23 protein-coding genes (2 of these 23 running past the window's edge) are annotated in these 57,671 nt (G+C 72.7%); 17 read left to right on the forward strand and 6 right to left on the reverse strand.

Going from position 1 to position 57,671, the window contains the following annotated elements; translation table 11 throughout:
• From ACFYOY_RS15925 to ACFYOY_RS15970, 10 genes are all read left to right on the forward strand, one after another.
• On the forward strand, positions 1–835 hold the 3' portion of the coding sequence (locus ACFYOY_RS15925; protein WP_388587532.1) for a beta-ketoacyl synthase N-terminal-like domain-containing protein. The gene continues 110 nt to the left of window position 1, outside the view; only the last 835 of its 945 coding nucleotides appear in the window; its start codon lies off the left edge, out of view; its stop codon occupies positions 833–835.
• The gene (locus tag ACFYOY_RS15930; protein WP_351881731.1) at positions 835–1,758 is read left to right on the forward strand and encodes an alpha/beta hydrolase; all 924 of its coding nucleotides are present in this window, start codon (positions 835–837) and stop codon (positions 1,756–1,758) included. The genes ACFYOY_RS15925 and ACFYOY_RS15930 overlap by 1 nt, the downstream gene beginning before the upstream one ends.
• On the forward strand, positions 1,755–2,774 hold the full coding sequence (locus ACFYOY_RS15935) for a hypothetical protein (RefSeq protein WP_351881728.1): 1,020 nt from the start codon (positions 1,755–1,757) through the stop codon (positions 2,772–2,774). The genes ACFYOY_RS15930 and ACFYOY_RS15935 overlap by 4 nt, the downstream gene beginning before the upstream one ends.
• A 30-nt stretch (positions 2,775–2,804) precedes the next feature.
• Positions 2,805–3,932: a beta-ketoacyl synthase N-terminal-like domain-containing protein gene (locus ACFYOY_RS15940; RefSeq protein ID WP_351881725.1), complete on the forward strand. Its 1,128-nt coding sequence runs from the start codon at positions 2,805–2,807 to the stop codon at positions 3,930–3,932.
• Positions 3,929–4,417 (forward strand): hypothetical protein, encoded by a 489-nt coding sequence (locus ACFYOY_RS15945; protein WP_351881722.1) that lies wholly within the window; start codon positions 3,929–3,931, stop codon positions 4,415–4,417. Before ACFYOY_RS15940 ends, ACFYOY_RS15945 begins: the two co-directional genes overlap by 4 nt.
• Positions 4,417–4,911, forward strand: coding sequence for a 3-hydroxyacyl-ACP dehydratase FabZ family protein (locus tag ACFYOY_RS15950; RefSeq protein ID WP_161560881.1), 495 nt, complete (start codon positions 4,417–4,419; stop codon positions 4,909–4,911). Before ACFYOY_RS15945 ends, ACFYOY_RS15950 begins: the two co-directional genes overlap by 1 nt.
• Before the next feature lie 56 nt (positions 4,912–4,967).
• Positions 4,968–5,714 carry a 3-oxoacyl-[acyl-carrier-protein] reductase gene (gene fabG, locus ACFYOY_RS15955; RefSeq protein ID WP_351881719.1) on the forward strand — a complete coding sequence of 249 codons (747 nt, stop codon included), beginning with the start codon at positions 4,968–4,970 and terminating at the stop codon, positions 5,712–5,714.
• 26 nt (positions 5,715–5,740) lie between these two features.
• The gene (locus ACFYOY_RS15960; protein WP_351881716.1) at positions 5,741–6,454 is read left to right on the forward strand and encodes a DsbA family protein; all 714 of its coding nucleotides are present in this window, start codon (positions 5,741–5,743) and stop codon (positions 6,452–6,454) included.
• Positions 6,455–6,534: 80 nt separating this feature from the next.
• The gene (locus tag ACFYOY_RS15965; protein WP_044573519.1) at positions 6,535–6,741 is read left to right on the forward strand and encodes an MbtH family protein; all 207 of its coding nucleotides are present in this window, start codon (positions 6,535–6,537) and stop codon (positions 6,739–6,741) included.
• Between the two features lie 162 nt (positions 6,742–6,903).
• On the forward strand, positions 6,904–8,991 hold the full coding sequence (locus ACFYOY_RS15970; protein ID WP_351881713.1) for an AarF/UbiB family protein: 2,088 nt from the start codon (positions 6,904–6,906) through the stop codon (positions 8,989–8,991).
• A gap of 142 nt (positions 8,992–9,133) precedes the next feature.
• Here ACFYOY_RS15970 and ACFYOY_RS15975 read toward each other — a convergent pair whose 3' ends face one another.
• Genes ACFYOY_RS15975 through hppD form a run of 3 tightly spaced genes read right to left on the reverse strand, consistent with a single transcriptional unit; the run spans position 9,134 to position 13,742 of the window.
• Positions 9,134–10,243 (reverse strand): prephenate dehydrogenase, encoded by a 1,110-nt coding sequence (locus ACFYOY_RS15975; RefSeq protein ID WP_351881710.1) that lies wholly within the window; start codon positions 10,241–10,243, stop codon positions 9,134–9,136.
• A complete protein-coding gene (locus ACFYOY_RS15980; protein ID WP_351881707.1) occupies positions 10,240–12,714 on the reverse strand; it encodes an aminotransferase class I/II-fold pyridoxal phosphate-dependent enzyme in 2,475 nt (824 codons plus the stop codon). The genes ACFYOY_RS15975 and ACFYOY_RS15980 overlap by 4 nt, the downstream gene beginning before the upstream one ends.
• Entirely contained in the window at positions 12,711–13,742 is a 1,032-nt protein-coding gene (gene hppD, locus ACFYOY_RS15985; RefSeq protein ID WP_351881704.1) for a 4-hydroxyphenylpyruvate dioxygenase, read from the reverse strand. Before hppD ends, ACFYOY_RS15980 begins: the two co-directional genes overlap by 4 nt.
• Before the next feature lie 558 nt (positions 13,743–14,300).
• Here hppD and ACFYOY_RS15990 point away from each other — a divergent pair.
• The 3 genes from ACFYOY_RS15990 to ACFYOY_RS16000 are packed head-to-tail and all read left to right on the forward strand — an operon-like array spanning position 14,301 to position 17,338.
• Positions 14,301–15,527 carry a cytochrome P450 gene (locus ACFYOY_RS15990; protein ID WP_388587540.1) on the forward strand — a complete coding sequence of 409 codons (1,227 nt, stop codon included), beginning with the start codon at positions 14,301–14,303 and terminating at the stop codon, positions 15,525–15,527.
• A gap of 45 nt (positions 15,528–15,572) precedes the next feature.
• Positions 15,573–16,547: an ATP-binding cassette domain-containing protein gene (locus tag ACFYOY_RS15995; protein ID WP_351881698.1), complete on the forward strand. Its 975-nt coding sequence runs from the start codon at positions 15,573–15,575 to the stop codon at positions 16,545–16,547.
• Positions 16,544–17,338, forward strand: a complete 795-nt coding sequence (locus tag ACFYOY_RS16000; RefSeq protein WP_351881695.1) for an ABC transporter permease — start codon at positions 16,544–16,546, stop codon at positions 17,336–17,338. The genes ACFYOY_RS15995 and ACFYOY_RS16000 overlap by 4 nt, the downstream gene beginning before the upstream one ends.
• A gap of 93 nt (positions 17,339–17,431) precedes the next feature.
• On the opposite strand, the gene ACFYOY_RS16005 is transcribed toward ACFYOY_RS16000, so the two are convergent.
• Together ACFYOY_RS16005 and ACFYOY_RS16010 are read right to left on the reverse strand one after the other, a co-directional pair.
• Positions 17,432–18,505: a MupA/Atu3671 family FMN-dependent luciferase-like monooxygenase gene (locus ACFYOY_RS16005; protein ID WP_351881692.1), complete on the reverse strand. Its 1,074-nt coding sequence runs from the start codon at positions 18,503–18,505 to the stop codon at positions 17,432–17,434.
• A gap of 80 nt (positions 18,506–18,585) precedes the next feature.
• The gene (locus ACFYOY_RS16010) at positions 18,586–19,803 is read right to left on the reverse strand and encodes a cytochrome P450 (RefSeq protein ID WP_351881689.1); all 1,218 of its coding nucleotides are present in this window, start codon (positions 19,801–19,803) and stop codon (positions 18,586–18,588) included.
• A gap of 274 nt (positions 19,804–20,077) precedes the next feature.
• Here ACFYOY_RS16010 and ACFYOY_RS16015 point away from each other — a divergent pair, with 274 nt between their 5' ends.
• From ACFYOY_RS16015 to ACFYOY_RS16025, 3 genes are all read left to right on the forward strand, one after another.
• Positions 20,078–31,084 carry an amino acid adenylation domain-containing protein gene (locus ACFYOY_RS16015; RefSeq protein WP_351881686.1) on the forward strand — a complete coding sequence of 3,669 codons (11,007 nt, stop codon included), beginning with the start codon at positions 20,078–20,080 and terminating at the stop codon, positions 31,082–31,084.
• A 154-nt stretch (positions 31,085–31,238) separates the two neighbouring features.
• Positions 31,239–42,959, forward strand: coding sequence for an amino acid adenylation domain-containing protein (locus ACFYOY_RS16020; RefSeq protein WP_388587545.1), 11,721 nt, complete (start codon positions 31,239–31,241; stop codon positions 42,957–42,959).
• A 16-nt stretch (positions 42,960–42,975) separates the two neighbouring features.
• A complete protein-coding gene (locus ACFYOY_RS16025; RefSeq protein ID WP_351881680.1) occupies positions 42,976–44,241 on the forward strand; it encodes a cytochrome P450 in 1,266 nt (421 codons plus the stop codon).
• Positions 44,242–44,336: 95 nt separating this feature from the next.
• Here the strand turns inward: ACFYOY_RS16025 and ACFYOY_RS16030 are convergent, their stop codons facing one another.
• Positions 44,337–44,951 carry a hypothetical protein gene (locus ACFYOY_RS16030; protein WP_351881677.1) on the reverse strand — a complete coding sequence of 205 codons (615 nt, stop codon included), beginning with the start codon at positions 44,949–44,951 and terminating at the stop codon, positions 44,337–44,339.
• A gap of 367 nt (positions 44,952–45,318) precedes the next feature.
• Here ACFYOY_RS16030 and ACFYOY_RS16035 point away from each other — a divergent pair, with 367 nt between their 5' ends.
• Positions 45,319–57,671, forward strand: the 5' portion of a protein-coding gene (locus ACFYOY_RS16035) for an amino acid adenylation domain-containing protein (protein WP_388587549.1). Its footprint extends 1,978 nt past the window's final position; the window shows 12,353 of its 14,331 coding nt (coding positions 1–12,353); it begins with the start codon at positions 45,319–45,321; its stop codon lies beyond the right edge, outside the window.

The raw sequence follows: 57,671 nt of genomic DNA on the forward strand, positions 1-57,671 counted from the left end.
CGGCCGGAAGGGCCTGCGCTACAAGGACCGGGCCACGCAACTCGCCTACTGCGCGGCCGACGCGGCCCTGCGCCACGCCGGTCTGCTGGACGACGGGGGCCTGCGGGTCCCCGGCGGAAGTGTCGCGGTGGTCGCGAGCTCCAACTACGGCAATCTCGACACCATCTGCCGGGCGATCGACACCATCGCCGAGCAGACGGCGGCGGCGGGCAGCGCCATGGATCTGCCGAACGCCTCGAGCAATGTCATCGCCTCCTCCGTCGCCATCCGCTTCGGGCTGCGCGGCCCCAACCTGATGCTGTGCAACGGCGCCACCTCCGGGCTGGACGCCGTCCACTGGGCGGCCACCCTGATCCGCGGCGGCCGGGCCTCCCGGGCGCTGGTCCTCGGCGTCGAACCCGACAACGAGTCCGTGCGGGCCTTCACCGGCGGGGCGCGGACCATCGACGGGGCGGCGGCGCTGGTGGTGGAGAGCGAGGAATCGGCCGCCGAACGGGGAGCGAGCGCGCCCGCCGTTCTCGGCGATTACGTCCGGGGCGCCGGACTGAGCCGCACTCTGGACCGGCTGGCCAGGACCACCGGTGACCGGCCGGCCCTGTGGCACCTGCCCGAACAGCGGGCCGCCGCCGTGCCGGACACCCTGCTGGAGGGCGTGGACCGGCACGATCTGGCCGAGGAGTTCGGCCTGGGCTCGGGTGCGCTGGGAGTGCTTCAGTGCGCCGCGGCCGTCGGCTGGTTCGCCCAGGGCGGCGCCGGTCCGGTGTACGCCACCGCGGGCACCGACGCCGACGACGCCAGCGCGGGCCTCGCGCTCCACGGGCGGGCAGCGGCCTGATGTCGACCGGTGACCGCCTCGCGCGGGGACTCGCCCAGGAGGACGGCGGGCCCGCCGTGGAGTCCGCGCGGGGCGACAAGGACAGCCCCGTGGTCGTGACCCGGCGCGCGGTGGGCGACCCCGGGCGGGGCCGGGCGCTCTTCCTGCACGGACTGTCCAACAGCAGCTCGGTGTGGGACGCCTGCGTCGAGCACGGCCGCCGGGCCGGCGGCCCCGAGATGTGGGCCGCCGACCTGCCCTGGCGGGGCCGGAGCGTCGCCGGGTGGAGCGCCCGGGGCGATCTCGTGCCGTATATGGGCGACGCCCTGCGCGCGGTGCCTGGCGGCGCCGGTGTGGTGGTCGCCCACTCGATGGGCGCGAACGTCCTGATGGAGTTCCTGGCCCGCCGGATCGAGGAGGGCCTGGACCCGTTCACCGAGTTCGGCGTCCACGGCATGGTGCTGGTGGCCCCGTTCTACCGGCGCACCGCCGAGGAGTTCGACTGGGCGAGCCTGGCGTACTCCGTGGACAACATGGCCCCGCTGATCGCCGAGGGCATCCGGGTGCACGCCGGGGACCGGGTCCCCGGAGCGACCCGCCAGCACCTGGCCGAGCGCATCCGGGACTGGGTCGGCCCCTATGGCTGGATGCGGTTCTTCGAGATCTATCTGCGCACCCCCGCCCTGCGCCTGGGACGGTTCACCGTGCCGTGCCTCGTGCTCGCCGGCGCGGACGACTTCGCCGCGCCGCCGGCCGAGGGCCGCGCGCTCGCGGAGGGCCTTCCCGACGCCGAGTTCCGCCTGCTGCCCGACTGCGGGCACTTCCTGATGATCGAGCGGGCGCGGCAGTTCGCCGCCCTGCTCGATCGCTTCGTCAGCACCTGTTCGGCCGTCCGTCCGCACGGCGGTCCCGGCCTCGGATTCCCATGGGAGCACGATCGATGACCACAGTGGCCGAAGGCGCCGTCAAGAGGCTGCTCGCCAGCGAGACGACCGCGTCGCTGCGCACCCGATACGAGGGCTCCAACATCTGCACCTGGATCGGGTTCAAGCACATCAACTACCTGGTCGAGGAGGCCATCCTCTGCCACTTCGCCGACGCGGACCTCCCGGCGCGAGCGCTGTACGCCGAGCATGGCCTCGGGGTGGACATCGTCGACCTCGACACCCGGATCCTGCACGCCCTCTACATGGACGAGACGGTCCAGGCGCGGGTGGTGCCGACGGCCGGGGACGACGACTCCTTCATCTCCTTCACGGTGGCCCTGCACGCCGACCGGGACGGCGAGGACACCAAGGTGGTGGCCGCCAACGCCAAGGTGGTGCTGCGCTCGGACAGCTATGTCGAGGCGGTCGGTGAACCGCCCGCCGAGCTCGCCCGGTTCGTCACCGGCCGGCTGAGCACCCCCGGCGCCGTCGCCCCCGAGCCGCCGGAGCTGACCGGCGTCGACCTCACGGCCGTCACCACCTCGCTGTCGGCCGGCCGCGGCACCTCCGGCCCCGATCCGGTGCTCGACCTGCTGACCTCGGGGAAGAACGCGTTCGGCTGGAAGTGGCGGATCCCCTACCCGTACTGCCACTTCTCGGAGCGGCTCCAGATGTCGAGCTATCTGCGGCAGATGGAGGAGGTCGTGGACCTCTTCCTCGCCGACCGGGGCATCTCGGTGAAGACCCTGCTGGACGAGCGCCGGTGGATCCCCGCCTGCCCGCACTCCCGGATCCAGATCCTGGACGAGGCGCTGATGGAGGAGGACCTCTACACGGTCTACACCGTCGAGAACGTCTTCAAGGACTTCACCTACACCTCCCGCATGGACTGCTATGTGGTGCGCGACGGCCGGCTGGTGCCGACCGCGACCGGCAAGGTCACCCATGGCTACGCCCTGATCGAGAACCGGCGGGACTGGAACCTGATCACCTTCGACGAGCGCGTCTCCAAGGCGCTGCGCGGCGAGTCCTGACCGACGACGGCGACGAGCGACGGAGCAGACATGAGTGGCGGCACAGCTCTTGTGAATCGACCGGTCATCACGGCCTGGTCCGCGGTATCGCCCTTCGGGATCGGCCGCGCGGCCTTCACCGAGGGGATCAGGGAGCGCCGGCCCGCGGCGGCCCCGCTCGATGACGAGCGGTGGCAGGCGGCCGGGGACCGCGCGTGTCTGGTGCCCGACTTCGACCTGCGCACGGTGCTCGGGAAGAAGGGGGTCCGCTCGATGGACCGGGTGACCGGCCTCGCGGTCACCACGGTCGCCCGGCTGCTCGACGACGCGCCGCGCAACCGGTGGGTGGCCACCGGCGAGGACGCCGCCCTCGTCCTGGGCACCACCACCGGCAGTGTGCAGAGCCAGATGGACTTCACCCGGGACTCGCTCACCGGGGAGAAGCCGTATCTGGTGGACCCGGCGCGCTTTCCCAACGCCGTCATGAACTGCGCCGCGGGGCAGAGCGCGATCTGGCACCAGCTCAAGGGGCCGAACACGACGATCGCCGGTGGCCACGCGGCGGGGCTGTACGCCCTCAACTACGCGCGCCGGCTGCTCACCTTCGGCCGGGCCAGGACCGTACTGTGCGGTGCGGTCGAGGAGTTCTCGCACGCCCGCTCCTGGCTGGAGCGCCACGCCCACCAGCCGGGCACCGAGGGGCCCGCGCAACTGCCCGGTGAGGGCTGCGGACTGCTGCTGGTGGAGCAGCGCGGCTCCGACGTGCGGGGCGACGCCGAACAGCCGGTGCTGGCGGAGATCCTCGCGGTGGAGATGGGCATCGCCCTGGACGGCGGGGTCCGCCCCGCGCTGGCGGCCTGTCTGCGCCGGGCGCTGGACCGTGCGGAGGTGCGCCCGGAGGAGATCTGGGCGGTCTCCACCAGTGAGGCGCCCGGCCCGTCCGGGGAGCAGGAGCGGGCCGCCGTGGCGGAGGCCGCCGAGGGGGCGGACCTGGTCCACCTCACCCAGACCGCGCTCATCGGGGACACCGGCGCCGCGGCGGCGGCGTTCCAGATCGCCGGGGTGCTGGTGCACGCCGAAACCACCCCCGAGGCCGCCGGCCGGGTGGCGCTGGTGACCTCCGTCGACCGCGACGGCGCGGTCGGCTGCGCCCTGCTGCGTCTGGCCGGGCCGCGATGACCGGGGCCGCCGGGATCATCGGGGCTGCCGGGACCGCCGGGACCACCAAGACCACCGAGGTCACCGGGACCACCGGAATGCCGGACACCCGGCCGAGCAGTCCGGTCGCCGCGCGGGTGGAGGTCGTCCGTCCGGCCGCCGCCGACGACCGGGGCAAGGTGCGTGCGGCGACGGCCGTCACGGTGGGCGAGGACGAGGCGGTCTTCCCCGGGCACTACCCGGGCTTCCCTATCTTCCCCGGGGTCTGCGTGATCGAGTGCGTGCACCTCAGCGGTCTGCGCACCCCTCCGCCGGGCTCGGCCGGTCTGGAGCTGGTGGCCGTGGAGAGCACGCGGTTCCTCAGCCCGGTCTTCCCGGGCGACCGGCTGGCGGTGGACCTGGTGTGGACCGGCGGGTCCGGGGTGTGGAAGTGCGCCGCCAAGGTGGCCACCGAGCGCGGGCCCGCCGCGCAGGTCAGACTGCGGTTCACGGCCGAGGAGGCGTGATGATCGGCCAGTTGGAGATCAGAAAGGTGCTGCCGCACCGGTTCCCGATGCTGCTGCTGGACCGGGTGACCGACGTGGTCCCGGGGGAGCGGGTGACCGCCGTGAAGGCTGTGACCTGCAATGAGCCCTGGTACCAGGGGCTCGGACCGGACGCGCCGGCGGAGGCGTACGCCTATCCGCGGGTGCTGCTGCTGGAGTCCTGGTGCCAGTCGGCCGGGCTGCTGGCCACCTGGGAGTCGCCGGATCCCGATGTGCTCGAGGGCCAGGTCATGCTCTTCGGCAGCGTGTCCGGGGTCGAGTACCACCGGCCGGTGCTGCCGGGGGACGTACTGGAACACCGGGCGTCCATCACCCGGGTGGTGGACGACACCGTGATCATCGAGGGCGGTTCCACGGTGGCCGGTGAGCCCGCTTTGACGGTCGGCCTCGCGGTGCTGGCCTTCCGCCCGGCGGCGGAGCTGCGGCCCGGGGACCCGGCCCCCGCCCTCGCCTGACCCCTGGCAACAGACCTCCGGCCCCCTGCGGCCGGCCGAATCGCTTTGGAGAACCAATGGCAGAGAACGCATCCCGGGTGGCGCTGGTCACCGGCGGTTCACGGGGAATCGGCCGGGCCACGGTGGTGCGTCTGGCGCGGGACGGCTTCGATGTCGCCTTCTGCTACCAGTCGAACGAGGCGGCCGCCCTGGAGCTGGAGAAAGAGGTCACGGAGACCGGGGCCCGGGTGCTCAGCCGCAAGCTCGACGTCCGTGACGCCGACGCGGTGCGCGCGCTGGTCGCGGAGATCGAGCAGACCCTCGGTCCGATCGACGCGGCCGTGACCGCCGCCGGTATCACCCGTGACAACCCCCTGCTGCTGATGAAGGACGACGAATGGCATGACGTGCTGGACGTCAACCTCGACGGGGTCTACCACGTCTGCCGCTCCGTGGTGTTCGGCATGATGAAGCGGAAGAGCGGGGTGATCGTCAACATCTCCTCGGTCGCCGGTGTGTACGGCAACGCCACCCAGTCCAACTACTCGGCCTCCAAGGCCGGGATCATCGGCTTCTCCCGGGCCCTGGCCAAGGAGGTCGGGCGGTACGGAATCCGCGCCAACGTCGTCGCCCCGGGGTTCATCGACACCGATATGACGTCCGTGCTCACCGGCCAGGTGAAGGACAAGGCGCTGGAGTCGGTGCCGCTCGGGCGGCTGGGGCGGGCCGATGAGGTCGCCGACCTCGTCTCGTACCTCGTCTCGGACCGTGCGGCCTATGTCACGGGCTCCGTCGTCCAGATCGACGGCGGCATCACCATCTAGCATCGCCCCGAACCCAGGAGGTTCCGTTGGCCGTCAAGCCACCGCGCTGGTATTTCTCACTCCGCAGCCCCTATTCCTGGCTCGCCTACCGTGAACTCACCGAGAACGCCCCCGATGTGGCGGACGCGATCGAATGGCGCCCGTACTGGGAGCCGGACGAGGTGAGCGAGGGCATGCTGGCCGACGCCGGGATCCACCTCCCCTATGTCGCGATGTCGAAGGAGAAGCACTTCTACATCCTGCAGGACGTCAAGCGGGCGGCCATCGAGCGCGGCCTGCGGATGGTCTGGCCGATCGACACCGCTCCCAACTGGGACGTCTCCCATCTCGCCTATCTGGTCGCCGAGGACGCCGGCCGCGGGCGGGACTTCATCGACGCCGTGTACCGGGCCCGCTGGGAGAACGGCATCGACATCTCCGAACGCGCCACCATGGCCGCGATCGGTCATGAACTGGACCTGGACCCGGACGCGTTGGCCGGTGCGGTCGACGATCCGGAGATCCGCCGACGGGGCATCGAGGCGCTGCGGGCGGTGGACCGCGACGGAGTGTTCGGAGTGCCGTTCTTCATCCACCGGCACGACAAGTTCTGGGGCCTGGACCGGCTCTCGGGATTCGTCGCGAGCGTCCGTGCCAAGACCCGGACCGCCGTCATCGAACAGCGGGAGAACGACCGCGGGATCGAGCCCGCCCTGCTCGTCCCGGCCGGTGACGCCGGGCACGCCGGTGGCTGCGGCTGACCGGACGTACGCAGCACGACCCGAGAGACCCTCATAGACCATCGTCGACCCGATAGACCTGTCAGAAAGGCGATCACGCCATGAGCAACCCCTTCGAGGACGAGAACGGCAGCTACTACGTGCTGGTCAACGACGAGCAGCAGCACTCGCTGTGGCCGGCCTTCGCGGAGGTACCCGCGGGCTGGACCGTCGTCCACGGCCAGGACAACCGCCAGGCGTGCCTGGACTACATCAACGAGAACTGGACCGACATGCGGCCCAAGAGCCTGATCGAGGCGATGGGCTGACGCACGCCACGTCCTCCCGTGCCGCGGGGCCCGACGTCCTGACGTCGGGCCCCGTGGTGTGTGTCCGGCAGGTTGCCGCGTGACATCCGGGCAGCCGCGGTCCGAGAAGGGCGATCCGGACTAGTGTTGACACCCTCTTCATCGCACACGGGGGAACGTGCCATGACCTGGCTGGCTGCCACCAGCATCGACGACCTGTCCTTCGGGCTGCTGATCGTGCTGATCGCGGTGTCGTCGCTGGGCGTCTTCGTCTTCGGCGTCTCGGCGATCTCCGGCCGGCTGCTCGGCATCCGGGTGGGCCCGCTGCGTGCCCTCGGCGCCGGTTTAGTCGGGCTGGGCGCGATGCTCGCCTTCAAGCCGACCATGCACGACCAGCAGAGCATGGGCGTGCTGTACGGGGTCCAGGTCGGGGTGTCCGTCCTCGCCGCGATGGCCGCCCTGGTGCTGGCCGAGGTCTTTCTGCCGCGCGGCAGCTGGGCGATACCCATGCGGCTGTGGCGCGCGATGCGCAGCCGGCTGCGGCGCACCCGGCGCTATTCGCAGATCAGCCGGATCTTCATGCGCCACGGCCTGAGCCGTCCGCTGCGCAGCCGGCACAGTCTGGAACGGGCCCTGCGGCCCGGCGAGTTCGGCGAGCGGATGGCCAGGGGGCTGCGGCTGGCGCTGGAGGAGTGCGGCGGGGCCTTCATCAAACTGGGCCAACTGCTGTCCACCCGGCGCGATCTGCTGCCCCCGCACTTCATCGACGAACTCAGCCGTCTGCAGAGCGATGTGCCGCCCGCGCCGTGGGGGGACGTGGCGGCGCTGCTGCGCGAGGAGCTGGGCAGGCCGGTGGACGACGCCTTCGAGTGGATCGAGCAGATCCCGCTCGCGGCCGCCTCCATCGCCCAGGTCCACCGCGCCAAGCTGACCGGGGGCCCGGTGGTCGTGGTCAAGGTCCAGCGCCCGGGGATCCGTGAGAGGGTCGAGCGCGACCTGGACATCGTCGTCGCGATCACCCGCAGCCTCCAGCAGCGGTCCCGGTCCTCCCACGCCATGGGGCTGCGGGATCTGGGCGACGGCTTCTCCACGTCGGTGCGGGAGGAGCTGGACTTCCGGATCGAGGCCAACAACGCCGCGGTGGTGGCGGCGTCCTGCGACGGGTACGAGGCGGACGCCCTGGTGCGCGTGCCCCGGGTGTACGAGGAGTTCACCACGGCCAGGGTGCTGGTCCAGGAGTGGCTGGAGGGGGTCACCTTCGACCGGGCGGCGACCGTCGCGGACCGCAAGGGGCTGGACCGCCGCCAGATCGCCCGGACCGCCTTCGCCGCCATGCTCCACCAGATCCTGCGGGCGGGGGTGTTCCACGCCGATCCGCATCCGGGCAATGTGCTGCTGCTCGACGACGGGCGGATCGGCCTGCTCGACTTCGGCTCGGTGGGCCGTATCGACCCGTCCGTGCGCCATGCCCTGCAGGAGATGCTGGTGGCCGTGGACCGCGGCGACCGGGCCGGGCTGCACGACGCGCTGATGGCGCTGCTCGGCACGAGGGCCACCAGGAGCGAGGACCTCATGCTCAACTCGCTGCTGCTGGAGCGTGAGCTGGGGCAGTTCATGGCCCAGCACCTGGGGGTGGGGGCGCGGCCGGACACCGAGATGTTCACCGCGCTGTTCCAGCTGCTCGCCCGGTTCGGTCTCGCCGTGCCGCCGGAGGTGGCCGCCGTCTTCCGGGCCCTGGCGACCATCGAGGGCACCCTGGGCCGGGTCAGCCCCGACTTCAACATGATCGACGAGGCCCGGGCGATCGCCGTGGACCTGCTCACCGACCGGCTGCGATTCCGCGCCACGGGCACGGGGAGCGAGGAGGAGGACGGGAGAACGTCCGGGTTCTCGTCCCTGGCGCGGGGCGCGGCCCATGAGTTCCTGTCCGCGCTGCCGATGCTGCGGCGGCTGCCCCGGAGGGCGGAACGGATCGGCGCGTCGCTGGAGGAGGGGCGGTTCACGGTCCGGGTGCGGGTGCTCGCCGACGAGCGGGAGCGGCGCTTCGTCTCCGGGCTGATCCACCAGTTGACGGTCACGCTGCTGGCGGCCTGCACGGGGCTGATGGGGGTGGTCCTGGTGGTGTTCGGCACCGGGCGCGGGCCCCAGGTCACCGCGGAGGTGGAGCTGTTCCCGCTGCTCGGCTATCAGGTGCTCGCGGTCAGCGCGATCCTCATGCTGCGCGCCCTCTACACGGCGATACGCCGGCCCAACACCCACGACACGTACTAGCGCCCGGGGCGCGCCCGGGGCCGGGACGAACCCCCGCCGAGGCGGTACGGGACATCCGGTGTGTACAACCGCGACACGCTCTACGGGACATCCGGCGGGCACGGCCGTGGACCGGCTCCTGGGCGGAGCCGGTCCGGATTCCTCAGGCGTCGCCGACCAGCAGGGGCTTTTCCCGCATGGTCCAGCCGTTGGCGTCCAGCACCCGCCGTACGCCCGCGACGGAGGTCGACTCCACGAGCAGTTCGACCAGGCCGCTCGGCTGGTCGAGGGAGTGCTCGATGCGCACGTCCTCGATGTTGACCCCGGCCTCCCCGACGGTGGAGAACAGCCGGGCCAGCGCACCGGGCTGGTCCGGGACGGCCACCGGGATCGCCACGTACTCGGCGGGCTGCGAACGCTGTTTGTGCGGTACCCGGGCGTGGCCCCGGTTGCCGCGCCGCAGCAGCTCCTGGAGGTCGGCGGCGGCCTGCCGGCGCGCCTCGGACTCCGCGCCGGGCAGCGCCCGCAGGACGGCGATCAGCCGCTCCAGGTCCTTGGCGAAACCGTCGAGGACGTCGGCCACCGCGTCTGCGTTCGCGGTCAGGATGTCGCTCCACAGGGCGGGTTCGCCCGCCGCGATGCGGGTGACGTCCCGCAGCCCCTGTCCCGACACCCGGATGTGCTCGGCCTCGGCGTGCTCCAGCCGGGCCGCCATCATCGAGGCGACCAGATGCGGGGCGTGCGAGGTCAGGGCGACGGCGCGGTCGTGGGCGTCGGTGTCCATCAGGACGGGGACGCCACCGCACAGCGAGACCAGCTCCAGCCCCCGGTTGAGCGCCGAGCGATCGGTGAGGGGCGAGGGGGTCAGCACCCAGGGGCGGCCCTCGAAGAGGTCGGCGCGGGCCGCGAGCGGACCGGAGCGCTCGGCGCCCGCCAGCGGATGCCCGCCGATGTAGCGGGACGGATCGCCGCCGGCCGCGCGGACCTCCTCGTGCGGCCGCACCTTGACGCTGGCCACATCGGTGTAGGTGTGCGCCAGCCCGTCCCGCTGACAGCGGGCGAGCACGGTGCCGATGCTCGCGGGCGGCACCGCCAGGACGGCGAGGTCCACCTGCCCGGCGGGCATCTCCAGCGAACCGGCCCCCAGGGCCTCGGCGGTCCTGGCGGCCGTGGTGTCGGCGTCGTCCAGGTAGACCAGGACGCCCCGGCGGCTCAGGGCGAGGGCGATGGACGTGCCGATCAGCCCGGTTCCGACGACGACGGCGGTTCTCATGTGTCACGTCCCGGTGTGGGTCCGGTGGCGCCGGAGCGCTCGATCTCCGCCCGGAGGAAGGCGGCGAACCGCCCGATGCCCTCCTCGATCTCCGCGGGGCTCAGATAGCTGAAGGAGAGCCGGATCGACCGCTCGCCGCCGGGGCCCGGGTAGAAGTAGGCCATCGGGGTCCAGATGACGGCGTGGTCCTCGGCCGAGCGCAGCAGCGCGGCGTTGTCGGCGGGGAACGGCACCCGGACGGTGAGGAAGAAGCCGCCGCTGGGCCGGTTCCAGCCGATGCCGAGCCGGTCGCGGACGTCTTCGGGGAAGTGGCGGTCCAGTTGCTCCAGGGTGACGCGGAGCGCCTCGCCGTAGTGCTTGGCGGGCACCGCGTTGCGTTCGGTGAGTCGGCCGCCGCACGCCAGCAGGGCACCGGCGACGGCCGCCTGGCTCAGCGCCGGGGTGTTCACCGTCACCATGCTCTTGATCTTGGCGAGTTCGTCGGCGAGCAGTGTTTCGGCCCCCGACGGATCCCGCACGGACTGGTCCGCGACGACGAATCCGACGCGGGCGCTGGGGAAGACCGACTTCGAGTACGACCCGAGGTGGATCACCCGTCGCGCATGGTCCATCGACTTCAGGGTGGGCAGTTGGACGCCGGGGCTGACCAGCCGGTACGGGCTGTCCTCGAGGATGAGCAGATCGTGCCGGGCGGCCAGCTCCAGCAGCTCCTCGCGGGCGCGCCGGGACATGGTGTTGCCCGACGGGTTCGAATGGTCCGGCACCACGTAGAAGGCGCGCGGGCGGCGGCCCCGGGCCCGCTCGGCGAGCACGGCGGCCTCCACATCGGCCACGTCCAGCCCGTCGGCCCGCTCCTCGACGGGGTGCACGGGCACCTGCAGCAGACTGGCGGCTCCGGTGATGCCCACGTAGCAGGGGCTGGCGACCAGCAGGACGTCCGCGGGGTCCGCGAAGAGCGCGCGCAGGGTCAGCAGCATCCCCTCCTGGGCGCCCACCGTCACCACGATCGCCTCCGGCGAGGCGTCGATGCCCTCGTCGGCGCGGAGCGAGTCGCAGATCAGTCCGCGGATCTGGCCCGCGGTCGGGCCGTACTGGTACAGCGCGGTGCGGATGGCGTGGTCCGAGGCGCCGCCCGCGGCCAGGTGGTCGAGGTAGCGGCGGATGTGATCGAGGATCTCGTCCTTGTCGAAGAACTCCTCGTACGGCCTTCCGGGGGCGAAGGAGACCACGTCCGGGAAGCGGCCGGTGATCTCGTTCAGGAAGTTCATGGTGTCCAGCACCGGGTCGGACACACTGCGGTGCAGGTCTTGTTTGCGCAGCCCGGTCGCGGCGGTGTGCTCGGGCACGGCCGGCAGCGACGCGTCCGCCACGCCGCGGTGCGGATGCTCCGCGGTCGGCAGCGCGGCGCCCGCGTCGGCGACGGTGGCGGTGCCGGTCAGCGTCATGGCCTCCGACAGCTCCTCGAGGACCAGGTCCAGGACGCCCGCCGCGCCGTCCCGGCCCGCCACGGCCAGGCCGTGCAGCACCGGGCGGCCCAGCAGGACGGCGTCCGCTCCCAGGGCGAGAGCGCCGAGGACGTCCCGGCCGCGGCGGACGCCGCCGTCCAGGAGCAGGGGGCAGCGGCCGTCCACGGCGGCGGCGATCGGGGCGAGCACGTCCAGGGTGGCCGGTGCCCCGTCCAGCTGCCGTCCGCCGTGGTTGGAGACCACGATGCCGTCCGCGCCGGCGGCGATCGCGCGCCGGGCGTCCTCGGCGGTCATGACGCCCTTGACCAGGACGGGCAGTTGGCTGACCGAGCGCAGCCAGGCGATGACCGACCAGTCGAGCGAGGGGTCGAGGCCGGTGCGGCCGTGCTCGGACGGGGACGAGTAATCGGTCTGGTCCGCGGGCAGGTTGGCGGGCACGATATGCGGCGGCAGCCGGAAGTCGTTGCGCAGGTCGCGCAGTCGGCGGCCGAGCCGCGGGGTGTCGACGGTCAGCACCAGGGCCTCGAAGCCCGCGGCCTGCGCGTGCTCGATGAGCCGCCGGGTCGTGTCGCGGTCGCGGAAGCAGTAGACCTGGAGCCACAGGGGCGAGGTGGCGGCCGCGGCGATCTCCGCGAAGGTCCGCCCGGCGAAGGTGCTCACCACGAGCGGGAGACCGGCCGCGCCCGCGGCCCGCGCGGTGGCCAGCTCGCCCTCGGGGTGCATCAGCGTGTGGTAGGCCATGGGCGCCACGGCCACCGGCGCCCCCCACCGGCGTCCCAGGATCGTGGTGGACGGGTCGCACTCACCCGCCCCGGTCAGGACCCGGGGGCTCAGCCGGAGGCGGTCGAACGCCGCCGGATTGGCGGCGAGCGTCCGCTCCTCCCCGGCCCCGCCCTCGATGAAGTCCCAGACCGCCGGGTCCAGTCGGGTGCGTGCCCGCTCGGCGTACTCCTCGAGGGACAGCGGCGGCCGGGAGCCGCCGGAGGGGGCCGTGCGGCCGGTCACGAGGTGGCCGCCCGGGCGCGCTCGACGGCCTCGTACAGCGCGCGGATGTTGGAGCTTCCGAAGCCCTGGGCCCCGTGGCGCTGGATGAGTTCGAAGAACAGGGTGCGCCGCTCGTAGGGCGAGCGGGTGAAGAGCTGCAGCAGGTAGCCCCACTCGTCGCGGTCGGCGAGCACATTGGTCTTGCGCAGATCGGCGATCGCCTCGTCGAGGTTGTCGATCCGCTCGGCGAGGGCGTCGTAGTAGGTGCCGGGCGTCTGCAGGAACTCGATGCCCCGGCTCTCGAATTCGAGCACGGCCGGGATGATCTCGTCCACGAGGAACGCCAGGTGCTGCACCCCCGGGCCGCCGTTGCGCTCCAGGAATTCGTCGATCTGGCCCGGCTTCTTGGTGCTGTCGGGCTCGATGATGGTGAAGGTGATCCCGGCCGAGGGGCTGCGCACCACGATGGAGTCCATGGCCTGCTCGCCGACGGCGACGTATTCGCTGGAGTACTCCTCGAAGCCGAATCCGTCGATGTAGTAGCGGACCGTGTCGTGCAGGGTGCCGGCGTCCAGGCAGACCGCGATGTGGTCGAGCAGTCGCAGTTCGGTCGTGGTGCCGTCCTGGGGGGCGCGCTCCGGTGAGGCGATCCAGTCCCGGCCCGGGGGCAGCGCGTGCGGCCGGCCCGCGGTGCGCTTGAGGAGGGTGTGGCGGACGGCGCCGAAGCCGGAGACGGCGGGACCGGCCGGGTTGCCGGAGGTCAGATCGCGGGCTCCGGCGGCCAGGGCGCCCTCCCGGGCCGCGAGGGGGTCCTCGCAGGCGAAGGCGATGTCGGCGATGCCGTCACCGTGCGCCGCCAGGAAGTCGGCCGTGCCCGGTCCCGAGGTGATGACGAGCTGGATGTCCTTCTGGCGCAGGAGTATCGAATCCAGCGCGCCGGTCCGGCATCGGGCCTTTTCCTGGAAACCCATGCTGGACACGAAATAGTCCATGGTTTTCCGCTGATCGCTGGTGTAGATCTCGATGTACTCGACGTCATACGCGGTCACGATACTCCCCATCCGACGATTGCCTCGCCACACGTGTGTGTGCAACTCGTGGAATCGCACGCTACCGGCCCGGGGGAGCGTCGCCATGGGCCGCCAAGAATTCTTCTATAGCCGGAAAGACGCGGGTGCGGCATTTTTACGTAAGGCGGCGGTAGGCGTACCGCCAAGAAGGGCCGCCGACCGCGTCAATCGCCTCTTTTCGGGCGGTCGGCGATGATCGTGAAGGCGGTCGGCGGACCCTGGCAACGGCTTATTCGATTCTCTTCATTTGAACGCTTTGCGGCGCAACCGCGTATGCGGAGGACTGCCAGGATCATGGCATGGGGCCCGCGCGCCCGACTCCTCCCGCGGAGGCAATCCGACAAGCCGTGGGGTGGAGCCCCCCTTCGCTCCCTCCTCCGTCCGGATGACCGCCGAGAAACCCTCCGCGGGAGCTCGATAGAAATCCTTGAAGTGCGTCGGGGGAGCGCGGAAAACACTGCTATCAACGGGTCGGAGACGTCGTTCACCCACTGCGTCCGCGACATGCGTCCCGGGCCGACCGAAAGGACCCGACACATGGCCGAGGAGACCAGCCGGACGCCGGAGTTGTTGGGTGAGGACTTCATCCGCGACCCGTACCCGGCGTACGCCCGGCTCCGCGAGCGGGCCCCGGTGGCGCAGGTGGTGCTCGGCGGGGCACCGATGTGGCTGGTGCTCCGCCATGAGGCGGCGCGGGCCGCGCTGACCGAGCCGAAACTGCACAAGGACCCCGAGCGCTGTGCCCGGCTGGCCGCCAAGCACGCGGGTGTCGACCCCGTCGAGCAGCCCGCCGCGAAGTCGCCCGGTCAGCGGATGCTGGTGGAGCACATGCTGGGCATGGACCCGCCCCACCACACCCGGCTGCGCAAGCTGGTGGCCAAGGCGTTCACCGCACGGCAGATCCAGGCGCTCCGGCCGCGGATCGAGCACACGGTCGGCGCGCTGCTCGACGACCTCGCGGGGCAGGGCGAGGTGGATCTGCTGAAGGTGTTCGCCTTCCCGCTGCCGCTCACCGTGATCTCCGAGATGATCGGCGTCCCCGAGGCCGACCAGGCCGCCTTCGGAGCCTGGTCCAACGCGCTGACCGTGGCCGTCCAGCCGCAGGAGATGCACCGCATCGCCGACGAGATGGCGGAGTACCTCACCGGGCTGATCGCCGCCAAGCGGGCCGCCCCGGCCGACGACTTGATCAGCGGGCTGATCCAGGCGCGGGACAACGAGGACCGGCTCAGCGAGAACGAGCTGGTGTCGATGGTCTTCCAGCTCCTGGTGGCCGGATACGAGACGACCGCGCATCTGATCGGCAACGGGATGCTCGCCCTGCTGCGCCACCCGGACCAGCTCGCCGCCCTGCGCGCGGACCGGTCGCTGCTGCGGGGCGCGGTCGAGGAGTTCTGCCGCTACGACAATTCGCTGCACCTGAGCACGCTCTCGGTGACCACGGAACCGGTGGAGATCGCCGGTGTCCGCGTCCCGGCCGACGAGTTCGTCATCGTCTCGCTCGGCTCGGCCAACCACGACCCCGAACGCTTCGAGGACCCCGAGCGGTTCGACATCCGCCGGGAGGGCGGCGGCCATCTGGCCTTCGGCCACGGCATCCACCACTGCATGGGCGCGCCCCTCGCACGACTGCAGACCGAGATCGCCGTCGGCGCGCTCCTCGACCGCTTCGCGCGAATCGAACTGGCCGTGGCGCCGACGGAGTTGCGCCGCGAGATGAACCTGACCCGGGGGCTGGAGTCACTGCCCGTCCGGCTCGGCTGAGCGAGACGGACCGGACCGGCGTACCGGCCGATGAAGAGGAGTCTGATGGATATCGCAATCTCCGCGGCTGGTCTGCGGAAGCGCTACGGCGACAACGAGGTGCTGGGCGGCATCGACCTGTCGGTCGAGGCGGGCACGGTCTACGGGCTCCTGGGCCCCAACGGCGCCGGCAAGACGACCACGGTGCGGATACTGTCGACGCTGATCAAGCCCGATGAGGGCACCGCGACCGTGGCGGGCTACGACGTGCTGAGCCAGGCCCACGAGGTGCGCCGCAGCATCGGGCTGACGGGTCAGTACGCCGCCCTGGACGGCGAGTTGACCGGCCGCGAGAACCTGGTGCTGATGGGCACGCTGCTGCACTTGGGCCGCAAGCGGGCCCGTTCCCGCGCCGACGAGGTGCTGGAGATGTTCGATCTCACCGGCGCCGCCGACCGGGTCGTCAAGACCTACTCGGGCGGTATGCGCCGCAGGCTGGACCTGGGCGCCAGCCTGATCGGGAGCCCGCCGGTGATCTTCCTGGACGAGCCGTCCACGGGGCTGGACCCGGTCAGCCGGAACGCGCTGTGGGACATGGTGCGCAAGCAGGTCGCCGAGGGGGTCACCGTGCTGCTGACCACCCAGTACCTGGAGGAGGCCGACCAGCTCGCCCACCGCATCGCCCTGATCGACAAGGGGCTGGTGGCGGCGGAGGGCACGCCCGACGAGCTGAAGAAGAAGGTCGGCGGCGAGCGGCTGGAGATCACCGTACGGACCACCGAGATGGTGGAGACCGCCCGGGCCGCGCTGGCCCGGATCTCCGCACGGGGATCCGCCCCGCCGGTCGTCGACGAGAGCGGGCTGCGGGTGTCGGTCGCGCTGGAGACCGGTATCGCCGGTGTCTCCGCGGCGGCGTCGGAGCTCCAGGGGGCCTCGGTGGAGGTGGTCGACTTCCTCGTACGGCGCCCCTCGCTGGACGACGTGTTCCTGGAGCTGACCGGAGCCGGACCCGAGGCCGAACTGGAGACGACGAGCCGATGACCACCTATGTCCTGAGCGACGCGCTCGCCCTGGCGGGCCGCCACATACGGCACTTGAAGCGGGCACCGCAGCGGATCCTCAGCATCACCCTGATGCCGATCATGTTCGTGTTCCTCTTCGGCTACCTCTTCGGCAGTTCGATGAACGTGCCGGAGGGCGACTACCACGAGTACATCATGGCGGGCATCTTCACCCAGATGATGCTGGCCGGCGTCATCAACACCGGTGTGGGGGTGGCCGAGGACCTTTCCAACGGCCTGGTGGACCGGTTCCGTTCGCTGCCCATGGGCAAGGGCTCGGTGCTGCTCGGCCGGACCCTCTCCGATGTGGTGCTCAACGCGATCTCCTGTCTCGCGATGCTCTCCGTCGGCCTGCTCATCGGCTGGCGCATCCACGGCGGGCCGCTCAAGGCCCTCGCGGGCTTCGGTCTTCTGCTGCTGCTCGGCTACGCCACGGCGTGGCTCGGTTCGCTCATCGGGCTGCTGCTGCGCGATCCCCAGGCGGTCAACTCGGTGGCCATGGTGATCACCATGCCGCTCACCTTCCTGTCGGCGACCTTCTACCCGGCCCAGAACCTGCCGGGCTGGGTGCGTCCGGTGGCCGAGTGGAACCCGGTGACCACCCTGACCACCGGGATGCGCGAGCTGTGGGGGAACCCCACGGGGAACGGCGCCGATCCGGCGTTCCCGCTGCGGCATCCGGTGGCGGCCTCGCTGATCATGGTGGTGGTCCTGCTGATCGTGGTGATCCCGCTGGCCAACCGGGCCTACGAGCGGGCCGCCGCACGCTGACCCGCGGGCGTAGGAGACCCAGAAGCCGAAGCCCGGACGACCGAGAGCGGTCGTCCGGGCTTCGGCTTGCCCCGCCGGGGGAGCGCCGCCGGGTCAGCTCCCCAGATGCGCACGCCAGGTGTCATGGAGGCGGGCCAGGTGCTCGAAGCCGCCGACCACCACATCGGTGGCCACACCGAAGTCCACCAGACAGGCGACCTCGTCCACCCCCGCGTCCTTGAGCTGCTTGAGCATCGCCATGCAGTCGTCGACGGTGCCGAACATCCCGCTGGTCTCAAAGTACCGGTCGAACGCCTGGGCCACGAGGAACTGACGGTCCTCCGGGCCCATGCTCTTCAGCTCCCGGGACATGTCCGCGCCCTGGGCGCCCGCCGCCTCGGCCGCCTTGATCAGCAGGTCGAAGGAGCTGGCCAGGTAGCGGGAGAACGGCTCGCGCACGGTCTCCCGCACGGTGTCGCGGTCGGTGCCGACGAAGGTGTGCACCATCAGGGCCACATGCCCCTGCCCGGCCGAGGCGCTCTGGTGCTCCCGGTACGCCCGGCGGTACTCGGCGATGCGCTGCGCGAGGACGTCGACCTCCTGGCCGAGCAGATGGGTCAGCATGCCCATCCCGTTCTCACCGGCCAGGGTGAAGGTCGCCGGGGTGCCACCGCTGGTCAGCCACATCGGCAGCTCGGGCTGGACGGGCGGCGGGAACATGGTCAGCTCCACCGTCTCGCCCGCCCCGTCGGTCAGGGACACGCTCTCGCGCTTCCAGAGCCGGCGGATGGTGTCGACCGTCTCCATCAGCCCGGACTTGCGGGTCTCGTAGTTCTCCGGGCGGAGCGCGAAGTCCGCGGCGTGCCAGCCCGAGGCGAGTGCCACCCCGGCCCGGCCGCCCGACAGGTTGTCGACGACCGACCACTCCTCGGCGATCCGCATCGGGTGGTGCAGCGGCGCCACGACGCTTCCGGCGCGCACCGCGACCCGTTTGGTGACCGCCGCCACCGCGGCGCCCGTCACCGAGGGGTTCGGGTAGAGCCCGCCGAACGGATGGAAGTGGCGCTCGGGGGTCCACACCGCGGTGAAGCCGTTGTCATCGGCGAACCGGGCGCCGTCCAGCAGCAGCCGATAGCGGTCGCGCTCCTCGGTGTCGTTGTTGGCGAAGTAGAACAGGCTGAAATCCATGAGTCCTCCGGAAAGCGAAAGAAAAGCGCCCGGGGCGCGCTGACGGCGGGTCCCGGGCGGTGTCGCTGCTGTGTGCCGTTTCAGAAACGCACCGGCAGGTCGATCATCGGGCGGACCATCAGTCCGGGCCGATAACGCACCTCCGAGGGGTGCACGGCCAGCCGGATGCCGGGAAAGCGTTCATAGACCCGTCGAATCGCCAACTCGGTCAGCGCCTTGGACATATGGGAGCCCAGGCAGTAGTGGATTCCGTATCCGAAGCTCACATGCGCGGGCTTGGGACGGGTGATGTCCAGTTCCGAGGCACGGTCGGCGAAGGCGTGCGGATCGTGGTTCGCCCCGGCCAGCGAGATGATGATGATCTCGTCCTTGGGGATCTTCACCCCGCACAGCTCGACCGGCTCCAGCGTGACCCGCTGCAGGGAGTTGATCAGCGGGCTGGTGAACCGCAGCAGCTCCTCGACCGCGTTGGGCAGCAGACTCCAGTCGGCGCGGATCTTGTCGGCCTCGCCGGTATGGGTGAGCAGCGCCGCGAAGGAGCCGTTGAGCAGGCTGGTCGTGGTGTCGTTGCCGCCGGTCATCAGGGCGAACGCGGTGGACAGCGCCTCCGCGGCGGTCAGCCGCTTGTCCTCGTCGGCGTGGACCAGCGCGGAGATCAGATCGTCCTGCGGGGTCCGCTGCTTGGTGGCGATCAGCGCCTTGAGGTAGTCCGACAACTGCCGGGTGTGCTCGGCGATGATGCCCGTCGGATCGCTGGCGTCCACCCGGCGCAGGGTGTTCGTCCACACCAGGAACCGCGGCCAGTCGGCGTCGGGCACGCCCATCAGCTGCGCGATGGTGATGATCGGAAGCGGTTCGTTGAGCCCGGAGACCAGGTCCCGGTTGTCCGTCCGGACCATCTCGTCGAGCAGGTCGTCGACCACCTTCTCCCAGCCGTCGCGCAGTCCCCTGACCCGCTTGGGGGTGAAGGCGAAGGTGAGCGCCTTGCGCAGCGGGGTGTGGCGCGGCGGATCGGAGTTGGCCAGGTGGTTGCTGATCTCGTCGGCGGGCTTGATCTCCTGGCCGAGCTGCTTGCCCAGCGCCGCGTAGAGCTTGCCGATGTCCCGGCCGAGCCGGGGGTCGGAGAGCGCGTCGCGGACGTCGTCGTAGCGGCTCACCACCCAGGCCCGTACCCCGTCCGGGGTCTCCACCCGGCACACCGGCTGTTCCGCGCGCAGCTGGGCGAGGAAGGGATAGGGGTCCTGTGTGTACTCGTCGCTGAACATCCAGTAGCGGGACAGCGTGCCGGTGTTGGTCACCAGTACTCCCTGAAGTCGCGGTGCGGGTGGCGGGCCCGCGGGCGCTTGACGGCACGCGGCCGAACCGATGACAGCACGGCCGGACCCGACCGGTCAGCGGCAGTGCGAATTCTTCGAAGTGGGCTGCTTCCGCCCTACGCGGCGCGCAAAACGAAGTTTTTGCAGCGCCGTTGCCGGGTGGACCGGCCGGAGATGAAACTCGGCGATCCAGGCTGGTGGCAGGCGACCGAGCCCTTTGTCGGCGACCCCGGAATGACGAGTGGAGATTTCCATAATGACGCGAGCAGCCATCGACGACGTCCTTCCGCTGTGGCCACTGCAGGAAGGTCTGCTGTTTCAGACCCTGTACGGGGAGCAGAAACTCGATGTCTACGTCGCCCAGATCCTGATCGACCTCGACGGCCCCCTGGACGCCGGGGCCATGCGCGACTCGGTGGCCACTTTGCTGCGCCGGCACCCCAATCTGCGGGCCAGTTTCCGGTACGAGAAGCTGAGCCGGCCGGTGCAGGTGATTCCGCGGGACGTCCCGGTGCCCTGGCGGGAGTTCGACCTCACCGGGCTCGACGAGCCGGCCCAGGAGCGGGAGCTGGAGCGGCTCGCCGCCGAAGAGGCGGCGCACCGGTTCGACCTGGGGGCCGGGCCGTTGCTGCGCTTCACGCTGATCAAGCTGGGCCCGCGCACCAGCCGGCTGATGTTCAACTCGCATCACATCCTGCTCGACGGGTGGTCCACCGCCCAGCTCATGTTCGAGCTCTTCGAGATCTACCACCGTCGCGGCGACGGCTCGGGCCTGCCGCCGGTGACGCCGTACCGCGAAGCCTTGAGCTGGCTGGAACGGCAGGACCGGGCGGCGGCGGAAAACGCCTGGCGCACCGTGCTCGCCGAGGTGGAGGAGCCCACGCTGATCGCGCCGGGCGACACCGGGGCGCGGATCGCGCCGGCCGAGCAGGTCATCGCCATGCCCGATGAGCTGGCCGCCCGGGTGCGGGAGACCGCCCGGCGCAACGACCTCACGCTGAGCGCGGTGTTCCAGGGCTGCTGGGCGCTTCTGCTGGGGCAGTTGACCGGCCGTGACGACGTGGTGTTCGGCTCGACCGTATCGGTGCGCCCCGCCGAGCTGGCCGGCGCGGACCAGATGGTCGGCCTGTTCATCAACTCGGTGCCCGTCCGGGTGCGGATGCGCCCGCAGGAGAGCCTGCTGTCCCTGCTGACCGGGGTGCAGCGGCAGGCGGCCGGAATGGTGGAACACCACCACCTCAGCCTCCCGGACATCCAGCGGGCCGCCGGGCACGGCACCCTGTTCGACACGCTCACCGTCACCGAGAACTACCCCATGGGCGGGGACGACCTGCCCGAACTGCCCGGTGACCTCACGCTGACCGGCGCCAAGGGCACCGACGCCAACCACTACCCGCTGAGCATCGCGGCGCTGCCGGGCGACGGGCTGCGGCTGCACTTCGGCTACCGGCAGGAGATCTTCACCCGCGAGGACATCGAGGTGCTCGGCGAGCGCTTCCGCGGCCTCTTCGCGGCCTTCGCGGCCGACCCCGAGCAGCTGATCGGCCGACTGCCCCTGCTGAGCGACGCCGAGGCGAGCCGCATGCTCGCCCTGGGCATGCCCGCACAGCCGCTGCCGGGCGGTGACGCCATCCCCGCGCTCTTCGCCGAACAGGTACGGCGGCATCCGGACGCCGTCGCCCTGGTCCACGAGGACACCACCGTCTCCTACGCCGATCTGGACCGCCGCGCCAACCGCCTGGCCCGCACCCTCATCGAGCGGGGCGCCGGGCCGGAGCGGGTCGTCGCGCTCGCCCTGCGGCGCTCTCCCGAGCTGGTCGTCGCCATGCTGGCGGTGCTCAAGGCGGGCGCGGCCTACCTGCCGGTGGACATCTCCTATCCGGCCGACCGGATCGCCTATCTGCTCACCGACTCCGACCCGGCGCTGGTCCTGGCCACCTCCGCGTCGGCGGAGGTGATTCCGGACGGCTGCGCCGCGCCGCGGGTGCTGCTCGACGACCCGGCCACCGTCCGTGAGACCGACGCCAGGCCGGACACCGATATCGAGCCGGGCGAGCGGCGGGGGCCGACGACGTCCGCCAACCCCGCCTACGTCATCTACACCTCCGGATCCACCGGCCGTCCGAAGGGCGTCATGGTGACGCACTCCGGTCTCGCCGGTCTGGTCGCCACCAACGTCGAGCGGTTCGACGTGGGGCCCGGCAGCCGAGTGCTGCAGTTCTCCTCACCCAGCTTCGACGCCGCCGTCTGGGAGACCTACACCGCCCTGCTCACCGGCGCCGCGCTGGTGCTCGCCCCTGCCGAACGGCTGCGGCCCGGCCGGGCGCTGGTCGACCTGGTCGCCGAGCACCAGGTGACGCACGCGCTCATCCCGCCCGCCGCGCTGGCCGTGCTCACCGAGGGCGATCTGCCGTCGATACGCCTGCTGGTGGTCGGCGGTGAGGCGTCCGCGCCGGAGCTGGTCGAGGCGTGGTCCGGCGGCCGGACGATGATCAACGCCTATGGGCCGACCGAGAGCACCGTCTGCGTCACCCTCAGCGAGCCGCTCTCCGGCGCGGTGGCGCCGCCCATGGGCACCGCCCTCGGCACCGCGCGGCTGCGGGTGCTCGACGGTGCGCTGCGGCCGGTGCCGCCGGGTGTCACCGGGGAGCTGTACGTCTCCGGCCCCTGCCTGGCGCGCGGCTATCTGAACCGGCCCGGTGTGACCGCCGAGCGCTTCGTCGCCGATCCGTATCCGGGCGGCGGGATGCGGATGTACCGCACCGGTGACCTGGTGCGCTGGAACACCGAGGGCGAGCGTCCCGTGCTGGAGTTCGCCGGCCGGGCCGACGACCAGGTCAAGATCCGCGGATTCCGGATCGAGCTGGGGGAGATCGAGTCGGTCCTGGCCGCGCACGAGCGGATCGACCGTGCGGTGGTCGTGGTGCGTGAGCCGACCCCGGGCGACAAGCGGCTCGTCGCCTATCTGGTGCCGGTGAGCGGTGGAGAGGTGCCCGCCCCCACCGTGCTGCGCGAACACGTGGCCGCCGCGCTGCCCGAGTACATGGTGCCCGGCGCGTTCGTCGCCCTGGACGCCCTGCCGCTGACCCCCAACGGCAAACTGGACCGCAAGGCGCTGCCCGAGCCCGGCGCGGCCGGGCCGGCCGGGCGCGGGCCGCGCACCCCGCAGGAGGAGATCCTGTGCGCGCTCTTCGCGGAGCTGCTCGGCGTGGCCGAGGTGGGGGTGGACGACGACTTCTTCGACCTCGGCGGCCACTCGCTGCTGGCCACCCGGCTGGTCACCAGGACCCGCGCGGTCTTCGGCGAGGAGCTGTCGCTGCGCGCCGTGTTCGAGACGGCCACGCCTGCCGGGATCGCCCGCCGGCTGCACCAGGCCGTGGACGGCCGGCCCGCGCTGGAGGCGGGGCCGCGTCCCGAGCGGGTACCGCTGTCCTTCGCCCAGCGCCGGCTGTGGTTCCTGGACCGGTTCGACGGCGCCAAGCCGATCTACAACGTCCCGCTCACCGTGCGGCTGACCGGTGAACTGGACCTGGACGCGCTGCGCCATGCCTTCCAGGATGTCCTGGCCAGGCACGAGAGCCTGCGGACGGTGTTCCCGGACGTGGACGGCGACCCGTATCAGCGGGTGCTGGATCCCGCGGAGGCCGAGCTCGACCTGTCCCTGGTGGATCTGAGCGCGGCACCTGAGCGGCTGGACGAGGCGCTGAAGGAGGAGGCGTCCGCCGGGTTCCGGCTGGCCGACGAACTCCCGCTGCGGGTGCGCGTCTTCCGCACCGGCGACCGTACGTACGTCCTGCTCGTGGTGATGCACCACATCGTCGGGGACGGCTGGTCGCTGGGCGTCTTCGGCCACGACCTCTCGCTCGCCTACGCGGCCAGGCTGAAGGAGGCCGCGCCGTCGTGGGAGCCGCTGCCCGTGCAGTACATGGACTACACGCTGTGGCAGCAGCGCGTACTGGGCGAGGAGGCGGACGAGAACAGCGCGATAGCCCAGCAGTTCGCCTACTGGTCGGATGCCCTGGCCGGGATCCCCGACGAGCTCAACCTCCCGGTGGACCGGCCGCGCCCCGCGGTGGCGAGCTACGCGGGCGACACCGTGACGTTCCACCTCCCCGAGGAGCTGCACAAGCGGCTGCTCACCATCGCCCGTACCTCCCAGGCCAGCCTGTTCATGGTGGTCCAGGCCGGTCTTTCGGTGCTGTTGTCGCGGTCCGGCGCGGGCACCGACATTCCCGTGGGCACGCCGATCGCCGGTCGTACCGACGATGTCCTCGACGAACTGGTCGGGTTCTTCCTCAACACGCTGGTGCTGCGCACGGACACCTCCGGCAACCCCACCTTCCGCGAGCTGGTCCAGCGGGTGCGGGAGACCGACCTGGCCGCGTACGCCAACCAGGACGTGCCGTTCGAGCGCCTGGTCGAGCAGCTCAACCCCGAGCGCTCCCTCGCGCGCCATCCGCTGTTCCAGGTGATGTTCACCGTGCAGAACAACCGCCCGGCCGAACTCGTGCTGCCGGGCCTGCGGGTGGACCCGTACGACCACCTCGGCGACATGGCCAAGTTCGACCTGTTCGTCGGGATGATCGAGCGGCGCACACCCGACGGCGCACCGGACGGTCTGGCCGGGTGGATCGAGTACAGCACCGATCTGTTCGACCGGGAGACGGTCCAGGGGCTCGCCGACCGTCTGATCCGGGTGCTGGCCGGGGCGGCCGAGGACCCGAAGCGGCCGATCGGCGCCCTGGACCTGCTCGACCCGATCGAGCGGCACCGCCAGCTGACCACCTACAACGACACCGCGCACCCGTTCGACGGGGCCTTCCTCCCGGAACTGCTCGAGCGGCAGGCGCACGCGCTGCCGGACGCCCCGGCCGTGCTGCACGGCGACACGCGGATGTCGTACGCCGAGCTGAACGCGGCGGCGAACCGGCTGGCACATGTGCTCATCTCACGGGGTATCGGACCGGAGAACACGGTCGGCATCGCGCTGCCGCGCTCGGCGGAGCTGCTGGTGGCGGTCTGCGCGGTGCTCAAGACCGGAGCGGCCTATCTGCCCATCGACCCGGAGTACCCGGCCGAGCGCGTCTCCTTCATGCTGGCCGACGCGGCGCCCTCGGTGGTGCTGACCCGGGCCGGGGTGCTGCCGGGCGGTCACCGGGCCCCGGTCCTCGCCCTCGACACACCGGAGACCGCCGCCCTCCTGGCCGGGCAGGCCGACACCGACCCCACCGACGCGGATCGCATCCGTCCGCTCCACCCGGCCGCCCCGGTCTACGTCATCTACACCTCCGGCTCCACCGGCCGCCCCAAGGGCGTCGTGATGCCCGCGGGCGCCATGGCCAACCTGGTCGCCTGGCACCACGGCGAGATCGGCGGCGGCGCCGGGACGCGGGTGGCGCAGTTCACCGCGATCAGCTTCGACGTCTCCGCCCAGGAGATCCTGACCACCCTGCTCACCGGCAAGACGCTGGTGGTCCCGGACGACGCGGTGCGCCGCGACGCCGCCGCCCTCACCCGGTGGCTGGCGGAGCACCGGATCAACGAGCTGTACGCCCCCAACCTGGTGGTGGACGCCGTCGCGGAGGCCGCCCTCGAGAGCGGCGTCGCCCTCGGCGAGCTGCGGGTGATCGCCCAGGCGGGCGAGGCGCTGGCGCTCACCCCGCGGCTGCGCGCCTTCTGCGCCGAACGCCCGTGGCTGCGGCTGCACAACCACTACGGCCCCACCGAGAGCCATGTGGTCACCGGCACCACCCTGCCCGCCGACCCGGCGGACTGGCCCGCCGCGGCGCCCATCGGCCGCCCGGTGTGGAACGACCGGGTCTACGTCCTGGACGACGCGCTCGGCCCGGTGCCCCCGGGGGTCGTCGGAGAGCTGTACCTGGCCGGCGCCGGGCTGGCCCGCGGCTACCTGCGGCGGCCGGGCCGCACCGCGGAGCGCTTCGTCGCCGACCCGTTCGGCCCGGCCGGGTCCCGGCTCTACCGCACCGGTGACCTGGTGCGCTGGGGCAGGGACGGACAGCTGCAGTTCGTGGGGCGGGCCGACCACCAGGTCAAGGTGCGCGGCTTCCGGATCGAGCTCGGCGAGATCGAGACGGCGCTCGCCGCCCACCCGGACCTCGCCTCGGTGGCCGTCCTGGCTCGGCAGGACCGGCCCGGGGCACCCCAACTGGTCGGCTATCTGGTTCCGTTGGCCGACCGGACCGCCCCGGCCCCGGCCGAACTGCGCAAGCACCTGGCCACCACCCTGCCCGAGTACATGGTGCCCAGCGCGTTCGTCGCCCTGGACGCCCTGCCGCTGACCCCCAACGGCAAGCTGGACCGCCGGGCGCTGCCCGCGCCGGTACGGGAGGACGCCGAGCGGCGGGAGCCGACCACACCGCAGGAGGCCGCGCTGTGCGGGCTGTTCGCCGAGGTGCTCGGGGTGCCCGAGGCCGGGGTGGACGACAACTTCTTCGACCTCGGCGGCCATTCGCTGCTCGCCACCCGGCTGACCAGCCGCATCCGTACCACCCTGGGCGCCGAGCTCAGCGTGCGCGACCTGTTCGAGTCGCCGACGCCCGCCGGACTTGCCGGGCTGATCGGCGACGCGGGCGGGGCGCGGCGCGCGGTGACCGCGCGGGAGCGGCCCGAGGAGGTGCCGCTGTCCTTCGCCCAGCGCAGGCTGTGGTTCCTGGGCCGGTTCGAGGGGCCCAGCGCCACCTACAACCTGCCGATGGCCCTGCGGCTGACGGGTGAGCTGGACCGGGAGGCGCTGCGCGCGGCGCTGGCCGATGTGGTCGCCCGCCACGAGAGCCTGCGCACCGTCTTCCCGGAGGTGGCCGGCCGCCCCCGCCAGGTGGTGCTGGACGTGGTGCCCGAACTGCCGGTGGCCGAGGTCACCGAGGCCGGTCTGGAGGCGGCGCTCGCCGAGGCCGCCGGGTACGCGTTCGACATCGCCACCGAGATCCCGGTACGGGCGCGGCTGTTCGCGCTCGGCCGGACCGAGCATGTGCTGGCGCTGGTGGTCCATCACATCGCGGGCGACGGCTGGTCCATGGCCCCGCTGGGCCGCGATCTGTCCGCCGCCTACGCGGCCCGCAGCGCGGGCCACGCCCCGGAGTTCACCCCGCTGCCCGTGCAGTACGCCGACTACACGCTGTGGCAGCACGAGGTGCTGGGCAGCGAGGACGACCCGGACAGCACCATCTCCCGGCAGGCCGCGTTCTGGCGGTCGGCCCTGGAAGGGGCGCCGGAGGAGCTGGCGCTGCCCGCCGACCACCGCCGTCCGCCGGCCATCAGCTATCGCGGCGATATGGTCACCTTCCGCTTCGACGCCGAGGTGCACAGCGGCCTGCGCGAGCTGGCCATGGAGCACCGGGCCAGCCTCTTCATGGCCGTACAGGCCGGTCTGGCCGCGCTGCTCAGCAGGCTCGGCGCGGGCACCGACATCCCGCTCGGCACGGCGATCGCGGGCCGCACTGACGACGCCCTGGACGACCTGGTCGGCTTCTTCGTCAACACGCTGGTGCTGCGCACCGATGTCTCCGGCGACCCGACCTTCGCCCAGCTGCTGGAGCGGGTGCGGGAGACCGACCTGGCCGCCTACGCCCACCAGGACCTGCCGTTCGAGCGGCTGGTCGAGCTGATCAACCCCGAGCGCTCGGCGTCCCGGCATCCGCTGTTCCAGGTGATGCTGGCGTTCCAGAACACCGCCGAGGGCAGGGTCGACCTGCCCGGGGTGGTCGCGGCGCCGCAGCCGATCGGCCATGACGTGGCCAAGTTCGACCTGTCCTTCACCCTGGCGGAGACCCATACGGACGACGGCGCGCCCGCGGGCATCGAGGGGGCGCTCACCTACAGCACCGACCTGTTCGAACGGGAGACGGTGCGGATGCTGGTGGACCGGCTGGCGCGGCTGCTGGCCGCCGCCGTCGCCGATCCGTCCGCCCCGGTGGACCGGCTGGATGTGCTGCTGCCCGGGGAGCGCCACCGGATCGTCGAGGAGTGGAACGACGCCGCGGTCCGCGAGGTGCCCGCCGCCACCATGGCGGAGCTGTTCGCCGGGTGGGCTGCCCGCACCCCGGACGCACCGGCCCTGCTGACCGAGGAAGGGACCTGGACCTTCGCCGACCTCGACGCGAGGGTCGAGCGGATCGCCCGGTCGCTGGCCGCGCGGGGAGCGGGACCGGAGAAGCTGGTGGCGGTGGCACTGCCGCGGTCGCCGGAGCTGATCGTCTCGCTGCTCGCGGTGGTGCGGGCGGGGGCGGCCTATCTGCCGATCAACCCGGAGCTGCCGGGCGACCGCATCGGGTACATGCTCGACGACGCCGATCCCGCCCTGCTGCTGACCTCCGGCGCCGTCGCCGGACGGCTGCCGCGGACCACCGTGCCCACGGCGCTGTTCGACACGCTGGACGCGACGCGGCCCGCTGACGCGGCCGGCGTGTCCGTGCCCCCTGGCGCCCTGTCGCCCCAGCACCCCGCCTACGTCATCTACACCTCCGGATCGACCGGCAGGCCCAAGGGCGTGACCGTGACCCACGCCGGAGTGGCGCACCTGTGCGCGACGCTGGTGGAACGGGCGGGTGTCGGCCCGGGCGCCCGGGTGCCGCAGCTGGCCTCGGCCAGTTTCGACGCGGCGTTCCTGGAGCTGGCCATGAGCCTGCTGGTGGGCGGCGCGCTGGTGGTGGTCCCCGCCGAGCGGCCCACGTCCGGCCAGGCGTATCTCGACCTGTGCGCCGAGTACGGCGTCACCCACGCCTTCATCACCCCCGCCTCCCTGGCCGCGCTGCCCGAGGGCGGGCTGCCCGAGGGCATGGAGATCGTCGTCGGCGGTGAGTCCTTCGGACCGGAGCTGATCGGCCGGTGGCGGGACACGGTGCGGATGCACAATGTGTACGGCCCGACCGAGACCACCTGTGTGGCGGCGATGAGCGGGCTGCTGACCGACGACGCCGTACCGGCGCTCGGCGCGCCCGTCGCCGACTCGCGGCTGCATGTGCTGGACGAGCGGCTCCGCCCGGTACCGCTCGGCTGCGTGGGCGAGTTGCACATCGCGGGCGTCTCGCTGGCCCGCGGCTATCTCAACCGCCCCGGGCTGACCGCCGAGCGCTATGTGGCCGACCCGTTCGGGCCGCCCGGATCGCGGATGTACCGCTCCGGCGACCTGGTGCGCCGGCGCGCCGACGGCGAACTGGAGTTCGTCGGGCGCAGCGACGACCAGGTGAAGCTGCGCGGGCTGCGGATCGAGCTGGGCGAGATCACCGCGGCCGTCTCGGACCACCCCGATGTGCACCGCGCCACCACGATCGTGCGCGAGGACCGCCCGGGGGTGCGGCTGCTGACGGCCTATGTGGTGCCCACCGCCGGGGCGGGCGACCTCGACATCGACGCACTGCGGGCCGGGCTGGCCCGACGGCTGCCCGACTACATGGTTCCGGCGGCGTTCGTGACGCTCGCGACGCTTCCGCTGACCACCAGCGGAAAGATCGACCGCAAGGCGCTGCCCGCACCGGAGCAGGGCGGCCCCTCCCGTGCGCCGAGCGGCGCCCGTGAGGAGACCCTGCGCCGGCTGGTCGCGGAGGTGCTGGGGCTCGGGGTCGAGGAAGTCGGCGTCGACGACAGCTTCTTCTACCTGGGCGGCGACAGCATCGTCTCGATCCAGCTGGTGGCCAGGGCGCGTGCCGCGGGTCTGGTCTTCACCCCGAAGGACGTCTTCCGTCACCAGACGGTCGCGGCCCTCGCGGCCGCCGCGGGCACCGTCCCCGAGGCCGAGGCGGAGGATCCGGACGCCGGTATCGGGGAGATCCCCGCGATCCCGATCCTGCACTGGCTCAGCGAGCGGAACGGGCCCATCGACCGGTTCCACCAGTCGATGCTGCTGCAGACGCCCGCAGAGCTGGACCTGGACCGGCTGGTCACCGCCGTGCAGACGCTGCTGGACCACCACGACGCCCTGCGGGCACGGCTGAACCGGACCGAAGGGGAGTGGTCGCTGGAGGTGGCGGCCCGCGGCGCGGTCCGCGCCGCGGACCTGATCCGGCGGGTCGACCTCACCGGCCTGGACGACGCGGCGCGGAGCGCCCGCCTCGCCGAGCACAGCGACGCGGCGGTCGGCCGGCTCGCCCCCGAGGACGGCACGATGGCCCAGTTCGTGTGGTTCGACGCCGGGCCCGGTGAGCGCGGCAGGCTGTGGTTCTCGCTGCACCACCTCGTCGTCGACGGCGTCTCCTGGCGGATCCTGCTGCCGGACCTGGCACGGGCCTGGGAGGCGGTACGGGACGGGCGCACCCCCGCACTCGACCCGGTGGGCACGTCCTTGCGCCGCTGGTCGCGGACGCTGGCCGAGGAAGCCGTGACGCCGGAGCGGATCGCCGAACTCCCGGTCTGGCGCGGCCGCCTCGCCCAGGCCCCGGAGCCACTGGCCGAGCTGACCATCGACCCGTCCCGGGACCTCATCCGCACGCAGCGCGCGATCACCATGGCGCTGTCCGCGGACACCACCCGGACCCTGCTCACCCGGCTGCCCGAGCTGTTCCGCGCCTCGGTCAACGACGTGCTGCTCACCGGGCTGACCCTGGCGGTGGCCGACTGGCGCCGCCGGCACTTCGGCGGGGCCACGGGCGGGCTGCTGGTAGCCCTGGAGGGCCACGGCCGCGAGGAGATCGCCGAGCACACCGAACTGTCCCGTACGGTCGGCTGGCTCACCAGCATGTACCCGCTGTTCCTGGACCCCGGGCGGATCGACTGGGGCGAGGTGTGGACCGGCGGGGCGACCGTCGGCGACGTCCTCGCCCGGATCAAGGAGCAGCTGCGCCAGGTGCCCGACAACGGCGTCGGCTACGGCCTGCTGCGCCATCTCAACCCGGACACCGCGCCCTCGCTGCGCGGTCTGGCCGAGCCGCAGATCGGGTTCAACTACCTGGGGCGGTTCAACTCCTCGGGCACGTCCGAGGCCGCCGACTGGGCGCTCGCCCCCGAAGCGGGCGCTGTCGGCGGCGAGGATCCGGACATGCCGGTCGCCCACGCGCTGGAGGTCACCGCGTCCACCCAGGACCGCCCGGAAGGACCCGAGCTGTCGGTGCTCTGGCAGTGGCCCTCGGCGCTGCTGGAGGAGGCCGTGGTGCGAGACCTCGCGGAGGCGTGGATCCGGGCACTGGAGGCGCTGGCCCGCCATGCGGACACCCCGCAGGGCGTCCGCCACACCCCGTCCGACATGGATCTGATCGAGGTCAGCCAGGACGAGTTGGACCAGCTCGCGAGCGAACTGGACAACTGGCAGTAGCCCACTTCGGAGTTGTTTATGTGCGGCTTTCGCCGGGCCGCAGCGCCATTACGGTCGGATCGGCGGGCCTCGCCGACGGGCGAGAAGGGCCCCGCCGATCCGACTGCGCACTCGTCACACATCGCATTACGAAGACGCCCAGGGAGCCTGTGCAGTGAAGCAGACACGTATCGAGGACCTTCTGCCTTTGTCGCCGCTCCAGGAAGGGCTGCTCTTCCACGCGCAGTACTCCGAGGACGCGGACGCGCTCGACGTCTACACGGTGCAGCTGGCGGTGAGGATCCAGGGCCCGGTGGACGCCCCGGCGGTGCGCCGCGCGGCGGCCACCCTGATACGGCGGCATGCGAGCCTGCGCGCGGGATTCCGGCGTCGCGCGACCGGCGACCCGATGCAGGTGATCCTCCGGGACCTCGAACTCCCGGTGACCGAGCTGGACTTCAGTGATGTCTCCGAGGAGGAGCAGCGGGCGAAGGTCCGGGAGTTCGCCGCCGGGGACCGCAAGCGGCGCTTCGACATGGAGCGGCCGCCGCTGCTGCGGGTCACCATGATCAAGGTCGCGGCCGACGCCTTCTGGCTGGTGCTCACCGCCCACCACATCCTGCTGGACGGCTGGTCCGCCCCGCTGGTGATGCAGGAGCTGTTCCAGCACTACCGCGCGGGCGGCGAGGACACCACCCTGCCGCCGGTCACCCCCTACCGCACCTATCTCGCCTGGCTGGCCCGGCAGGACAAGGCCGCGGCGAAGCGGGCGTGGCAGGAGGCGCTGGCGGGGGTGGACTCGGCCACGCTCCTGGTGCCCGACGCGGGCCCCGGCGCCGAGGTGCTGCCCGAGGACCTGGTCGCCGAGGTGCCCGCGGACCTCACCGCCCGGCTCGGCGAGCTCGCCCGCTCCGCCGGTGTCACCCTGAACACGCTGGTGCAGAGCGCCTGGGGCGTCCTGATCGGCCGGCTGACCGGCCGCGGCGACGTGGTGTTCGGCGCCACCGTCTCCGGGCGCCCGGCGGACATCCCCGGGGTGGAGTCCATGGTGGGGCTGTTCATCAACACCCTGCCGGTCCGGGTGCGGGTGGACCACGGCGCCCCCTGGACCGAGCTGCTGACGGCGGTCCAGCGACAGCAGGCCGCGCTGCTGGACCACCACCACCTGCCGCTGTCCGCCGTGCAGGAGTTCACGCCGGTCACCGGTGAACTCTTCGACACGCTGGTCGTCTTCGAGAACTACCCGCTGGACTCCGACGGCATCACCGAGCCCGTCGACGGGCCGCGGATCACCGACATCACCGGCCAGGACGCCACCCACTACGCGCTCACCCTGTTCCCGACCCCCGGCCCCACCCTGCGGCTGCGCCTGGGCTACCGGCCCGATCTGTACCCGGCCGAGCGGGCGCGGGCCCTGCTGGACGGCTTCTGCCGCATGCTGGAGCGGATCGAGGCGGACCCGTCCCTCCCGGTGGGCCGCACCGAAGTGCTCGCGCCCGAGCTGCTGCGCACGGTCCTGGACGGCTGGAACGAGCCCGACGCCGGGGCCCCGGACACCTCGGTGCCCGAGCTGTTCGAGGCCGCGGTGGCCGCCGACCCGGCGGCGGTGGCCCTGGTCGCGGACGGGGCCGAGGTGTCCTACGGTGAACTGGACGCCCGCGCCAACCGGCTGGCCCGGCTGCTGTCCGGGCTCGGCGTCGGCCCCGAGACGCGGGTGGCGGTGGCGCTGCCGCGCGGGGCGGACCTGGTGGCCACCCTGCTCGCGGTGGGGAAGACCGGCGGTGCGTACATCCCGCTGGACCCCGAATACCCGGCCGAGCGCGTCGAATACATCATGACCGACGCCGCGCCCGCGGTGGTGGTGACCGACTCCTCGGTGACCTCGGTGCCCGCGGCCGGTGGCGCGGCGCGGGTGCTGCTGGACGACCCGGCGGTCCGTGACCGGCTGGCCGCCCTGTCCGGCGAGACCCCGGGGCTCGCCCCGGTGGCGGGGGACCACCCCGCGTACACCATCTACACCTCGGGTTCCACCGGCAGGCCCAAGGGCGTCGTCGTCACCCGGGACAACCTCACCAACTTCGTCCAGGACATGCGGGACCGGTTCGCCCTGCGGCCCGGGGACCGGCTGGCCGCGGTGACCACCATCGCCTTCGACATCGCGGGCCTGGAGCTGTACACCCCGCTGGTGTCCGGCGCCGGGGTGGTCCTGGCCACCCGGGACGAGGTGATCGACGTCCCCGGGCTGGCCGCGCTGCTGAAGAGCACCGGCGCCTCGGTCATGCAGGCGACCCCCACCCTGTGGCAGGCGCTGGTGTCCCAGCACCCCGAGGCGCTCTCCGGGCTGCGGGTGCTGGTCGGCGGTGAGGCGCTGCCCGCCGGGCTCGCCTCCCGGCTGTGCGAACTCGCCTCCGAGGTGACGAACCTGTACGGCCCCACCGAGACCACCGTATGGTCGACCGCCGCCCGCCTCGCCGAGGTGTCCGGCCCCCCGGCCATCGGCAGGCCCATCGCGAGCACCCAGGTCTATGTCCTGGACGCCGGGCTGTCACCGGCCCCGCCCGGGGTTCTCGGCGACCTCTACATCGCCGGGCGGGGCGTGGCGCGCGGCTACGCGGGCCGTCCGGACCTGACCGCGGAGCGGTTCGTCGCCTGCCCCTTCGGCGCGCCCGGCACCCGGATGTACCGAACCGGTGACGTGGCCCGGTGGACGGACGACGGGGAGCTGGAGTTCGCCGGCCGCACCGACGACCAGGTCAAGGTGCGCGGCTTCCGCATCGAGCTGGGCGAGATCGAGACCGTGCTCGCCGAACTGCCCGAGGTCGCCCAGGTGGCGGTCGTGGCCCGCGAGGCCGGGCCGGGTGAGCAGCGGCTGGTGGCATACGTCGTCGCGGCCCCGGGCGCGGCGGTGCCGGTGCCCGCGCTGCGCCGGTCCGTCGCCGCGCGGCTGCCGGAGTACATGATGCCCTCGGCGTTCATGGTGCTGGACGCGCTGCCGCTGACCCCCAACGGCAAGACCGACCGCAAGGCGCTGCCCGCGCCCGACTTCGGCGAGCTGTCCACCGGCGCCGCCCCGCGCACCCCGCAGGAGGAGATCCTGTGCGGGCTGTTCATGGAGACGCTGGACCTGGACGCGGTCGGCATCCACGACGACTTCTTCGAGCTGGGCGGCCATTCGCTGCACGCCACCCGGCTGGTCAGCCGGGCCCGGGCGGCGTTCGCCGTGGAGCTGCCGCTGCGGGTCCTGTGGGAGGCCCCCACGGTGGCCCGGCTGGCGGCCCGGCTGCGCGGCGCCGACGCGGCCCGGCCGCCGGTGCGCGCGGTGGAGCGGCCTGAGCGGATCCCGCTGTCCTACGCACAGCGCCGGCTGTGGTTCCTCAACCGGTTCGAGCACGGCGCCGCGGCCCACAACATCAGCATCGGCCTGCGGCTGAGGGGACGGCTGGACCAGGAGGCGCTGCGGGCGGCCGTCCGCGACGTCACGGCCCGGCACGAGACGCTGCGCACGATCTTCCCCGAGACCGACGGGGCGGCCCGGCAGCTGATCCTGAGCCCGGAGCGGGGGGCGACCGACCTGGTCGTCACCGCCGTGGACGAGCGGGACCTGGACGCGGCGATCGCGGAGCAGGCGGCGCGCGACTTCGACCTGGCGACCGAGACCCCGCTGCGGGTGACCCTGTTCCGGATCGGCCCGGAGGACCACGTCCTGCTGCTGCTCCTCCACCACATCGCGGGCGACGGCTGGTCGGTCGGCCCGCTGGCCGGCGATCTCACCTCCGCCTATCTGGCCAGGGCACAGGGAGCGGCACCGGCCTGGGAGCCGCCGCCCGCCCAGTACGCCGACTACACGATGTGGAACTACGAGGTGCTGGGCGAGGAGGACGATCCACAGAGCCCGGTCGCCCAGCAGCTCGACTTCTGGCGCAAGCGGCTGGAGGGCATCCCCGATGTGCTGGCGCTGCCGACGGACCGGCCGCGTCCCCCGGAGGCGGACTACACCGCCGAGACGGTCGAGATGGACATCTCCCCGGAGCTGCACCGGGCGCTGACCGTCGTCGCGCGGAAGACCGGGACCAGCCTCTTCATGGTGCTCCAGGCCGGTCTGGCCTCGCTGCTTTCGGCGCTCGGCGCGGGCTCCGACATCCCCATGGGCTCGCCGATCGCCGGGCGCAACGACAAGGCGCTCGAGGGGATGATCGGCTTCTTCGTCAACACGCTGGTGCTGCGCACCGACACCTCCGGCGCCCCGACCTTCCGGGAACTGCTGGACCGCGTCCGCGAGTACGACCTCGCCGCGTACGCCAACCAGGAGGTGCCCTTCGAGCGGCTGGTCGAGCTCCTCAACCCGGAGCGCTCGCTGGCCTGGCACCCGCTGTTCCAGATCTGGCTGAACGTGCAGAACGTCGAGGCCGCGGGCAGCGCCCCGGTCGGTCTGCCCGGGGTCGACGCCGAGGCGTATCCGGTGCCGGTGAACGCCACCCAGTTCGACCTCGCGTTCACCTTCAACGAGCGGACCACCGCCGACGGCGGCCCGAACGGGATGCAGGCGCTGGTCGACTTCCGGCTGGACCTCTTCGACCGGCGGACGGTCGTGGACCTCTTCGGCAGGCTGGAGCGGCTGCTGGAGCGGGTGGCCGCCGACCCCGGGCTGCGCGTACAGGAACTGTCCGTGCTGACCGAGGACGAGCGGACGATGCTCTCCCGCGTCAACGACACGGGCCGCCCCGACCTCGGCCGGGCGACCTTCCCCGAGCTGTTCGCCCGGCAGGTGGCCAAACACCCCGACGCCCCCGCGGTGGCCTTCGAGGGCAGCGAGCTGTCCTACGCCGAACTCGACCGCCGGGCCAACCGGCTCGCCCACGTGCTGTGTGCCGAAGGCGCCGGCCCCGAGGGGTTCGTGGCCCTCGCGCTGCCCCGCTCGCAGGAGTGGCCGGCCGCGGTGCTGGCGGTGCACAAGGCCGGCGCGGCCTATCTGCCGCTGGACCCGGCCTATCCCGCCGAGCGCCTGGCCTACATGCTCGCCGATGCCCGTCCCGGTGTGGTCGTCACCACCCGGGCCATCGCGGCCACCCTGCCGTCCACCGGCTCGGCCACGGTGCTGGTCCTCGACGACGAGGCCACGGCCGCCCGGGTCTCCGCGGCGCCGGACACCGCGCCGCAGGTGTGGGTGTCGGTGCGGCACCCCGCGTATGTCATCTACACCTCCGGATCCACCGGCAGGCCCAAGGGCGTGGTGGTCTCGCACGCCGGTGTCGCCGCCCTGGCCACCGGCTACGCCGAGGCGCTGGGGCTGGGCCCGGGCAGCCGGGTGCTGCAGTTCGCCTCGCCGAGCTTCGACGCGGCGTTCGCCGAGCTGTGCCAGTCGCTGCCGGTCGGCGCGACCCTGGTGATGGCGCCGCCCGAGCGCCTGGACCCGGGCGCCCCGCTGGCCGGGCTCCTCGCCGAGCAGCGCGTCACCCAGGCGACCATTCCGCCCGCCGCGCTCGGGGTGATGGGCGACGGCGAGGTGCCGGCGGGCACCACCCTGCTGGTCGCCGGTGAGGCGACCCCGCCGGAGCTGGCCGGCCGCTGGTCGGCCGGGCGGCGGATGGTCAACGCCTACGGCCCGACCGAGACCACGGTGTGCGCCACCATCAGCGCACCGCTGTCCGGGGTGGCCGAGCCGCCCATCGGCACGCCGATCCCGAACACCCGGGTCCATGTGCTGGACGCCGAACTGCGGCCGGTGGCCACCGGCATGGCCGGTGAGCTCTACATCGCGGGCGACGGGCTCGCCCGCGGCTACCTCGGCCGCCCCGGCACCAGCGCCGAGCGCTTCGTCGCCGATCCGGCCGGCCCGGCCGGCAGCCGGATGTACCGCACCGGGGACCTGGCCAAGTGGACCCGCGACGGGCAGCTGATGTTCCTCGGCCGCGCCGATGAGCAGGTCAAGCTGCACGGCTTCCGGATCGAACCCGGCGAGATCCGCTCCGTCCTGCTGAGCCGCCCCTCGGTGGCGCAGGCGGAGGTGATGGTGCGTGAGGACCGCCCGGGGGACCAGCGGCTGGTGGCCTATGTGGTGCCCGAGACGGGCGCCGCACCGCTGGACGGCGCCGCGCTGCGCGCCCACGCGGCCACCGCGCTGCCGGACTACATGGTGCCCGCCGCGGTGGTGGTGCTCGACGCGCTGCCGCTGACCCCCAACGGCAAGACCGACCGCAAGACGCTGCCCGAGCCGGAGTACGCGGGCGCCGCCGCCCCCACCGACGGGCCGCGCACCCCCCGGGAAGAGCTGCTGTGCTCGTTGTTCGCGGAGGTCCTCGGGCTGGAGCGGGTCGGCATCCACGACAGCTTCTTCGACACCGGCGGGGACAGCATCATGTCCATCCAGCTGGTCCGCCGGGCGCGTGACGCGGGCGTCAAGCTGACGCCGCGGGATGTGTTCGAACACAAGACGGTGGCCGGCCTCGCCAAGGCCACAGCCGTCGAGGACGCTCCCGCGGGGGCCGCCGCGGCCGAGCCCGTCGCGGCCTCCGCGGGGGTCGGCGACGTACCGCTGACGCCGATCATCCACTGGATGCGCGAGCGGGGCGGCCGCCCCGACCGGTTCAGCCAGACCCAAATGATGATGGTCCCGGCCAACCTCGGCGAGCAGCGCCTGCGGTCCGGGTTGCAGACGGTGCTCGACCACCACGACGCGCTGCGGATGCGGCTGCGCCGCACCGGTGGCGTGGTCTGGAGCCTGGAGGTGCCCGAGCGCGGCGCGGTCCGGGCGGCGGACTGCCTGCGCCGGGTCGATCTGACCGGGCTGGACGAGGAGCGGGCCCGGGCCCGTATGGCGGAGGAGACCAAGGGCGCCTGGGACCGGCTCGACCCCGAGGCGGGGCTCATGCTCCAGGCCGTCTGGTTCGACGCCGGCCCGGACGTCGACGGCAGGCTGCTGCTCACCATCCACCACCTGGCGGTCGACGGTGTGTCCTGGCGCATCCTGCTGCCGGACCTGACCACGGCGTGGTCGCAGACGGACGGCGGCACCCCTGAACTCGACGCCGTCGGCACCTCGTTCCGGGAGTGGGCGCAGCGGCTCTCCGACGCCGCCCAGCGGCCGGAGCGGATCGAGGAGCTGAAGTTCTGGCTGGACACCCTCGCCGAGCCCGACCCGGCGCTCGCCGACCGGCCGCTCGACCCCGCGCGGGACATCACCGCGACGACCAGGCGGCTGATCCTCACGCTGCCCACCGAGCAGACCTCGGCCCTGCTCACCACCGTGCCCGCCGCGTTCCACGCCCGGATGAACGATGTCCTGCTGAGCGCGTTCGCGGCCGCCGTCACCCAATGGCGCGCCCAGCGGGGCCACCAAGCCGGCCATCTCCTGGTCAACCTGGAGGGCCACGGCCGTGAAGAGCTCGACGAGGGCGTCGACCTGTCCCGGACCGTCGGCTGGTTCACCAGCCTGTTCCCGGTACGGCTCGACCCCGGCCCGCACGACTGGGCCGAGTACCGCGCGGGCGGTCCGGCGACCGGCCGGGTGCTCAAGCGGGTCAAGGAGCAACTGCACGCCCTGCCGGACAACGGGATCGGTTACGGTCTGCTGCGGTACCTCAACCCGCAGACCGCTCCGGTGCTGTCGCGGCTGACCGAGCCCCAGATCAGCTTCAACTACCTGGGCCGCTTCCCCGCCGCCGTGGCGACCTCGGAGGCCACCTCGGCCGAGGGGCCGGCCCCGGACGGCTTCGACCTCGACGGCGGCAGCGACCCCGAGCGCCCGCTCGCGCACACCGTCGACATCACCGCGATGACCCAGGACCTGCCGGACGGCCCTCGTCTGGTCGTCGATCTGTCCTGGGCGGGCGAGCTGCTGAGCGAGGACGAGGTCCGCGAGCTGGGCCAGAACTGGCTGACCGCGCTCACCGCCCTGGTCAGGCACGCCGAGCGGCCGGAGGCGGGCGGCTACAGCCCCTCCGACCTGACGCTGGTCCCGCTGACCCAGGACGAGATCGAGGCGGTCGAGTCCGCGGGGGCGGAGCGGCTGGAGGACGTCCTGCCGCTCACTCCGATGCAGGAGGGGCTGCTCTTCCACGCCCAGTTCGACGAGGACGAGCCCGACCTCTACACCGTGCAGCTCGGCATCGACCTCGCGGGCCCCCTGGACGCGGACAGGCTCCGCGGCGCGGCGCGGACCCTGCTGGGACGCCACGCCAATCTGCGTGCGGGCTTCCGCCAGCAGGGGCTGAGCCGCCCCGTACAGGTGGTGGTCGGCGACCTCGAACTGCCCTGGACCGAGTTGGACTTCGGCCATCTGCCCGAGGCGGAGCGGGCCGCCCGGCTGGACGCGCTGATGGACGAGGACCGGGTGCGCCGGTTCGACCCCGAGCGGCCGCCGTTGCTGCGCTTCACCCTGATCCACATGGGCGACCGGCTGGCCCGGTTCCTGATGACCAATCACCATCTGCTGCTCGACGGCTGGTCGGGCCCCCTGCTGATGCGTGAGCTGTTCGCGCTGTACGAGGCGGACGGCGACGAGTCGGCGCTGCCGGACGTCACCCCGTACCGCGACTATCTCGCGTGGCTCGGCCGGCAGGACAAGCAGGCGGCACGCGAAGCATGGCGCACGGTGCTCTCCGGGGTGGACGGCGCGACGCTCATCGCGCCCGACAGCGACGGACGGACCGCCGAGGTCCCCGGCGACCTGCTGGTGGAACTCCCCGAACGCACCACCACGGATCTGACCGCGCTGGCCCGACGCCACGAGGTGACCCTGAACACGGTCGTGCAGGCGGCCTGGAGCGTGGTGCTGTCCGGGCTGACCGGCCGGACCGACGTGGTGTTCGGCGCGATCGTCTCCGGCCGCCCCGCGGACCTCCCGGGTGTGGAGACCATGGTCGGCCTGTTCATCAACACCGTCCCGGTCCGCGCCGAGCTGAAGCCGACCGACACCTGGACGACGCTGCTGGAGCGGCTGCGGGGCCAGCAGACGGCGGTGATGGACCACCACTACCTGGGCCTCCAGGACGTGCTGCGCCTGGTCGAGCCGGACACGCTGTTCGACACGATCGTGGTGACCGAGAACTATCCGCTGGAAGGCGATGGAATGCCCGCCGTCGAGGACGGTTTGCGCATCATCGGCACCTATGGCTCGGACGCCAACCACTACCCGATCAGTCTGGTGGCAATGCCGGGACGCGCCCTGCGGCTGCGTCTGGGCTACCGGTCGGACGTCGTGGACCGCGACGCCGTGGCGGCCATCGGCGACCGGCTGGTGCGGGCGTTCGACGCCATGATCGGCGCGCCGGGGCAGCCGGTGAACCGGGTCGATCTGCTGGCCACGGACGAACGCCGCATGCTGCTGGAGGAGTTCACCGCCACGGCCCGGCCCGCACCCGGCGCCCTGGTGCCCGAGCGCTTCCAGGCCCAGGCCGCCCGTACCCCGGACGCCCCGGCGCTGCTGGACGCGGACGGCACCCGGCTCAGCTACGCGCAGCTCGATGCGGCCGCCGACCGGCTGGCCGCCGAGCTGATCGGGGCCGGGGTGGGCCCCGAGCGGCTGGTGGCGCTGGCCCTGCCGCGCTCGGCGGACCTGGTGATCGCCGCCCTCGCGGTGCTCAAGGCGGGCGGCGGCTATCTGCCCGTGGACCCGGGCGACCCGGCCGACCGGCTGGCGCACGTCCTCACCGACGCGGCTCCGGTGCTGGTGCTGACCCGCTCGGACATAGCGCCCGGCCTGCCGGAGACGGCGACGCCGGTGCGGCTGCTGGACCAGCCGTCGGACGAGCCCTCCCCCGCCGTCCCCGCAGGTCAGCGGTGGCATGCGCAGAGCCCCGCGTATGTGATCTACACCTCGGGGTCCACCGGGCGGCCCAAGGGCGTCGTGGTGGAGCACCGTTCGTTCGCCCAGTACCTCGACTACGCCGCCGAGGCGTACCCGTCGCTGGGAGAGCGGGCACTGCTGCACTCGCCGGTCTCCTTCGACATGGCGGTCACCTCGCTGTTCGGCCCGCTGACGACCGGCGGCTGTGTGCATGTGGCGGAGCTGGAGCAGAGCGCGGAAGGGCGGGTCCGGCCCGCGTTCTGCAAGGTCACCCCGTCGCATCTGCCGCTGCTGGCCGGTGTGGACCCGGAGTGCTCCCCGACCCGTGAGCTGGTGATCGGCGGTGAGCAGCTGCTGGGCGAGGCGCTGGCCCCCTGGCGAGCGGCCCACCCGGACGTGGCCGTGGTGAACGAGTACGGGCCGACCGAGGCCACCGTCGGCTGCGCCGTGCTGCGGCTGGAGCCGGGCGAGGAGACCCCGACCGGCGCGGTGCCGATCGGCCGGCCCACGCCCAACACCCGGCTGTATGTGCTCGACGCGGGGCTGCGGCCCGCGCCGCGCGGCGCCGTCGGCGAGCTCTACATCGGCGGCGGCCAGCTCGCCCGCGGCTATCTGGGCCGGCCCGCTCTGACGGCGGCCCGGTTCGTGGCCGATCCGTTCGGCGCACCGGGCGGCCGGCTGTACCGCACCGGCGACCTGGCGCGCTGGAACGCGGACGGGCAGCTGGAGTACCTGGGCCGGGTGGACGAGCAGGTGAAGGTCCGCGGCTACCGCGTGGAACTCGGCGAGATCGAGGCCGCGCTGGCCCGGGACCCCGAGGTGGGCCGCGCCACGGTCGTGCTGCGCACGGACGAGGGCGCGGGCAAGCGGCTGGCCGCCTATCTGGTGCCGGCGGCGGGCACTGGGCTGGACGCCGCCGCGGTGCGCGCGCGGCTGGCCGCGGCCGTACCGGACTACATGGTCCCGGCCGCGTTCACGGTGCTCGACGAGCTGCCGCTGAACGCCAACGGGAAGGTCGACCGCAAGGCGCTGCCCGCACCCGACTACAACCCCCGTGAGTGGAGCGGACCGCGCACCCCGCAGGAGGAGATCCTGTGCGGGCTGTTCCGGGAGGCGCTGGGTCTTGACGTGGTGGGCATCCACGACAGCTTCTTCGACCTGGGCGGCGACAGCATCATGTCGATGGGCCTGGTCAACCGGATCCGGTCGGCGTTCGGCGTGAAGCTCGGCATGCGGACGGTGCTGACCGCGCCCACCGTCGCCGAACTGGCCCAGAAGCTCGGCGGCGACGCGGAGCAGGACTCACTCGATGTGCTGCTTCCGCTGCGCGAGCACGGCAGCCGCACCCCGCTGTTCTGTGTCCACCCCGCGGGCGGGCTGAGCTGGAGCTACTCGGCGCTGCTGCGGAGCGTGGACGCCGAGCACCCGGTCTACGGGCTGCAGTGCCGGGGACTGGGCGGCGAGGCGGACGCGCTCCCCGCGACCCTGGAGGAGATGGCGGCCGACTATGTCGCCCAGATCCGCCGGGTCCAGCCCACCGGACCGTACGCCCTGCTCGGCTGGTCGCTCGGCGGCACGGTCATCCACGCCATGGCGGCGCTGCTGCAGGCCGAGGGCGAGGAGGTGGCGCTGCTGGTCAACCTGGACGAGTACCCGCTCGACCGGTCCCAGCCGCTGCCCGACCGGCTGCCGGACGAACAGGACGCGCTGCGGGTGCTGCTGGACTTCGAGGGCTACGACGTGGACGCCCTGGGGGACGCGCGGCTGACGCACGGCCAGGTGGTGACCATGCTGCGGGATCGGCAGTCCGTGCTGGCCAGCCTGGACGAGGACAACGTGGCCGCCCTGGCCCGTGCCTTCGCCAACAACCGCCGGCTGTTCATGGCCTATGAGCCGGCCCCCTACCGGGGCGACCTGCTGGTGCTGGTGGCCGAGGAGGACCCGTCGGTGCCCGCGGCCGACCTGGCCGCGCGCGCCGAGCGGTGGCGGCCCCATGTCGACGGACGGATCGAGTACCGGCGGATCGGATGTGCCCACCCGTACCTGATGCGCCCCGAACCGGCCGCCGAGATCGGCCGCGTACTCAACGAGAAGCTCCGGGAACTCAAGTGACCCGATTGGTGGAGAGATGAGCGTGCAGACAGCGACGAGCCGCGACGAGATACCGGAGGAGATCTCGGCCATCAACCTGGTCGATACCCGGACCTACCTCGAGCACGACATGGACGCGTACTGGCGCCGGCTGCGCGCCGACCACCCGCTGTACTGGCATCCGCCGGTCGACGGCAAACCCGGCTTCTGGGTGGTCAGCCGCTACGCCGATGTGATGGCGCTCTACCGGGACAACCAGCGGCTCACCTCGGAGAAGGGCAACGTCCTGGTGACGCTGCTGGCAGGCGGCGACTCGGCGGCCGGCCAGATGCTGGCGGTGACCGACGGCCGGCGCCACAAGGACCTGCGCAACGTGATGCTCAAGGCGTTCTCGCCGCGAGCCCTGTCCAAGGTCGCGGAACTGGTCCGGGTCAACGCCCGCCGAATGATCGCCGACGCGGTCCGGCGGGGGGAGGGGGACTTCGCGTCCGAGGTGGCCTCGGTGATCCCGCTGACCACGGTGGGCGGTCTGCTCGGGGTGCCGGTGAAGGACCACTCCTATCTGCTGGGCCTGACCAAGTCCTCGCTCAGCTCGGACGAGGCGGACCAGGCCCCGGAGGAGGCGTTCCTGGCGCGCAACGAGATCCTGCTGTACTTCAGCGACCTGGTCGCCGAGCGGCGCGCCGATCCGCAGGACGACGTGATCAGCACGCTCACCGCCAGTGAGATCGACGGGGTGCCGCTGACCGATCAGGACATCGTCTTCAACTGCTACAGCCTCATCCTGGGCGGCGATGAGACCAGCCGGCTCACGATGATCGACTCCCTCTACACCCTCAGCCGTGAGCCGGAGCAGTGGAAGCGGCTCAAGGAGGGCTCGGTGACGCTGGAGTCGGCCACCGAGGAGGCGCTGCGCTGGGCCACCCCCGCGATGAACTTCGGCCGTACCGCGCTGGTCGACATCGAGATGGCCGGGGGGACCATCAAGGCGGGCGACGTGGTGACGCTGTGGAACACCTCGGCCAACCGCGACGAGTCGGTCTTCGACGACCCGTACGTCCTGGACCTCGGCCGTTCGCCGAACAAGCACATCACCTTCGGCTACGGTCCGCACTTCTGCCTCGGCGCCTATCTGGCGCGGGTGGAGGTGAAGGAGATGCTGGACGCGATGCGGACCTTCAGCGACGGTATCGAGCTCACCGGTGAGCCGCGCCGGATCCACTCCAATCTGATGGCCGGGATGTCGACCCTGCCGGTCCGGTTCCGACCGGACGAGGCGGGGCTGGCCACCGCCGACGACTGACCGGTCCCGGACCCCGGACGAACGACCGCCCGGCGCCCCCACGAGGGGACGCCGGGCGGTCTTGCGCTCACCGGGCCCGTCAGCGCGTGGGCCCGTCAGCCCGTCAGGGCGGCCCCGGCCTCCGGGGACTCGACGGCCACGGGCCGGGCGGAGCGCCGGCGCCGGTAGTAGTGCACCGTCAGGAGGCCGAGCAGCGGTCCCCAGGCGACCAGCGGCGCGTACGCGATCCAGAAGGCCACGGACTGCCAGCCGTGGATGCCCAGCCCGAGGGGCTCTCCGGTGATCTTCATATCGAAGGCGATCATGAATAGCGCGTAGGGAAAGATCAGCAGCGCCAGCGAACCGAGGCCGGCCGGGATCACGGCCGCCAGGGTCGGCACCCGGCGCCCGCGCAGACCGGGCATCCAGTTCGGCCACACCTCGCCCCACCGGGTGACCAGCCCGAAGGACAGGAACGCCAGCGCCTCGCTGAAGACGCTGAGCCCGATGACGTACCACCAGCCGCCGCCGAACATGTCCGGGGTGTCCGAGGAGCCTGGGCCCGTCGAGTTGTGCTCCAGCAGCGGCGCACCCAGGTTGACGCCCGCGATCCGCCAGATGCAGGAGGGCAGCGTGACCAGGGTGATGGCGTAGGCGGTGCGCACGGCCCAGCGGGGCACGCCCGCGGCCACCTGGCCGTGCATCTTCGTCAGGATGGTGCGGGCGGTCATGGGCGAATCCTCCTCGTCCGGATGCCGGGTCGGTGTGCGGAGGATCGGGTGCGTCCGCCGACCCGGCCGGCGGTGCCTGCCTGTGGCTCTTCAAAGATCGCAGCGGTTCGATGCCCCGCACATCCACCGCAGGAAGGGCCCGGCTCAGCCGTGTGGGGGAGGCGGTCTGCACCGCGCGCAGGAGGGGAAGCCGGGCCGCCTCCGCGGGGTCCGGCACCGGGCGTACTCAATTCTTTGCACTGTCGTTGTCGCACCTCACGGGCGTCGGAGAGGCTGCGAAGCGTGAAGGCTGTTCAGCCGACCGTCTCCTTTCTCCCATCGAATGTGGAGTGAGTGCATGTCTCTCCCGCAGGGTGTTCGATTCCGCTTGACCGACGGCCAGCGGGGAATCTGGTACGCCGTCCAGGGCGATTCCGCCAATCCGCTCTTCGGCCTGGCGGAGCGGGTGGACATCCAGGGCCCCGTCGACACCGGGCTGTTCGAGGCCGCCCTGCGGCGGGTGGTGGACGAGACCGAGGCCCTGCGGGTGTCCTTCGGCGAGGACGCCGACGGCCCCTATCAGGTGGTGGCGCCCGGACTCGACTGGCCGTTCCACCTCGTGGACGTGTCCGGCCAGGACGATCCGGAGACCGCCGTGCGGGACTGGACCTCGGCCGACCAGAGGCGACCGGTGGACCTCGCAGCCGGACCGCTGTTCACCTTCGCGCTGTTCCGGCTCGCCGAGGACCGGTACGTCTGGTACCAGCGCCATCACCACATCGCGCTGGACGGCCTGAGCGTGGGCATGGTCGCCCGTCGGGTCGCCGCCGTGTACTCGGCCGCCTCGGCGGGGGAGCGGTGCCCGGAGTCCGGCCACGGCGGTCTGCGGGAGCTCATCGAGGCCGACGCCGCGTACGGCGGGTCCGAGGAGATCGCCCGCGACCGGGGGTACTGGGCCGAGCAGTTGGCCGACCGCCCCGAGGCGCATGGCCTCACCGCACAGCCCACCCGCTACCCGGACGGCCCGCTGCTGCGGGTCGTGTCCACGCTGGAGCCGGCCGCCGTCGAGTCGATCCGGTCGCTGGCCCGCGAGGCCGGTACGGCCTGGCCGACGGTGGCCGTCGCCGCCCAGGCGCTGTATCTGCACCGGATCACCGGCCGCACCGATGTCGTCCTCGCCCTCCCGGTCGCGGCCCGGCCCGGCGGCGACGCCGCGAACGTGCCCGGCATGGTGTCCAACCTCGTGCCGCTGCGGCTGTCCGTACGGCCCGGGGACACCGTCGCCGAGCTGCTGGGCCAGGTCTCCCGACGGATGCGCGGCGCCCTGCGCCACCAGCGCTACCGCTATGAGGAGCTGCGCCGCGACGTCGGCGCGCTGGCCGACGGCAGGCGCCTGGTCGGCCCGCGCGTCAACATCATCATGTTCGACTACGACCTGGACTTCGGCGGCCACCCGGGTGTGGTGCACAACCTGACCATCGGCCACGACGACGATCTGACCGTCGTCGTCGACAACCGGGCGGGCGACGGCGGGCTGCGGGTGGAGCTCAACGCCAGCCCCGAGCTGTACTCCGCCGCCGAGGTGGAGCGCCACGGCGAGCGGCTGACCGGACTGATGCGCGCCCTGGGCGCCGGTGCGCCGGACCGGCCGCTGGGAGCGCTGGACATCGCCACCGAGGCCGAGCGCCGGCAGGTGCTGGCGGGCTTCGACGGCGACGCGGCTCAGGCAGCCACCGCCGCGCTGTCCGCGAAGCCGGACGGCGACGGGGCCGCCACCGCCACCCTCACCGAGCTGTTCGAGGCGCGGGTGCGGGAGTGCCCCGACGCGCGGGCGGTGTCCCTCGGCGCGGACACGCTGACCTACGCCGAGCTGAACGCGCGGGCGAACGCGCTGGCCCGGCTGCTGGTCGCGCGGGGCGCGGGGCCCGGCCGGTTCGTGGGTCTGGTGCTGCCCCGCTCGATCGACCTGGTGGTGGCGCTGCTGGCGGTGGTGAAGTCGGGCGCCGCCTATGTGCCCATCGACCCCGCGTATCCGGCGGACCGGATCGCCTACACCATCTCCGACGTGGACCTGACCCTGCTGGTGACGGACATCCGGGTCGAGGTGGCGCTCCCGGCGGGCGTGGAGCGGGTGGTGCTGGGCGACGAGGAGGTGCGGGCCGGGCTCGCCGCCCTGCCCGGCACCGATCTGACGGACGCCGACCGGCCCTCGCCCCTGCTGCCGGTGGCCCCCGCGTACGTCATCTACACCTCCGGTTCCACCGGGCGCCCCAAGGGTGTTGTGGTCTCCCACCGGAACGTGGTCCGGCTGTTCGCCGCCACCCGCCGGTGGTTCCCCTTCGGCGCCGACGAGGTGTGGACCCTGTTCCACTCCTACGCCTTCGACTTCTCGGTATGGGAGCTGTGGGGGCCGCTGCTGCACGGCGGGCGGCTCGTGGTGGTCCCGTTCGAGGTGTCGCGGTCGCCGGAGCGCTTCCTGCGGCTGCTGGCGGACGAGCGGGTGACCTTCCTCAACCAGACCCCGTCGGCCTTCTACCAGCTCGCGGGCGCCGACCGGGAGGACCCGGCGACCGGCGACCGGCTGGCGCTGCGCCATGTGGTCTTCGGCGGTGAGGCGCTGGACCTGGGGCGGCTGGCCGACTGGTACGAACGGCACGGCGCGGGCGCCGCCTGCGCACCACTGCTGGTCAACATGTACGGCATCACCGAGACCACGGTGCACGTCAGCTATCTCGCCCTGGACGCCGAACTCGCCGCCGCGGGCGCCGGTTCGCTGATCGGCCGGGGCATCCCCGATCTGCGGGTGCGGGTGCTGGACGGCGCGCTGCGCCCGGCGCCCCCGGGCGTGGCCGGGGAGATGTACGTGGCGGGCGCCGGTGTCGCGCAGGGCTATCTGAAGCGGCCCGGCCTGAGCGCCTCCCGGTTCGTGGCCGACCCGTTCGCGGGCGACGGCAGCCGGATGTACCGCACCGGTGACCTGGCGCGCTGGAACGCCGACGGGCTGCTGGAGTACCTGGGCCGCGCCGACGACCAGGTGAAGATCCGCGGATTCCGGATCGAGACCGGGGAGATCGCGGCCGCGCTGTCGGCCTGCCAGGGCGTCGCCGACTGCGCCGTGGTCGCCCGCGACGACCGGGGCGGTGAGCGGCGGCTGGTGGCGTATGTGGTGCCGCAGGCCCCCGGCGAGGCGCTGGATTCCGGACTGCTGCGCAAGAAGCTCGGCGAGTCGCTGCCGGACTACATGCTGCCCGCCGCGTTCGTCACCCTGCCCGCGCTGCCCCTGACCCCCAGCGGCAAACTCGACACACGGGCGCTGCCGGAGCCCGAGGTGGCCGGCGGGGCGGCCGGACGCGACGCCCGCACCCCGGGCGAGCAGGTGCTCGCCGGGCTGTTCGCCGAGGTGCTCGGCGTGCCCGGGGTCGGGGTGGACGACAACTTCTTCGCGCTCGGCGGCCATTCGCTGGCCGCCACCCGGCTCGCCGGCCGGGCCCGCTCCGTGCTCGGCGTGGAACTCGCCGTGCACGAGGTGTTCGACCGGCCCACCGTGGCCGCGCTCGCCGAGCTGCTGGACACCGCGCGGGCGGCGCGGACCGCGCTGGTCCCGGTGGACCGGCCCGAACCCATGCCGCTGTCGTTCGCCCAGGCCCGGCTGTGGTTCCTCGACCGGCTGGACGGACCCAACCCCACGTACAACATCCCCTTCCTGCTGCGGATGTCCGGCGACCTGGACATCGCGGCGCTGCGGGCGGCGCTGCGCGATGTCCTGCTGCGGCACGAGAGCCTGCGTACCGTCTTCCCCGACACGGCGGGTGAGCCCCGGCAGCACGTGGTGGCCGCCGAGGAGCTGCCGCCGCTGCCGTACGCCTGCGAGGTCACCGCCGCCGACCTGCCCGCGGCCCTCGCGGCCGCCGCGGGCCACAGCTTCCGGCTCGCCACCGAACTGCCGTTGCGCGCCGAGCTGTTCCACCTCGGCGGCGGTGAGCATGTGCTGTCCGTCGTCGTCCACCACATCGCCGGGGACGGCTGGTCCCTGGCGCCGCTGGTGCGCGATCTGTCGGCCGCCTACACCGCCCGCTGCGACGGCCGGGCCCCCGGCTGGGAGCCGCTGCCGGTCACCTACGCGGACTACACCCTGTGGCAGCGGTCGCTGCTGGGCGAGGACTCCGACGAGACCAGCCCGCTGGCCCGTCAGCTCGCGTACTGGAAGAGCGCGCTGGCCGGTCTCCCCGAGGAGCTGGCCCTGCCCACCGATCGGCCCCGGCCCGCCGTGGCGAGCCACCGCGGCGCCGTACTGGACTGCGAGATCGGCCCCGAACTCCACCGAGAGCTGCTGGCCGTCGCCCACGCCGGCGGCGCCAGCGTGTTCATGGTGCTCCAGGCGGCGCTGGCCGTGCTGCTGTCCAAACTCGGCGCGGGCGACGACATCCCGGTCGGCAGCCCGATCGCCGGACGGACCGACGAGGCCCTGGACGACATGGTCGGGTTCTTCGTCAACACGCTGGTGCTGCGTACCGACACCTCCGGGCGGCCGACGTTCACCGACCTGGTCGACCGGGTCCGCCGGGCCGACCTGGCGGCCTACGCGCATCAGGACGTCCCCTTCGAGCGGCTGGTCGAGGTGCTCAACCCGGACCGTTCGCGGTCCCGGCACCCGCTGTTCCAGATCCTGCTGAGCATGCAGGACCACCCGGACCGCACGCTGGAGCTGCCCGGTCTGACCGCCTCGGTGGCCCCGGGCGACCTCACCATCGCCAAGTTCGACCTGCAATTCGACTTCAGCGAGCGCCGGGACGAGGCGGGAGCGCCCGCCGGGATCGGCGGACAGGTGCTGTACGCCACCGATCTGTACGACGCCGAGACCGTGCGCCGGATGGTGTCGCGGTTCCTGAAGGTGCTGGAGTCGGCCGTCGCGCGGCCCGGGACGAGCATCGCCGAGATCGACGTCCTGGCACCCGAGGAGACCCGCCGGCTGGCCGTGGAGTGGGCCGGCCCGGTCCGCGACGTGCCCGCGCTCACCGGCTCGGTACCCGCCCGGTTCGCCGAGCGGGTGGCCGCCGCCCCGGAGGCGACCGCGCTGATCGCCGCCGACGGCACCGAGATCAGCTACCGGGAGCTGGAGACGCGCGCCAACCGGCTCGCGCACCGGCTGCTCGCCGCGGGCGCCGGCCCGGAGGCGCGGGTGGCCGTGCTCCAGCAGCGCTCGGTGGAACTCGTCGTCTCCCTGCTCGCCGTGCTCAAGGCCGGCGCCGCGTATGTCCCGCTGGACTCGCGCGCCCCGCAGAGCCGCTGGGAGCAGGTGATGGAGCGGACCGAACCGTCGGTGCTGCTCGTCGACCGGGCCCAGCCGGAGCTGGAGTTCACCCACCGGGCCACCACCGTCGTGGTGGACGGCGACCCCGCCGACCTCGCCGGGCAGCCGGACCAGCCCCCCGCGGTGGCCGGCCACCCCGAGCGGCTCGCGTATGTGATGTTCACCTCCGGGTCGACCGGCCGCCCCAAGGGCGTCGCGGTCACCCACCGCGATCTGCTGGCGTTCGCCCTGGACGGCTGCTTCGCCGCCGACGCCCACCGCCGGGTGCTGCTGCACGCGCCGCACGCCTTCGACGCCGCCAACTACGAGCTGTGGGTGCCGCTGCTCACCGGCGGCACGGTGGTCATCGCCCCGCCGCAGGACATGGACGTCCGCACCCTGCGCCGGATGATCGCCGAGCACGGCATCACCGGACTGCACCTGACCGCCGGGCTGTTCCGCGTCGTGGCCGAGAACGACCTGGACTGCCTGACCGGTGTGCGGGAGCTGCTGGCCGGCGGCGACGTCGTGCCCGGTACGGCGGTGCGGGCCCTGCTCGAGCGCTTCCCCGGCACGGTGTTCAAGGACACCTACGGCCCGACCGAGACCACCTCCTTCGCCACCTTCCACCGGGTGACCTCCGCCGACCGGGTGCCCGACGTGGTACCGATCGGCGCCCCGCTGGACAACACCCGGGCCCATGTCCTGGACGGCCATCTGCGCCGGGTGCCGCCGGGCGTGGTCGGCGAGCTGTACATCGCCGGCGAGGGTCTGGCGCGCGGCTACTGGCGGGCGCCCGCGCTCAGCGCGGAGCGGTTCGTCGCCGACCCGTACGGTCCGGCGGGGAGCCGGATGTACCGGGTGGGCGACCTCGCCCGCTGGACCGGCGAGGGGGTGCTGGAGTTCGCCGGCCGCGCCGACGACCAGGTGAAGATCCGGGGCTTCAGGATCGAACCCGGTGAGGTCGAGGCCGCGGTCGCCCGCCGGACCGGTGTCGCCTCCGCGGCCGTGATCGTGCGCGAGGACCGCCCCGGGGACAAGCGGCTGGTCGCCTACGCGGTGCCCGCCCCGGGCCACCGCCTCGATGCGACCGCCCTGCGCGACCAGCTCGCCGAGGAGCTGCCCGACTACCTGGTGCCCTCCGCCGTACTGGCCCTGGACACCCTTCCGCTCACCCCCAACGGCAAACTCGACCGCAAGGCGCTGCCGGAGCCGGAGCACACCGGCGAGGGAGCGGGCAGGGCGCCGCGGACCCCGCAGGAGCAGGTGCTGTGCGGACTCTTCGCCGAGATCCTCGAACTGGCCTCGGTGTCGGTGGACGACAACTTCTTCTCCCTGGGCGGGCACTCCCTGCTCGCCACCCGGCTGGTGCTGCGCATCCAGGCCGTCCTGGGCGTCGACGTGGCGGTGCGCGACCTGTTCGACGCGCCGACCGTCGCCGAGATGGCCAAGCTGGTCGACCAGGCCGGCGGGGCGCGCACCCCGCTGACGCCCCGGGAGCGCCCCGAGGCGGTGCCGCTGGCGTACCCGCAGCGCGGACTGTGGTTCATCAACCAGATGGACCACGCGGACGGCACCTACAACCTGGGTGTGTCGCTGCGCTTCACCGGACGGCTGGACCGCGGCGCGCTCTACGCCGCGCTGCACGACGTCATCGCCCGGCACGAGAGCCTGCGCACCCTCTTCCCCGACCGCGACGGTGTGCCCTCCCAGGTCGTGCTGGACGCCGACGAGGCCCAGGCCGAGATCCAGGTCTCCGAAGTGGCCGAGGAGCGGCTGGACGAGGCGCTGTCGAAGGTGGCGCGGCGCGGCTTCGACCTCGGCGCCGAACTGCCGATCCGCGCGGACCTGCTGGTGCTGAGCCCCACCGAGCACGTCTTCCTGATCGTGGTGCACCACATCGTCGCCGACGGCTGGTCCTTCGGTCCGCTGGTGGACGACCTGGTCGCCGCCTACACCGCGCGGCGCACCGGATCCGCCCCCACCTGGCGGCCGCTGCCGGTGCAGTACGCGGACTACACGCTGTGGCAGGCCGAGCTGCTGGGCGCCGAGGACGACCCGGACAGCCTGCTCGGCCGTCAGCTGGACTACTGGAAGCGGACCCTGGCCGGTCTGCCCGAGCAGCTGGAGCTGCCCACCGACCGGCCCCGCCCGGCGGTGCTGAGCAACGACGGCGACCGGCTGCCGCTGTCCCTGAGCCCCGAGCTGCATACCGCGCTGACCGACATCGCCCGCTCCAGCGGAGCCAGCCTCTTCATGGTGGTGCAGGCGGCCCTGGTCGGGCTGCTGTCCCGGCTGGGCGCGGGCGAGGACATCCCGATCGGCACGGCCATCGCCGGCCGCAACGACGAGTCCCTGGTGGACGGCATCGGCTTCTTCGTCAACACGCTGGTGCTGCGCAACGACGTGTCGGGCGATCCGACCTTCCGGCAGCTGGTGGAGCGGGTCCGGGAAGCGGACCTGGCCGCCTACGCCCACCAGGAGGTGCCGTTCGACCTCCTGGTGGAGACCCTGAGCCCGGACCGGTCGCTCTCCCGGCACCCGCTGTTCCAGACGATGCTGACCTTCGAGAACATCCCCGAGCTGCAGCTGCGCTTCCCCGGTCTGGATACCAGGCTGCACCCCGCCAACAACCGCACGGCCAAGTTCGACCTCGACTTCGCCATCGGCGAGACCTTCCACGCCGACGGCTCCCCGGCCGGGATGACCGGCACGCTGGTCTACAACACCGACCTGTACGACCGGGCCGGCGCGCAGACGCTGGCCGACCGGTTCGTACGCCTCCTGGAGACGGTGGCGGCCAACCCGGCCGTCCGCGTCACGGAGATCGACCTTCTCTCCGAGGCGGAGCGCCGGCGGGTGCTGGTGGAGTGGAACGGGGATGCGGCCGGTGAGGTCGTGGCCACCCTTCCGGAGCTGTTCGAAGCGCGGGTGCGGGAGTGTCCCGGCGCGCGGGCGGTGTCCCTGGGCGGGGACGGGCTGACGTACCGGGAGCTGAACGAGCGGGCCAACGCGCTGGCGCGGTTGCTGGTCGAGGAGGGCGCGGGGCCGGGCCGGTTCGTGGGTCTGGTGCTGCCGCGGTCGCTGGATCTGGTGGTGGCGCTGCTGGCGGTGGTGAAGTCGGGCGCCGCGTATGTGCCGATCGACCCCTCCTATCCGGCGGACCGTATCGCCTACACGGTCTCGGACGTGGACCTGGCGCTCGTGGTGACCGGCACCCGGGTCGAGGTGCCGCTGCCAGAGGGCGTGGCGCGGGTGGTGCTGGGTGATGAGGCGGTCGCGGGCCGGCTCGCCGGGCTGCCGGGTACGGACCTGACGGACACCGACCGGATCGCGCCGCTCGTGCCGGAAGCACCCGCGTACGTGATCTACACGTCGGGTTCGACGGGGCGTCCCAAGGGTGTGGTGGTCTCGCACACCAATGTGGTGCGGCTCTTCGAGCACACGCGGCAGTGGTTCGCGTTCGGCCCGGACGATGTGTGGACGCTGTTCCACTCGTACGCGTTCGACTTCTCGGTGTGGGAGCTGTGGGGGCCGCTGCTGCACGGCGGGCGGCTCGTGGTGGTGCCGTTCGACGTGTCCCGTGCGCCGGACCGCTTTCTGCGGCTGCTGGCGGATGAGGGGGTGACCTTCCTCAACCAGACGCCATCGGCGTTCTACCAGCTCGCGGGCGCCGACCGGGAGGATCCGGGGACCGGCGACCGGCTGGCGCTGCGCCATGTGGTGTTCGGCGGTGAGGCGCTGGACCTGGGACGGTTGACGGACTGGTACGAACGGCACGGTGCGGGCGCCGCCTGTGCGCCGCTGCTGGTGAACATGTACGGCATCACCGAGACCACGGTCCACGTCAGCCATCTGCCGCTGAACGCGGAGCTGGCGGCCTCGGGCGCGGGCTCGCTCATCGGCCGGGGCCTTCCGGACCTGCGGATCTATGTGCTGGACGGCGCGCTGCGCCCGGTGCCCCCAGGGGTGGCGGGGGAGATGTATGTGGCCGGTGGCGGCGTGGCCCAGGGGTATCTGAAGCGGCCGGGACTGAGTGCGTCGCGGTTCGTGGCCGATCCGTTCGCCGGTGATGGTGCGCGCATGTACCGGACCGGTGATCTGGCGCGCTGGACCGCGGACGGTCTGCTGGAGTATCTGGGCCGGGCGGATGACCAGGTGAAGATCCGGGGATTCCGGATCGAGACGGGGGAGATCGCCGCCGTGCTCTCCGCCTGCCAGGGGGTGGCCGACTGCGCGGTGGTGGCCCGGGACGACCGGAGCGGCGAACGCCGGCTGGTCGCCTACGTGGTGCCGCAGGACCCGGATGAGGCACCGGAGCCGGGCCCGCTGCGCGACACGCTCGCCGCGTCACTGCCCGACTACATGCTGCCGTCCGCGTTCGTGGTGCTGGAGGCCCTGCCCTTGAACGCCAGCGGCAAGCTCGACCGCAAGGCGCTGCCCGCCCCGGAGTACGCGCCGGCGTCGGCGGGCCGCGCGGCGGGCACACCCCGCGAGGAGATCCTCTGCGGTCTGTTCGCCGATGTGCTCGGCGTGCCCGCGGTCGGCGTGGACGACAACTTCTTCGATCTGGGCGGCCATTCGCTGCTGGCGGCCAGGATCGTCAACCGGATCCGTTCGGTCCTGGCCGTCGAGCTGTCGGTCCGCACGCTCTTCGAGGCCCCGACCGTGGCGGCGCTGGCGAGGACCCTGGGCGGGGAGGCGGCCGCGCGGCTGCCGCTGACCGCTCGCGAGCGGCCCGAGGTGCTCCCGCTGTCGTCCGCCCAGCGCAGGCTGTGGTTCCTCAACCGGATGGAGGGGCCGAGCGCCACCTACAACGTGCCGGTGGTGCTCCGGCTGTCCGGGGCGCTGGACCGGGCGGCGCTGGAGCTGGCGCTGGCCGATCTGATCGGCCGGCACGAGAGCCTGCGCACGGTCTTCCCCGAGACCGACGGCTCGCCCCGGCAGCAGGTGTGGGACCCGGACGCGGTGCGCGTTCCGCTGACCGTGGTGGAGACGACCGAGGCCGCGCTGCCGGAGCAGCTCCGGGCGACCGCCACCCGGGGTTTCGACCTGACCGTCCAGCTCCCGCTGCGCACCACCTTGTTCGCGCTCGGCGAAAGCGAGTACGTCCTGGCCGTGGTGATCCATCACATCGCCACCGACGGCTGGTCCACGGCGCCGCTGGTACGCGACCTGTCGGCCGCCTACGCCGCCCGCTGCGACGACCGGGCCCCGGCCTGGGCGCCGCTGCCGCTCGCTTACGCCGACTACACCCTCTGGCAGCGCGACCACCTCGGCGACGAGGACGACCCGCAGAGCCTGGCCTCCCGTCAACTCGCGTACTGGCGCCAGGCGCTCGCCGGGCTGCCGGACGAGCTGACCCTGCCCACCGACCGGCCCCGGCCGGCCGTGGCCGGTCACCGCGGCCGCACCCTGGACTTCGCGATCGAACCCGGGCTGCACGACCGGCTCACCGCGCTGGCCCGGGCTCGCGGGGTCAGCACCTTCATGGTGCTGCAGTCGGCGCTGGCCCTGCTGCTGACCAAGCTGGGCGCCGGAGAGGACATCCCGGTCGGCAGCCCCATCGCCGGGCGCTCCGACCAGGCCCTGGAAGACCTGATCGGCGTCTTCCTGAACACGCTGGTGCTCCGCACCGACACCTCGGGCGACCCGACGTTCGACCAGCTGCTGGACCGGGTGCGGCGCACCGCGCTGGACGCCTACGCCCACCAGGACCTTCCGTTCGAGCGGCTGGTGGAGGTGGTCGACCCGGAGCGGTCCCTGGCCCGGCATCCGCTGTTCCAGGTCATGCTGATGGTCCAGAACATGCCGGCCGCCGAGACCGCGCTGGGCGGGCTGACCCTGCGGCCCGAGCTGGTCGACCTGGGCGTCTCCAAGGTCGATCTGAGCTTCGCCTTCGGTGAGCGGCCGGAGCGGCCGGGCGCGCTGTCCGGCGTCTGCGAGTACAGCACCGATCTGTTCGACGCGGAGAGCGTGGAGACGCTGGTCCGGCGGCTGATCCAGGTGCTGGAGGCGGTCACCGGTGACCCGGGGCTGCGGATCAGCGACGTCGACGTGCTGTCGGCGGCCGAGCGCGAGCGGGTGCTGGTCGAGTGGAACGACACCGCGCGGCCGCTGCCCGCACGCCGGGTCCACGAGCTGTACGAGGCGCAGGCCGCCCGTACGCCGTCGGCCGTCGCGGTGGTCTCCGGCGGTGTCGAGCTGACCTACGCCCAGTTGGACGAGCGGGCGAACCGGCTCGCCACGCTGCTGACCGCCCGCGGGGTGGGCCCCGAGCGTCTGGTGGCCGTGGCGCTGCCGCGCTCCGCGGACCTGCTCGTCGCCCTGCTGGCCGTGCTCAAGACCGGGGCGGCCTATCTGCCGCTGGACCCGGAGCACCCGAAGGACCGGATCGGCTACACCCTCCAGGACGCCCGCCCCGCGCTGGCACTGGTCACCTCCGGCACCGCGCCGCTGCTCACGGCGGGCGGCGGGGAGGAGGCCGCCGCGACCGGTGATGCGGTGGGCGGTGGCGTGCCGGCGCTGGTGCTGGACGACCCGGCCACCGTCGCCCAGCTGGCGGCGGCGCCCACGGCCGCGTCCGGGGTGGTGTGCTCGCCGGACCACCCGGCGTATGTCATCTACACCTCCGGTTCGACCGGCCGCCCCAAGGGCGTGGTCGTCCCGCACGGCGCGCTGAGCAACTTCCTGGACGACATGGCCGAGCGGTTCGGCCTCGGCCCCGCCGACCGGCTGCTCGCGGTCACCACCGTGTCGTTCGACATCGCGGCGCTGGAGCTCTATCTGCCGCTGCTGTGCGGCGCGGGCGTGGTGATCGCCGACCGGGACACCGTGCGCGACCCGGCCGCGCTGCTGCGGATGGCCGAGGACACCGGGGCGGGCATCGTCCAGGCGACGCCGTCGCTGTGGCAGGCCATGGTCACCGCGTCGCCGGAGGGTGTGCGCGGGCTGCGGGTGCTGGTCGGCGGTGAGGCGCTGCCGGAGGCCCTGGCCGCGCGGCTGCGCGCGTCGGCCGCCGGGCTGACCAACCTCTACGGCCCGACCGAGACCACCATCTGGTCGACGGCCGCGGACCTGACGGATGGCCACGGCGTGCCCTCGATCGGCACCCCGATCGCCAACACCCAGGTCTATGTGCTGGACGACCGGCTGCGGCCGGTCGCCCCCGGGGTGCCGGGCGAGCTCTATATCGCCGGCGCGGGCGTCGTGCGGGGCTACCACAACCGGCCCGCGCTGACCGCGGAGCGGTTCGTGGCCTGCCCGTTCGGCGGGCCCGGCGAGCGCATGTACCGCACGGGCGACATCGTCCGCCGGACCGCCGACGGCCGGCTGGAGTTCTCGGGCCGGGCCGACCACCAGGTGAAGGTGCGCGGTTTCCGGATCGAGCTCGGGGAGATCGAGACGGTGCTGACCGCCCATGAGGCGGTCGGCCAGGCCGTGGCGCTCGC

It is taken from the genome of Streptomyces sp. NPDC007875 (assembly GCF_042868035.1).
Taxonomy (GTDB): Bacteria; Actinomycetota; Actinomycetes; order Streptomycetales; family Streptomycetaceae; genus Streptomyces; species Streptomyces antimycoticus.

Excerpts from the sequence above, each read along its gene's own strand:
- ACFYOY_RS15930 (WP_351881731.1), top strand. The coding sequence starts at position 835 with ATGTCGACCGGTGACCGCCTCGCGCGGGGACTCGCCCAGGAGGACGGC.
- ACFYOY_RS15935 (WP_351881728.1), top strand. The coding sequence starts at position 1,755 with ATGACCACAGTGGCCGAAGGCGCCGTCAAGAGGCTGCTCGCCAGCGAG.
- ACFYOY_RS15940 (WP_351881725.1), top strand. The coding sequence starts at position 2,805 with ATGAGTGGCGGCACAGCTCTTGTGAATCGACCGGTCATCACGGCCTGG.
- ACFYOY_RS15945 (WP_351881722.1), top strand. The coding sequence starts at position 3,929 with ATGACCGGGGCCGCCGGGATCATCGGGGCTGCCGGGACCGCCGGGACC.
- ACFYOY_RS15950 (WP_161560881.1), top strand. The coding sequence starts at position 4,417 with ATGATCGGCCAGTTGGAGATCAGAAAGGTGCTGCCGCACCGGTTCCCG.
- fabG (WP_351881719.1), top strand. The coding sequence starts at position 4,968 with ATGGCAGAGAACGCATCCCGGGTGGCGCTGGTCACCGGCGGTTCACGG.
- ACFYOY_RS15965 (WP_044573519.1), top strand. The coding sequence starts at position 6,535 with ATGAGCAACCCCTTCGAGGACGAGAACGGCAGCTACTACGTGCTGGTC.
- ACFYOY_RS15970 (WP_351881713.1), top strand. The coding sequence starts at position 6,904 with ATGACCTGGCTGGCTGCCACCAGCATCGACGACCTGTCCTTCGGGCTG.
- ACFYOY_RS15975 (WP_351881710.1), bottom strand. The coding sequence starts at position 10,243 with ATGAGAACCGCCGTCGTCGTCGGAACCGGGCTGATCGGCACGTCCATC.
- ACFYOY_RS15990 (WP_388587540.1), top strand. The coding sequence starts at position 14,301 with ATGGCCGAGGAGACCAGCCGGACGCCGGAGTTGTTGGGTGAGGACTTC.
- ACFYOY_RS15995 (WP_351881698.1), top strand. The coding sequence starts at position 15,573 with ATGGATATCGCAATCTCCGCGGCTGGTCTGCGGAAGCGCTACGGCGAC.
- ACFYOY_RS16000 (WP_351881695.1), top strand. The coding sequence starts at position 16,544 with ATGACCACCTATGTCCTGAGCGACGCGCTCGCCCTGGCGGGCCGCCAC.
- ACFYOY_RS16005 (WP_351881692.1), bottom strand. The coding sequence starts at position 18,505 with ATGGATTTCAGCCTGTTCTACTTCGCCAACAACGACACCGAGGAGCGC.
- ACFYOY_RS16015 (WP_351881686.1), top strand. The coding sequence starts at position 20,078 with ATGACGCGAGCAGCCATCGACGACGTCCTTCCGCTGTGGCCACTGCAG.
- ACFYOY_RS16025 (WP_351881680.1), top strand. The coding sequence starts at position 42,976 with ATGAGCGTGCAGACAGCGACGAGCCGCGACGAGATACCGGAGGAGATC.
- ACFYOY_RS16030 (WP_351881677.1), bottom strand. The coding sequence starts at position 44,951 with ATGACCGCCCGCACCATCCTGACGAAGATGCACGGCCAGGTGGCCGCG.